The organism is Butyrivibrio sp. XPD2002 (assembly GCF_000423945.1).
Taxonomy (GTDB): domain Bacteria; phylum Bacillota; class Clostridia; order Lachnospirales; family Lachnospiraceae; genus Butyrivibrio.
In genome coordinates, this window is the sequence record NZ_AUIY01000019.1 from 57672 (window position 1) to 115342 (window position 57671).

Annotated in this window: 47 protein-coding genes and 1 tRNA gene (1 of these 48 only partly in view); 10 read left to right on the top strand and 38 right to left on the bottom strand. The window is 42.4% G+C overall.

All coding sequences use genetic code 11. The features are described from left to right. The 12 genes from G587_RS0111095 to proS form a co-directional block, all read right to left on the bottom strand. Window positions 1-590, bottom strand: the 5' portion of a protein-coding gene (locus tag G587_RS0111095; RefSeq protein WP_035786427.1) for an AAA family ATPase. The gene continues 415 nt to the left of window position 1, outside the view; the window shows 590 of its 1005 coding nt (coding positions 1-590); it begins with the start codon at window positions 588-590; its stop codon lies beyond the left edge, outside the window. A 64-nt stretch (window positions 591-654) separates the two neighbouring features. After that, window positions 655-3873: a glycosyltransferase family 39 protein gene (locus tag G587_RS0111100; protein WP_026492296.1), complete on the bottom strand. Its 3219-nt coding sequence runs from the start codon at window positions 3871-3873 to the stop codon at window positions 655-657. Continuing rightward, a complete protein-coding gene (locus G587_RS0111105) occupies window positions 3849-6596 on the bottom strand; it encodes a YfhO family protein (protein ID WP_026492297.1) in 2748 nt (915 codons plus the stop codon). Before G587_RS0111105 ends, G587_RS0111100 begins: the two co-directional genes overlap by 25 nt. A 28-nt stretch (window positions 6597-6624) precedes the next feature. Next, the gene (locus tag G587_RS0111110) at window positions 6625-8727 is read right to left on the bottom strand and encodes a glycoside hydrolase family 13 protein (protein WP_026492298.1); all 2103 of its coding nucleotides are present in this window, start codon (window positions 8725-8727) and stop codon (window positions 6625-6627) included. A 209-nt stretch (window positions 8728-8936) separates the two neighbouring features. Next, window positions 8937-10811 (bottom strand): ATP-dependent zinc metalloprotease FtsH, encoded by a 1875-nt coding sequence (gene ftsH, locus G587_RS0111115; protein WP_026492299.1) that lies wholly within the window; start codon window positions 10809-10811, stop codon window positions 8937-8939. A 12-nt stretch (window positions 10812-10823) separates the two neighbouring features. Beyond that, window positions 10824-11348 carry a hypoxanthine phosphoribosyltransferase gene (gene hpt / locus G587_RS0111120; RefSeq protein ID WP_026492300.1) on the bottom strand — a complete coding sequence of 175 codons (525 nt, stop codon included), beginning with the start codon at window positions 11346-11348 and terminating at the stop codon, window positions 10824-10826. Window positions 11349-11392: 44 nt separating this feature from the next. Beyond that, on the bottom strand, window positions 11393-12820 hold the full coding sequence (tilS, locus tag G587_RS0111125) for a tRNA lysidine(34) synthetase TilS (RefSeq protein WP_026492301.1): 1428 nt from the start codon (window positions 12818-12820) through the stop codon (window positions 11393-11395). Window positions 12821-12871: 51 nt separating this feature from the next. Continuing rightward, window positions 12872-13189 (bottom strand): FtsB family cell division protein, encoded by a 318-nt coding sequence (locus G587_RS0111130; RefSeq protein ID WP_026492302.1) that lies wholly within the window; start codon window positions 13187-13189, stop codon window positions 12872-12874. Window positions 13190-13291: 102 nt separating this feature from the next. Then, window positions 13292-13531, bottom strand: coding sequence for an RNA-binding S4 domain-containing protein (locus G587_RS0111135; RefSeq protein WP_026492303.1), 240 nt, complete (start codon window positions 13529-13531; stop codon window positions 13292-13294). Continuing rightward, on the bottom strand, window positions 13528-15240 hold the full coding sequence (locus tag G587_RS0111140; protein ID WP_026492304.1) for a PEGA domain-containing protein: 1713 nt from the start codon (window positions 15238-15240) through the stop codon (window positions 13528-13530). The genes G587_RS0111135 and G587_RS0111140 overlap by 4 nt, the downstream gene beginning before the upstream one ends. 47 nt (window positions 15241-15287) lie before the next feature. Next, window positions 15288-16637 (bottom strand): CCA tRNA nucleotidyltransferase, encoded by a 1350-nt coding sequence (locus tag G587_RS0111145; protein ID WP_026492305.1) that lies wholly within the window; start codon window positions 16635-16637, stop codon window positions 15288-15290. 47 nt (window positions 16638-16684) lie between these two features. Then, on the bottom strand, window positions 16685-18121 hold the full coding sequence (gene proS / locus G587_RS0111150) for a proline--tRNA ligase (protein WP_026492306.1): 1437 nt from the start codon (window positions 18119-18121) through the stop codon (window positions 16685-16687). 350 nt (window positions 18122-18471) lie between these two features. Here proS and G587_RS0111155 point away from each other — a divergent pair. The 3 genes from G587_RS0111155 to G587_RS22430 all read left to right on the top strand — a co-directional run bounded on the left by G587_RS0111155 (window position 18472) and on the right by G587_RS22430 (window position 21102). Then, window positions 18472-18544 (top strand) — tRNA-Lys (locus G587_RS0111155). A 694-nt stretch (window positions 18545-19238) separates the two neighbouring features. Next, window positions 19239-19409 carry a hypothetical protein gene (locus tag G587_RS25485; protein ID WP_155829513.1) on the top strand — a complete coding sequence of 57 codons (171 nt, stop codon included), beginning with the start codon at window positions 19239-19241 and terminating at the stop codon, window positions 19407-19409. Between the two features lie 91 nt (window positions 19410-19500). Beyond that, window positions 19501-21102, top strand: coding sequence for a C69 family dipeptidase (locus G587_RS22430; protein ID WP_051200977.1), 1602 nt, complete (start codon window positions 19501-19503; stop codon window positions 21100-21102). On the opposite strand, the gene G587_RS0111170 is transcribed toward G587_RS22430, so the two are convergent. The 6 genes from G587_RS0111170 to sufC are packed head-to-tail and all read right to left on the bottom strand — an operon-like array spanning window position 21096 to window position 26551. Then, a complete protein-coding gene (locus G587_RS0111170; RefSeq protein WP_026492308.1) occupies window positions 21096-21455 on the bottom strand; it encodes a hypothetical protein in 360 nt (119 codons plus the stop codon). The genes G587_RS22430 and G587_RS0111170 overlap by 7 nt on opposite strands. A gap of 3 nt (window positions 21456-21458) precedes the next feature. Then, window positions 21459-21920: a Fe-S cluster assembly sulfur transfer protein SufU gene (gene sufU / locus G587_RS0111175; RefSeq protein ID WP_026492309.1), complete on the bottom strand. Its 462-nt coding sequence runs from the start codon at window positions 21918-21920 to the stop codon at window positions 21459-21461. A 24-nt stretch (window positions 21921-21944) separates the two neighbouring features. After that, on the bottom strand, window positions 21945-23165 hold the full coding sequence (locus G587_RS0111180; protein ID WP_026492310.1) for an aminotransferase class V-fold PLP-dependent enzyme: 1221 nt from the start codon (window positions 23163-23165) through the stop codon (window positions 21945-21947). 17 nt (window positions 23166-23182) lie between these two features. After that, window positions 23183-24346, bottom strand: a complete 1164-nt coding sequence (locus tag G587_RS24470) for a SufB/SufD family protein (RefSeq protein WP_196812567.1) — start codon at window positions 24344-24346, stop codon at window positions 23183-23185. 5 nt (window positions 24347-24351) lie between these two features. Then, window positions 24352-25761 carry a Fe-S cluster assembly protein SufB gene (gene sufB / locus G587_RS0111190; RefSeq protein WP_026492312.1) on the bottom strand — a complete coding sequence of 470 codons (1410 nt, stop codon included), beginning with the start codon at window positions 25759-25761 and terminating at the stop codon, window positions 24352-24354. A 10-nt stretch (window positions 25762-25771) separates the two neighbouring features. Then, window positions 25772-26551 (bottom strand): Fe-S cluster assembly ATPase SufC, encoded by a 780-nt coding sequence (sufC, locus tag G587_RS0111195; RefSeq protein ID WP_026492313.1) that lies wholly within the window; start codon window positions 26549-26551, stop codon window positions 25772-25774. Between the two features lie 237 nt (window positions 26552-26788). Here sufC and G587_RS25870 point away from each other — a divergent pair, with 237 nt between their 5' ends. Continuing rightward, the gene (locus tag G587_RS25870) at window positions 26789-27796 is read left to right on the top strand and encodes a putative manganese transporter (protein ID WP_026492314.1); all 1008 of its coding nucleotides are present in this window, start codon (window positions 26789-26791) and stop codon (window positions 27794-27796) included. 6 nt (window positions 27797-27802) lie between these two features. On the opposite strand, the gene G587_RS0111205 is transcribed toward G587_RS25870, so the two are convergent. From G587_RS0111205 to G587_RS0111215, 3 genes are read right to left on the bottom strand one after another with little or no spacing between them, the layout of a single operon-like run. Further along, complete coding sequence (locus G587_RS0111205) at window positions 27803-29146, bottom strand: sensor histidine kinase (protein WP_026492315.1); 1344 nt, start codon at window positions 29144-29146, stop codon at window positions 27803-27805. After that, window positions 29146-29826: a response regulator transcription factor gene (locus tag G587_RS0111210; RefSeq protein WP_026492316.1), complete on the bottom strand. Its 681-nt coding sequence runs from the start codon at window positions 29824-29826 to the stop codon at window positions 29146-29148. Before G587_RS0111210 ends, G587_RS0111205 begins: the two co-directional genes overlap by 1 nt. A gap of 26 nt (window positions 29827-29852) precedes the next feature. Next, on the bottom strand, window positions 29853-30935 hold the full coding sequence (locus G587_RS0111215) for a DUF3810 domain-containing protein (protein ID WP_051200978.1): 1083 nt from the start codon (window positions 30933-30935) through the stop codon (window positions 29853-29855). Between the two features lie 106 nt (window positions 30936-31041). On the opposite strand from G587_RS0111215, the gene G587_RS0111220 reads away from it, so the two are divergent. Both G587_RS0111220 and G587_RS0111225 read left to right on the top strand, forming a co-directional pair. Then, window positions 31042-31722 carry a hypothetical protein gene (locus tag G587_RS0111220; RefSeq protein WP_026492318.1) on the top strand — a complete coding sequence of 227 codons (681 nt, stop codon included), beginning with the start codon at window positions 31042-31044 and terminating at the stop codon, window positions 31720-31722. A 177-nt stretch (window positions 31723-31899) separates the two neighbouring features. Continuing rightward, complete coding sequence (locus tag G587_RS0111225; RefSeq protein WP_026492319.1) at window positions 31900-32415, top strand: hypothetical protein; 516 nt, start codon at window positions 31900-31902, stop codon at window positions 32413-32415. Here G587_RS0111225 and G587_RS24475 read toward each other — a convergent pair. From G587_RS24475 to G587_RS0111285, 12 genes are all read right to left on the bottom strand, one after another. Next, window positions 32408-32806, bottom strand: a complete 399-nt coding sequence (locus G587_RS24475; RefSeq protein ID WP_051200979.1) for a helix-turn-helix domain-containing protein — start codon at window positions 32804-32806, stop codon at window positions 32408-32410. The genes G587_RS0111225 and G587_RS24475 overlap by 8 nt on opposite strands. 121 nt (window positions 32807-32927) lie before the next feature. Then, window positions 32928-35825 (bottom strand): InlB B-repeat-containing protein, encoded by a 2898-nt coding sequence (locus G587_RS24480; RefSeq protein WP_026492320.1) that lies wholly within the window; start codon window positions 35823-35825, stop codon window positions 32928-32930. 362 nt (window positions 35826-36187) lie between these two features. Next, the gene (locus G587_RS0111240; RefSeq protein ID WP_026492321.1) at window positions 36188-36598 is read right to left on the bottom strand and encodes a hypothetical protein; all 411 of its coding nucleotides are present in this window, start codon (window positions 36596-36598) and stop codon (window positions 36188-36190) included. A gap of 116 nt (window positions 36599-36714) precedes the next feature. Further along, a complete protein-coding gene (locus G587_RS22450; RefSeq protein WP_051200980.1) occupies window positions 36715-37653 on the bottom strand; it encodes a hypothetical protein in 939 nt (312 codons plus the stop codon). Window positions 37654-37960: 307 nt separating this feature from the next. Next, window positions 37961-38209, bottom strand: a complete 249-nt coding sequence (locus G587_RS0111250) for a helix-turn-helix domain-containing protein (RefSeq protein ID WP_026492322.1) — start codon at window positions 38207-38209, stop codon at window positions 37961-37963. Further along, entirely contained in the window at window positions 38199-38564 is a 366-nt protein-coding gene (locus tag G587_RS24485; protein ID WP_081673517.1) for a helix-turn-helix domain-containing protein, read from the bottom strand. The genes G587_RS0111250 and G587_RS24485 overlap by 11 nt, the downstream gene beginning before the upstream one ends. Window positions 38565-38746: 182 nt before the next feature. After that, a complete protein-coding gene (locus tag G587_RS22460; RefSeq protein WP_035786432.1) occupies window positions 38747-39373 on the bottom strand; it encodes a substrate-binding domain-containing protein in 627 nt (208 codons plus the stop codon). Continuing rightward, window positions 39339-41468 (bottom strand): glycoside hydrolase family 43 protein, encoded by a 2130-nt coding sequence (locus G587_RS0111265; RefSeq protein ID WP_026492323.1) that lies wholly within the window; start codon window positions 41466-41468, stop codon window positions 39339-39341. The genes G587_RS22460 and G587_RS0111265 overlap by 35 nt, the downstream gene beginning before the upstream one ends. A gap of 256 nt (window positions 41469-41724) precedes the next feature. After that, the gene (locus G587_RS0111270; RefSeq protein ID WP_026492324.1) at window positions 41725-42483 is read right to left on the bottom strand and encodes an RluA family pseudouridine synthase; all 759 of its coding nucleotides are present in this window, start codon (window positions 42481-42483) and stop codon (window positions 41725-41727) included. 99 nt (window positions 42484-42582) lie between these two features. Beyond that, window positions 42583-43272, bottom strand: a complete 690-nt coding sequence (locus tag G587_RS0111275) for a response regulator transcription factor (protein ID WP_026492325.1) — start codon at window positions 43270-43272, stop codon at window positions 42583-42585. Window positions 43273-43303: 31 nt separating this feature from the next. Then, the gene (locus G587_RS22465; RefSeq protein WP_026665532.1) at window positions 43304-44431 is read right to left on the bottom strand and encodes a sensor histidine kinase; all 1128 of its coding nucleotides are present in this window, start codon (window positions 44429-44431) and stop codon (window positions 43304-43306) included. A gap of 24 nt (window positions 44432-44455) precedes the next feature. Continuing rightward, window positions 44456-46333: an HD-GYP domain-containing protein gene (locus tag G587_RS0111285; protein ID WP_026492326.1), complete on the bottom strand. Its 1878-nt coding sequence runs from the start codon at window positions 46331-46333 to the stop codon at window positions 44456-44458. A 156-nt stretch (window positions 46334-46489) separates the two neighbouring features. Here G587_RS0111285 and G587_RS22470 point away from each other — a divergent pair, with 156 nt between their 5' ends. Continuing rightward, complete coding sequence (locus tag G587_RS22470) at window positions 46490-47413, top strand: alpha/beta hydrolase (RefSeq protein ID WP_051200982.1); 924 nt, start codon at window positions 46490-46492, stop codon at window positions 47411-47413. A gap of 28 nt (window positions 47414-47441) precedes the next feature. Here G587_RS22470 and G587_RS0111295 read toward each other — a convergent pair whose 3' ends face one another. Further along, a complete protein-coding gene (locus G587_RS0111295; RefSeq protein ID WP_026492327.1) occupies window positions 47442-49001 on the bottom strand; it encodes a glucosyltransferase domain-containing protein in 1560 nt (519 codons plus the stop codon). Window positions 49002-49096: 95 nt separating this feature from the next. Between G587_RS0111295 and G587_RS0111300 the strand changes: the two genes are divergently transcribed. Further along, complete coding sequence (locus tag G587_RS0111300; protein ID WP_026492328.1) at window positions 49097-50773, top strand: hypothetical protein; 1677 nt, start codon at window positions 49097-49099, stop codon at window positions 50771-50773. A gap of 56 nt (window positions 50774-50829) precedes the next feature. Then, on the top strand, window positions 50830-51900 hold the full coding sequence (locus G587_RS0111305) for an undecaprenyldiphospho-muramoylpentapeptide beta-N-acetylglucosaminyltransferase (RefSeq protein WP_026492329.1): 1071 nt from the start codon (window positions 50830-50832) through the stop codon (window positions 51898-51900). Window positions 51901-52058: 158 nt separating this feature from the next. On the opposite strand, the gene G587_RS0111310 is transcribed toward G587_RS0111305, so the two are convergent. Continuing rightward, window positions 52059-53639 carry a glucose-6-phosphate isomerase gene (locus G587_RS0111310; RefSeq protein WP_026492330.1) on the bottom strand — a complete coding sequence of 527 codons (1581 nt, stop codon included), beginning with the start codon at window positions 53637-53639 and terminating at the stop codon, window positions 52059-52061. A gap of 112 nt (window positions 53640-53751) precedes the next feature. Then, window positions 53752-55260: an arabinosylfuranosidase ArfA gene (arfA, locus tag G587_RS0111315; protein ID WP_026492331.1), complete on the bottom strand. Its 1509-nt coding sequence runs from the start codon at window positions 55258-55260 to the stop codon at window positions 53752-53754. Between the two features lie 192 nt (window positions 55261-55452). On the opposite strand from arfA, the gene G587_RS0111320 reads away from it, so the two are divergent. After that, window positions 55453-56340 carry a helix-turn-helix transcriptional regulator gene (locus G587_RS0111320; protein WP_026492332.1) on the top strand — a complete coding sequence of 296 codons (888 nt, stop codon included), beginning with the start codon at window positions 55453-55455 and terminating at the stop codon, window positions 56338-56340. A gap of 70 nt (window positions 56341-56410) precedes the next feature. On the opposite strand, the gene G587_RS0111325 is transcribed toward G587_RS0111320, so the two are convergent. Beyond that, complete coding sequence (locus G587_RS0111325; protein WP_026492333.1) at window positions 56411-56935, bottom strand: S-ribosylhomocysteine lyase; 525 nt, start codon at window positions 56933-56935, stop codon at window positions 56411-56413. Window positions 56936-56960: 25 nt separating this feature from the next. Further along, entirely contained in the window at window positions 56961-57662 is a 702-nt protein-coding gene (locus G587_RS0111330; RefSeq protein ID WP_035786438.1) for a 5'-methylthioadenosine/adenosylhomocysteine nucleosidase, read from the bottom strand. Window positions 57663-57671 lie beyond the last annotated feature (9 nt).

Genomic DNA, 57671 nt, shown 5'->3' on the forward strand with positions numbered 1-57671 from the left:
TCAACCTCCTCAGCTGCTGAAGGATAGGTAATAACCTCCTTTATCAGGAATCTGTCGGTCTGCGCCTCAGACAGAGGATATGTGCCCTCCTGCTCGATAGGGTTCTGGGTTGCGATGACTATGAAAATATCCTCAGGCATGTGATAGCTTGTGCCACCGATTGTGACCTGTTTTTCCTGCATGGCTTCAAGCATTGCAGACTGGGTCTTGGCACTTGATCTGTTAACCTCATCAAGAAGAACGAAGTTAGCAAATACAGGTCCTAAGATATTCTCGAATTTGCCTGTCGCCTGGTTGAATATCTGTGTACCGATGATATCTCCCGGCAAAAGGTCAGGTGTACACTGGATTCTCGCAAACTTTCCATCCACAGCATCTGAAATTGCCTTGGCAGCCGTGGTCTTGGCAAGACCGGGCACCGACTCAATAAGGATGTGGCCATCAGCAATTATCGCCCCTATAAGGGAAAACTTGAGCTGCTGCTGACCAACAACCTTGGCATCAAAATAGCCGGAAAGCTTTTGTATGACATCCTGTGCATACCTGAATTCATCTTCCGTAATTGTGATTTTGTTTTGTGAAATATCCATGATGACTCCCCATTTCTTTGATTTCTCCTCTACTATCGCCTATTTTTAAGCGAGCGTAAATATTTTATTTAGCAGCTTTTTTCACTTTATTTCGAAACAAAGCTGCAAATAGAATGCTTACAACCGTAATTAGCTCTGCTATTCTCCAATATACAGGCTCCCTGAACCTGATCTTTATCACTGCATCCGTCCCCGCAGGAAGCGTGATTCTAAGCTTATTGTTATCACCTGCAGAAAGGGCATAGCTTACATTTCCGTCTGTGGCATAGTAATAAGGATATGCCAGAATAGGAAGATCTGCGAAGCCCTCCTCTGCGGAATTATTTACAAGATGAAGTGAATACACACCATTATCCCTGTTTTCCTCATCATAGGTAATCTCCTCTGAAGAGGGAAGTACTGACGCGTACTGAAGTCTCTCAAGATCTGTTCCCGTGAGCATGTACTGTCTGTCATCGTCAAAGGATGTCCACTCATCTATGGTTTCTATAGATACGATATTGGTCTGTTTTTCCAAAAATGTATTAATATATCCGCCGCTCTGCCAGATGGTAAGCGCAAGTAAAACCACGCTCATAACATAAGCAGGCTTCTGCTTTCTGATAACCGCATATAATGTGCAGATAAGCACCGTTGCAGCTGTTAAGTATCTTGCAGGATACTGAATGCTTCCAAGTATCTTAAATACGAACGGCATCTTGTTAAACAGAAAATCATAAGGGAAGTAGCAGGTGCTAAGGACAAGGGCAAATACTGAAAGCACTGTAAGTATTATCACCATAGCCTTGCTTTTAATTTCCTTATAGTTCGCAATCAGGTAAATCACCGCGATCACGCATATTATCAGCATTGCAAGTCCGGGAGACTGCGGAAGCTCGTCCACAGGCTCTGTTCCAAGCTCTAAGATAGGAGCAAGAACATTGTAAAAAGCACCGCCCATCTGTCTCCAGGTAATTCCGAAGGTCTGAATCGGAGTCTTTTCTCCTGAGTTTATGAGCATGGGTGCGTTTTTGTAATAATCCACAAGTGGGACAAGCTGCCAGATGTTAACCACAAGTGATGCACATACTGCACCAACAAGGTTCTTCCATTTGCCTCCGGAAAGCATGGTCTTAATATCCGCGATAACAAAGATAAATATGAAAAGCGCCGCCATGACCACGCTGAGAAGGTGAGTCATGAAAAGTCCTGTCATACCTGCGCATATCAGGATAGATCCGCGAACCTTCTTCTCATCTCTGTGTATCCTTGCAAGTCCAAGGACAATAAGCGGAAGGAATGCAAAGGCGCTGTATTCACCAACTGCCTCTCTTGATAATAAATCAGTAAGTCTCCAGAATGAGAGGACGTACAAGAGCATGCAGAAGGCGCCTGTAAGTCTGTCTCCGGAAATATATTTAAAGCATACGTAAGCTGTGATTGCAGTCAGTATCTGTATCAGGACAAAGTACCACATGTACGCCATCCACAGCGGCATTCCCATAACATGAAGGATTGCCGGGATATAGAGAAGCGCATCACCGTACATAATGCCTACTGGATATCCATAATTGTTAAACCAGTAGTGCTGCATCTTTACAGGGAATTCTCCGCACTTAAGACCCTCTGCTATTCCTGCGATTCTTCTAAGATGGAAGGGAAGGTCATGTCCAAAAGGGATTCCCTTTGCCTTTTCGTTTTCACCATAAGCTGCTTCGTCGTACTCTATGGGCTCTCCGCACCACACAATGCTAGATCCGTCGAATTCCATGATCTGGTTACAGCCCATCGCCTGCAGAGTCTCTATGGCCTCGGGATTCCCCCAAAAAACAAGGTAGATATAGTCAGTACTAAGCTCCTCAGGCATGTTGAATAAATATCTTCCGTAGAAGGATGTATCCCCCATATTAAACTCATAGGGAGAGAGCTTTGTTCCAAGAAGATAATAGATATAAGGCGGAATGTAGGGTTGGTTGTTATGGATTACGACAACCTGTTTATCCGCAAAGAATTCCTCCTCACCAAGAATCTTTATGGGCTCATCCAGAGGCTTCTGGAACAGATAGAGGTTATCTGAATAGCTTCCGAGGTACTTTGTAAAGAAGGCTCCGCCGAATGCTAAAAATACAATGCTAAGAAGGGTTCCTGCTGCCAGGTACACCTTCTTATTCTTTGAAAACAGGTTAAGGAAGGCGTCCATACCAAAGGCTGCAAAGAATGCCAGCGTAAAGAATATTCCGTTCATCTTGTTTACGTTTGGACCGTCTCCGCCAAGCATAGAGCCGATAAGAAGCTCTGACAAAAACCACACAAGGGGAAGAAGTGCAAAGCTAAGCTCCTTTTTCTTAAAGGATTGTCCGATTGTTATAAATGAGCGGATAAGTCCTGCCACAATGAAGGGAATAGTGATGTAGTACATTGTTCCAAAGGCAGGAATGCTGTTGTAATCAAGGCTGTCGTAGAAGAATATGTTTTTAAGCGCATTTATAAAGCCTGTGAGTGTAGGCGCCATAATCTCGCCGCCGCGGTAGAAGGTCAGCGCGGGCATAGTGATGATTCCAAAGACTATGGACTCACTTCCTGTGATGTTTACGTACTGTGTCACAAGAAGAGGAAGTGCCAGTATCCCCAAAGGAATCACAAAGCATATCACTCTTAAAACATTAAGTTTCCTTGAAATAAGCAAAATCAGGAAAAAAACCATCAAAAAGACAGGCATGATGGCATAACAGATAGCGTAGGTATAAAGAGATACTCCTGCAAAAACTCCTGCAAGAGCATAATCAGTGAGCTTTCCGGAATCGACAGCCTTCATAAGTCCATATAAGAAGAGCGTTGTCATTCCAAGCATAAGGTTACAGTCAAGACCGAACCTTGCACTCATTACAAAGGCAGGACAAATAGTATAAAGCACAGGATAGATGTAAGCGGCAGCGGAATCCTCTCCGCACACTCTCTTAACAATCTTCTCTCCCGCAAACAGAGTTATAAGTGAAAAGACAACTCCTGGGAGTCTTATGGAGATCATGTTAAGTCCCATGAACTTAATAAAAAGCGCTGCAACGTATGCGTACAGGGCGCTCTGACCTCCGCCATAGTTTATGAGATAAACAGGAAAGGATATCAGATTCCTGTCGACACCGTAATTTGCAAGGCAGTATGCGTCATAAGCCATACCGGCTTCATCCACGTGAAGTCCGGCAGGTGAGCTTTTAAGAAATATCAGCCTCGATAGTATCGCAATAAAATATATAACACCGAAATAGATAGTTTTTTTGTTTAATGTCTTTTCCTTATCTCGCACTTTTCTTTTCTCTCCATGTTATTTAGTACTACAGCTCCTGCAATTCCCAAAATAAACAGTATTATTCCGGGCACAACTCCGGGTGTGTGATATCTCATCTCAATGCTGTGGGTTCCGGCTCCTATGGGAGTTCCAAGGGACATTATATTTGCCTTTTCAGGTGTTCTCTTCTCTCCGTCCACATATATTGTCCAGCCCTTGTCATAGGGCACGTTAAGAACCAGATATGAATCCTCAGCGGCAGTTATGGTTCCCGTAATCTCATTAGTCATAAGAGACTTGGGATTTCTGTGAAGGTTATTATCTGTCATAGTCTCAGCTGCAAGTGCCTGAGCCTTCTCAGCATAAGTATCCATGGGCTGACATATAACCTGAAGGCTGTCAAAGCTGTAGGTTCCCTTCTGAGGGAATGTGATTGTTATTCTGCTTCTGGCCTCGCTGCTATAGCACAGATTAACAAGATAATTGTGCCATCCGCTGTAAAACTGGCTGTAGGGTGTCTTATATGCAATTGTCTTTGTTACTGCACCATTTTCTGGAGTGTCTGTGCTGACAGTGATATTCGCAGCATCCTCCTTGATGTCACAGTTTAAATTCTCAAAATACAGATATGTCTCTGATCCGGGAATTCCCTCGAAGGAAAGTGTGCACTCTGCTCCGTCCTTCTTAGCCACAAAGGCACCGTCCTTAATCTTTACTTTGTGCTTATCAGTTACCTCGAAGGAAACGGAGGTCTCTGTAAATAATCCCTCAGATGCTGTATCAAGCTCTGATAATTCTACTGCAACGTTGCTGTTTTCCTTTTCCCTTACTGCGCCGTAAAGCATAGCCTGCTGCCTCTTTACAGGATCAAGAGCGTCATAGTCCTCTCTGGACATGGTCTGTCTGTAGGTGTAGCCAAGGGCAGGCGCATAGGTATTTGCGAAAATTCCAAAATTGTACCACTCTGAAAACGGAGCATAGCCATAAGGAATGTATCTCTGCTCCTCCTCATTGTTGTAACGAAGGGTGTAGTACTTCACTCCTGCAAGCTCCATCGGAATTGTTCTGTCATCAAGCCCGAAAAATGAGAAATTGGACATCTCATTAACTGCAAGAGACTCCATAAAATCAGAAACAGCTCCATTTGCAAGACTCCAGTAGAACTGGGTTGAAGGTATACCGTAGGGAAGTGACGCATTCCAGGTAAGACTTCTTCCCGAATAGCTATAGTAATTATCAGCACCCTCAGGCACGGTCTCTGCCAGAGCCTTAAGCTCGGTATTCATTACCAGGTCGTCGTACTCCTCGGGCGACATCTTATCAACGTAGCCGCTTGGAAGATTGCCCTTATCAGGTGCATTGGCAACATATCCGTTTATGACTATTCCAATAATAACTAAGAGTAGCACTCCGCCTCTTCTTACTGTCACAGGGAGCTTAACTACGAAGAGAAGCGCAAACATCACTGCAAGTAGTAAAAGCTGAGGATAGATGTTAGGTGACTTTTCTCCAAATAATATGAGAATTCCAACATAAACCACACTGATTATTCCTGCGATAAAAATGTTCTTTAAATCCTGCAGAACGATCTCCTCTGCAAAATACGTGATGAGGTAAGACAACAGAAGGCAATATGCAAAGCTCCATCTGTTGATGGTGTATGAAAAGCCTGTCATGACATAGCCTGCCACAGGAATAAGTAGCATAGCTGTCATGATTATCGCGATTATTCTATACCTTACGACCTCTCCCTTTTTATTCTCATCCGCTTTAAGGAAAAGAAGTGCAAGAGCAGGTAGCGCAATAAAGGTAAGACTGATAACAGTGTCATATCTGGGAAAATATTTATAGGAAATCAGGCTGCAGAGTAGCTCCTTGTAATAGTCCAGAGAATATATTACAGGTACTGCATGTGAGCCAAGTCCTGCTCTGGGGTTTGATAAAAATGCAAGAACCACAGGAAGGAGAATCGGCATTGCAATAAGAGTTCCAACCACGCCAAAGCCAAGGAAACTTCCGATTACGGCAATTCCCTCTTTGAAATCTTTAGCTGTCTTTTCGGTGTTTATATAGATTACCGTATAAACAATAATCATCAGCACCAGCATATAGAAGAAATAGAAATTGCTGACTGCCGAAAAGGCTACTGCCAGAATAAAGGGCAGTGATCTTTTTTCATCGATATATTTCTGAACGCCATAGATAAGTAGCGGCAGACAGATCATAGGCTGAACGAACTGGGGGTTCCACATGCCTATGAATAACACGATACCGCAAAAAGAATAAGATAACGCTCCCGTGAGCCTTGCAGTAAGTGTAAAGCGCTCCTTTCTTCCAGTAAGAAGAAGGAATGCGAGACCTGCAAGGTAGGGGCGAAGGAATATCAAAAACTGAAAATAATAGTAGATGTATTTTGAGGGCAATAATCCCGCAGGAAGGTTAAGCGGATCTCCCACTGCATAATACTGCATTGATGTAAAAAAATCCGCGCCAAATCCTATTCCGAAATCATAACTCTGCAGGGATAGCTTGTGCTCAGTAAACAGTCTGTAAAAAATGCCTCGTATAAAGCGTCCGTACTTTGCCAGGGCATTTATATGCTGCTTAAAGGCATCCGAGCTGTTAATAAGTGATTTCCCGCTTTTAAAGAACCATCCCCAAACAAGAACGGAAATCACAATATAAATCAAAGTAAAACAGATAAATGCTTTTCTTCTGGATCCGGCAGATGAAGATTTCATTATTATCAACCTCTTTTTAGTTTTATTTTTACATACGGAAGAAGTTGGTAGACCAGAATGCTTCCTCGTTCACCGCTGTTATTCTGTTGTACTGTAGTACAACTGCAGAATCACTGCCATAAGCCCTTACAAGCTTACCGTTTTTAACAGTATAGCTTAAGGGGTCTGTTGTAAAGCCTTTATTATTGCTTTCCATGACTCTTATAAGTCTGGCCTCATCAGGAATACCAAGGGGTGCGAGACTTATCTCGTTGACAGTGAGGTACTCATTTGTGTTTATGACCACAACCGTAGCGCTGATTCTGTTAAAGCGCCCAAAAGCGAGAACTCCGTCTCCGGCATCAAGTCGCACGATTGAACCGGTTTTCAGCTCCACACTTGTCTTGTGGATATGGATCATCTCCTTGTGGAAGCGGATCATTTCCTGATCCTCTGTTCCCCAGGGATATGTTCTTCTGTTATCAGGGTCTGTAAAGCCGCACATTCCCGCTTCATCGCCATAGTATATAGTCGGTGCTCCGGGCCAGGTCATCTGAACGGTGACAGCCTGCCTCATCACGGCCTTTCTCACGCCCTCTTCAGCAGCTATAAAGCCCTTAGTTCCACATCTTCCAACCACATGGTTCGTCCTAGTCAGGAATCTGGAGTGATCGTGGTTAGAGAGCTCGTTCATGGCTACCAGAGCAGATTCCTGAACGAAGTTATCCGCTCCTGCTGTAATCATCGTATCCCAGAATCTGTTTACATCTCCTATCAGCTCACCATGGAACTCATCGCTGTGCTTCTCCATTCCTGTGAGGAAATAGGTCAGGGGCTCCATGAAGGCGTCATAGTTCATCACGCTGTCCCATTCGCCGCCCTTTAACCATTCATGGGCACTTCCATAATGCTCAGCGAGAATAAGCGCATCAGGATTGGCCTCCTTTACAGCCTCTCTGAACTTCTTCCAGAAGCTGTGATTGTACTCGGAGGAATGACCAAGGTCCGCAGCCACGTCAAGACGCCATCCGTCTGCATAGTAAGGAGCAGAAACCCACTTCCTTCCGATGTCTAAGATATAATTCTCCAGCTTTTTGGAGCCTTCGTAATTAAGCTTGGGAAGAGTATCATAGCCCCACCAGCCCTCATAGTTATTGTTGTAGGGCCACTCTCCTCCGTAGAAGCTGAAATAATCGTGATAGGGGCTGTTCTTGGCTATATAAGCGCCGGGCTCATACCCACGGGCATTCTCATATATGCGCTCCTTATCCATCCACTTGTTGAATGAACCGCAGTGATTGAATACGCCGTCAAGAATAACCCTTATTCCGCGCTTATGGGCCTCCGATACCACCTTTGCAAAAAGTGCATCAGACGCCTCTAAATTCTCTTTATTTGTAACCCTGTCTATATAACAGGTGGCATTTCTGTTTTCATCATTCTCTTCCAGCAGATCGCCGTTATCCGTGATGATAACTCCGAAATGAGGATCGATATGATCATAGTCCTGCGTATCGTACTTATGACATGATGGCGACACAAACAGAGGATTGAAATATATAACCTCTATTCCAAGGTCCTTAAGATAATCAAGCTTATCAAGAACGCCCTGAAGGTCTCCGCCGTAGAACTCTCTTATATTCCCGTCAGGATCCGGGTATTTTTTCCAGTTGGTAACCTGAATGCTTCGGCCGCCAACATATTTGTATTCGTCTGTTAAAACATCATTGGATGGATCACCGTTTCTGAATCTATCCACGAAAATCTGGTACATTACTGCGCCCTTGGCCCAGTCCGGTGTCTCATACCCAAGTATCATTCTGAATTTATAGTAATCCGGAACGGAGAAGCTCACTCCCCTTCTGTCATAGTAGAGTGTCTCTCCATCCCCTTCAATTCTGAAATAGTAATATATTGTATCGCTGTTCTCTGGAATCTTTTCCTTGAATAAGTAGTAGTCGTAACCATCCTCGGAGTGGTGCTTCTTCATCTCTTCTTCTACAAGCTGAACACCATTCCTGTAAACAAGTATTACCTTTTTTGCATCATCCTGTCCGCATCGGAAATGCAAAAACACTGTACTGCCGGACTTGGGATGCGGCGGCTGAAGAAAGTCCAGTGTCATATCATGGAACAGTCTGTCCCTTCTAATCATAAAAAATTCTCCTTGAAATGAAAAAAAGACAGCTTAGGGTTGCTGTCTTTTTTAGAGAAGGTATTTCTTTCTTATGGGTATAGCAAAAAACTTTAATGTATTGGGGGTTACGTGATTATATTAGCACCGCTCTCTTTTCCGGTAAATACTCACGTTTCACAAAATAACTAAAACCCCTTGCCCATTTTTGTATATTTTGCACAAGCTTAGATTTTTTCAGCCAGTGCTGCTATGTCTTCCCTTAGTGAAACAGCAGGGTGAGAAGCGAAAAGTTCTTCAAACTCCTCGCGACCTATTTTTTCTTTTTCAATCAAAAGTGCAGAACTGGAATGAAGAATATCCTCATAGGATCTTATGATCTCCTTAGCCTTTGCATAGCAAAGATCAATAATATCCTTGACCTGCTTATCAATTTCACCTGCCATCAGCTCAGAATTTCTCTTGTTATGCTGAATATCGTAGCCGATGAAAACGTCCTCTTCCTGCTCGTTGTAATTGATGATACCGATCTTCTTTGACATGCCGTATACGGTAACCATCTTTCTCGCTTCACTTGTTGCCTTCTGAATATCACTTGAAGCTCCTGTGGTAATATCACCAAAGATAATCTCCTCGGCAATTCTTCCACCAAGAACAACCATAATCTCCTGAAGCATCTTGCCCTTTGTAAGGAACATCTCGTCCTTCTCAGGGAGAGGCATTGTGTAGCCTGCTGCTCCCATACCTGTAGGAATAACTGATACGGTGTAGACAGGTCCTACATCAGGAAGTACATGATAAAGTATCGCATGACCTGACTCATGATATGCAGTGATCTTCTTTTCCTTGTCGGAAATGATGTGGCTGTGCTTCTCGGTTCCTATTCCAACCTGAACAAATGCCTTCTGGATATCATTCTGTTTGATATAGGTGCGGTCATCCATAGCTGCATTGATAGCTGCTTCATTAAGCAGGTTCTCAAGATCAGCACCTGTAAAGCCGGCTGTTGTCTGAGCGATATCCTTAAGTACTACATCCTCGCCAAGCGGCTTGTTTCTTGCATGTACCTTGAGGATCTCCTCTCTTCCCCTTACATCAGGACGGGCAACAGTAATCTTTCTGTCGAAACGTCCGGGGCGAAGGATAGCGGGATCAAGAATATCTACGCGGTTTGTAGCCGCCATTACTATGATTCCCTCATTAACTCCAAAACCGTCCATCTCAACAAGGAGCTGGTTCAGAGTCTGCTCACGCTCATCGTGGCCACCGCCCATACCTGTACCACGGCGTCTTGCAACTGCATCTATCTCATCAATGAAGATGATACAGGGTGAATTTTTCTTAGCATCTGAGAACAGGTCTCTTACTCTGGAAGCACCAACACCGACGAACATCTCAACGAAGTCAGAACCGGAAATGCTAAAGAAGGGAACACCTGCTTCTCCTGCGACAGCTCTTGCAAGAAGAGTCTTACCTGTTCCGGGAGCACCCTCTAAGAGAACACCCTTAGGAATCCTCGCACCGACCCTGGTAAACTTTCCTGCATCCTTCAGAAATTCGATGATCTCTGTAAGCTGCTCTTTTTCCTCAACAAGACCTGCTACGTCTGAAAGCTTGATCTTGTTGTCATCTCCTGTTGAAAGACGAGCTCTGCTCTTACCGAAGTTCATCATACGGCTGTTACCGGATGACTGCCCCTGAGCATTGTTCATCATCACAAACAGGAAGGTAATAACAAACAAACCAACCAGTATCGGAATGATACTGCTGATCAGCAGATTCTCGCTTGGTACATCCCTCACTACAGGATCTATACCATTGCTGACAAGAATCTCCTCAATTACTGAAACATCAGTTGCGTACAGAACCTTGTCCTGTCCGTCGGCAAGTGTAATCTGAACCACACCTGTAGGTGTCTCACGGTTAGGTATAATAACCGCAGATAACAGCTTCCCGCTTTCAACATCCTGTTCCAATTGTCCTCTCGTATAGGCCGTGTCCGAAGACTGGATTCTTCCTTTCCCGTACTCAAGGAAGGCCAAGGCCAGAAGGAGAACGATAATAAGCCCAAAGTAGAAACTAAATCCCCTGCTTTTATTCACTGTTTATCCCCTTTAATCGAATTCTACAACCCCAATGAAAGGAAGGTTTCTATATCTCTGATCGTAGTCAAGACCATAACCAACTACGAACTCATCAGGAATGTTGAAGCCTGTGTAATCAACCTTAACATCCATAACTCTTCTCTCAGGCTTGTCAAGAAGTGTGCAAAGCTTAATGCTTGCAGGGCCTCTGTCACCAAGCATCTTAAGAAGATAGCTGAGAGTCCTTCCGGAATCCACGATATCCTCAACTACAAGAACGTCCTTACCTGTAAGGGGTTCATCGAGATCCTTAACGATCTTAACCACGCCACTGGATTTTGTTGAAGATCCATAGCTTGAAGCTGACATAAAGTCCATAGTTACAGGAACAGTGATTCTCTTGGCAAGCTCACACATGAAGAATGTGCCGCCCTTAAGAACACATACAAGGTGTACTGTCTTACCTGCGTAATCCTTGCTGATCTGCTCTCCTATTTCCTGTATTCTCTTGTCTACTTCTTCCTCAGAAAGTAATACTCTAACTGATTCTGCCATAATTACCTCTCTTCCGGAAATGTCATACACTCCGTCTTTCTTAATCATTTTATTACTGTTACTTCCAAAACTCTGTCTGAATCATCACCAAGCTTGTAGAAATCGCCTATACGGTATCCGGGAATCCAGAGAACATTACCCCCGTCAGCCAGTATATAGAGCTCATCTCTTTTGTTAATTGGGATCTTTTCGTCTATCATGAATTTCTTCAGTTTTTTATTTCCATTTCCGACCGAAATGATGTCTCCAGTCCTTCGTGTTCGGAATTGCAAACTATTATTTATTTTATCATAATTAAACCATTTAGTATATTCAGTTGTCGGTATTTTGAATGAGCTTTTATAGGGAAAAACCCTTAAGTTTACCAACCCCAGATTTGGAATTTCCTTCTCAAGAATATCCCCGCTCTCCATTTTACTAAGGTCAAGCTCTATACTCTCATTATGAGATAATTTCTCATCTGATTCAAAGTAAAAATAAAGTTTCCCATAGTTTCTTACTGCTTTTATCCCATATGGGAGGCTTAACATTGCTGAACCGTCCGTGCTAAGCACCATTCCGGACAGTTCCTGTATGTGTACGGACTGAATATCCTTCACATGGGGATACAGCAGATGTATTCCCTTTATTATCAGCCTCTCCCTGATTATCTCAGGTACCGTTGCAAGTACAATGCAGTCAAGAACCACTTCCTCCTTAGAACTCTCTATCAGCCAGTTTTTAACGGCCAGAGCCTGCTCCTCAAGGAAATCATCAATCTTTGCAAGATACTCCGCCGTTTCAGCCACATGTATGTCTGCCCTGGGATTTATCTGCTCCCTTGCCACGGGAATGATATTGTGCCTAATCCTGTTTCTGGTGTATTCATCCGTAAAATTACTGTTGTCAGTACAGTGCTCATACCCCTTTTCCGAAAGGTACTTCTCTATCTCATCCCTTCCCGTCATGATAAGCGGCCTTATGAGCTCAAAGCCTTCCCTTGTCCCTCTGGCTCTTATTCCTGACAGCCCCTTTATCCTGCTGCCTCTGAAAAGATTGTGTAGTACTGTCTCCGCCTGATCATTTCTGTTGTGAGCCGTTGCGATTTTCACAGGCTTTCCTGTCTTTCTTGATATCTCTCCTGCTATATCACAAAAAGCCCTGTATCTTTCGTTTCTACCGGCTTCTTCCTCGGAATACGCCGCCTCCTTAGTAATTTCCGGAATGTTTATATCTCTTCTGTAAAACGGAACATCCCATTTTTTACACAGCTCTTCCACAAAAACCGCTTCACCCTCTGCGGCCTCTCGTATCATGTGGTTAATGTGTACGACATACAGGCTAAATCCAAAATCCTCTCTCAGCTCGCACAGAGTATGAAAAAGGCAGACAGAATCAGCTCCACCGGAAACGCCGGCAAGTATTATCTCTCCGCCCGTAATTAGCTTCTCGCCTTTTATAAATTTTTTTAATTCTTCTGTCAGAGTATTCATCGTTAATCTAAAAAGCTCCGGAAGTTTTATTTCCGGAGCTCTTATCACCTTTTAGTTTGCTGAGCTTTTATCCTTGAAAATTATTTCTCCGGGATATACAAGACCCAGTTTTTCTTTTGCAATCTGTTCAATATACTTTCTGGTTGTTGTATACGTCTCAAATTCTGCAATTTCTTCACTGCGCTGCTGCTCTTCATCTATCTGCGCCTGCAGTGCCTCGATCTTGCTCTGATACTGGTCTCTCTTCTGCACCAGTCCAAAGCTCCTGACTAATACCACCACAAGAAGAAGTGCCACAGCAACAGTAGCCATAATCATACCGTATGTACTTTGAATACTACCTCTTTTGTACTTTGCTCTTGTTGCCATTTTTACTCCCCATCCGAAATTTTTCATACAAACGTTATTTCGGAGATAAAATCCTTCAATTCTATTTTAGTACGCACTAAATGTACTGTCAAATCGCAAGGATTAAATGTAACGATAAAGCGATGACACATCCTCTTTATGGATTGTCTCCTTTACGTCCAGTACTTCGACCTTAACATCCTTGTTACCAAAGCTTATTGATATGATGTCTCCGGCCTTAACTTCAGCGCCTGCCTTGGCCACTCTGTCATTTATCATGACTCTTCCTGCATCGCAGGCGTCATTTGCTACTGTTCTTCTCTTAATAAGTCTTGTAACCTTTAAATATTTATCCAGTCTCACGGTTCTCCTCCACTTACCTCTGCCGGATCTTCATCTGTTCCTCCGGGCTCTGAGGTTTTATCTTCATCTGCAGAATCACTTCCTGTGTCTGCATTTCCGCTGTCATCACTACCCTCATCCTTCTTTACAGGCACAAGTGCCGGGAATGAGTAAGTAACATTGCTCTTTTCCTTATCAATCTGGATGGTATAGCTCTTGGTCTCATAGCCATCCTTCTGAAGTGTGACCATATGCTTTCCGGGTGTCTTGGCAAAGCTTACAGGCATGATTCCCACGTAATTGCCATCAAAATATGCCTCTGCGCCTATAGGTGCATCGAAGGTCACCTTGTAGCCGATAAGCACATCCTCTTCACTTGATCCGGAGCTTGATGAACTTGATCCATCACCTGTTGTAGCAGCACCTGAACCCTTATTTCCATCAGAGCTGTCGGAATCATCATCTTCGTCATCATCATCCGAAGCCGCCACTGTTGTTGCCGCCTCAGAGTCAACTCCTGCCGTTGTTCCGCTTGAAGCACTTGAAGAAGACTTTGATGAGTTTTTCTTCTTTGTGGAAGCGGTATCGGACGCATTTCCATCACTCACGTTGTATCTGCTGTAATCATAGGGCTCACTTGAATAGTCGCCTGCCGCATCGCCAGATGTCACTTCATCGCTTGAAGCCTCATCCGATGAATCACCTGTGCCATCCTTTGGTTCAAGATCTATGAAAAGTGTCGCATTGGGTTCAGCCACCTTAAGCGTATGGTCCTGAGGCTCATACCCTTCTGCCATAACGTGAAGCTTATGCTTTCCATAGGTAAAGGTATAAGGCACCTCTGACAGAATCTCATCTCCATCCACAAATATTCTTGCGGTAGAAGGTGTAACCACAAAGGTGACATTTCCTTCCTTTATCGGCTCTACCTCAGCTACGCTGGTATCTATTACAGTCTCTTCATTTCGGTTTACAACTATCTCAGATGAAAACTTCGCACCATTTCCAAGAATGCTGACATTGTAATTACCCTCAGGAGCGCTAATCAGCATATTGGGGGTAATCTTACGAATTACCTCCTTGTCCAGCTCAATCCAGGCACCCACAAGGCTCCTGTCATTAACTCTGTCAGAAGACAGGCTCACATAGCCGTGTCCCCTTGTGACCACTATGCTGTAGATTTCTTTATCTATTCCGCTGACACGAATCGTATCAGTCATAAGGATATCTTCCGGGTTAACCGACTGTCCGTCTGATATTATCAGTGTCTTGGGTGTTATATGAAAAACTGTGCCGTTTACCTTTGCTGTCTCATCGTCACTTACAAGGTCAAAATTATTGACCTCTTCCTCCACCCAGGCATCGTCTGAAATTATCAGTGAATTAAGGTGCTTCACACCCTTTAAGAAGGTGATATCAACCACCTGTCCAACCTCAAGCCTTGATGCCGACATCGGTCTTCCATGAATGTCATATATCATGGAAGTGTTGTCGTAACTTAAGGTATAGTTTTTACCAATGTCGTGATTTCTGAACTGTATAGTCTTGGAATATGTATTGACCTGCTTTACAGATGCCGTGTCTGCAGAATCGTACTTACCAAGCAGGGAAACCCTGACCTTGGCATCCTCTGTTATAACCGATTCCGTAGCGCACACACTTAGCGGCTGCTGCATTGTAAATGCCACCGCCAGCAGCAGTATGAAGAATCTCTGAAATTTATTTTTCATAAGTCTTCCCCCTTTTCCAAAAATACTTTTGGAAATAACCCCAAGCTCTATTCATTCCCTTTCATAGAAAATCTTGCGAAATTAGTTTCATCCAGCAGATACTCCTTGGTGTTATGAGACGGATCATCTATAACATCCGAAAGCATTGCTGCCAGAATATCTCCCAGCTCCTTCCCGGGAGTAATACCCTTTCCGATAAGATCCTTACCGTTTACGGCAAGATCCTTAAGAGAAAAGCACTCACCATCGCGCTTTACCTCCTCATACAGATCGTTCAATTTCCCGATCCATTCATATTTCTCATCCTGGCGATAGCTGCTCTTAGCAGCAGTATCAGCCATCTTCACCTTGATAAAGCAGGGAAACAGCTCATCCCCTATCTTGTTCATGGCCCTTCTGACATTTTTCTTCTCAGCAGGGAAGCGCCAGTCATGGCACCAAATGAGCTTTTCAACCTTATCCATGGTATCCCTGTCAAACTTAAGGCGTCTCAATATTGCAGCTGCTGTCTTGGCGCCCTTTTCAGCATGGTGATAAAAATGGTCTATGCCCTTTTCATCCGTAGTCCTGCAGGAAGGCTTCTCAATATCATGAAGAAGCATTGTAAGCCTTAAAACCTTGTCACCTTCAATACTCTCAACAGACTTGACGATGTGATCTCCCACATCATAGGCATGGTGAGGATTGTTCTGAGGTGTAACGAAGCACCTGTCGAATTCAGGCAAAAAAACTGCGGATAAGCCTGTTTCGTATAACTCTTTAACTTTTCCCGGATTATCGGAGGTGATGAGCTTAACAAGCTCAACCTGTACTCTCTCAGCACTTATTCTGTCCAGCGTGGGCGCAAGCTCCGTTATGGCTTTCCTTGTATCCTCTTCTATAGAATAGCCGAGCTGAGCTGCAAACCTGACCGCCCTCATCATTCTAAGGGCATCCTCGGTAAAGCGCTCCCTGGGCTCTCCTACGCATCTGATTATCTTTTTATCGATATCAGCAAGGCCATCAAATTCATCGATCAGGCCATCCTCATAGCTGTAAGCCATGGCGTTGATGGTGAAGTCTCTTCTCTTTAAATCCTCAACGAGACTGGCTGTGAAGGTCACGTCCTTGGGATGCCTTCCATCCTCATACTCACCGTCTATGCGGTAGGTGGTGACTTCAAAGCCCTCTTTGCCCATCATTACTGTAACTGTACCGTGCTGTATTCCGGTATCTATGGTTCTTCCAAATATTTCCTTAACCTGCTCAGGCCTTGCACTTGTGGTGATGTCCCAGTCTCCGGGCTCCCTGCCCAGAATACTGTCGCGGACACATCCGCCAACCACATAGGCCTCGTATCCGGCATCATGGAGCTTGTCCAGAATCTCGGCTGCAGGCGCAGGTATATCAATTTTGATTGTTTGTCTATTCAAATCTTTCTTCTATCTTTCGTCTTGGTATTGCATTAATATGCTCTGCCCCAGTAAACCATCTTGGTTGCAGGTTTACCGCAGCATACGCAGGTTCCTGACAGATTCTCCTGCTCAAAAGGAATACATCTGCTTGTTACAGAATAATCTTCCTTAATCTTATCTTCACAAGCTCTGTCGCCACACCACATAGCCTTTACAAAGCCCTTGGTCTCCTTGAAGGCTTCCTCGAACTCTTCCTTGGTTGTAGCAGCAAAAGTGTGAGTATCAAGGTGGTTCTTGGCTCTGTCGTACATATCCTGCTGGATCTTGGGAAGGAGCTCGCCAACCTTGGCAGCTACTTCATCAATAGCGCACTCGATCTTTTCTCTGGTATCTCTTCTTACGATAACGCACTTGCCGGCCTCGATGTCCTTAGGACCGATCTCAATACGAAGCGGTATACCGCGCATCTCCTGATCTGCGAACTTGTATCCGGGACTTCTGTCTGAATCATCAAGCTTAGCTCTGAAGTCCTTAAGTGCCTCAAGCATCTTACCGGCTGTCTCAAGAACGCCTTCCTTCTTCTGCTGGATAGGAACGATCATAACCTGTACAGGAGCGATTCTCGGAGGAAGCACAAGACCTGAGTTATCGCCGTGAACCATGATCATAGCTCCGATAAGTCTTGTTGTAGCGCCCCATGATGTCTGGAATACATGATGAAGCTTATTATCTTTTCCTGCATACTGAATCTCAAATGCCTTGGCAAAGCCATCACCGAAGTTGTGGCTTGTAGCTGACTGAAGAGCTCTTCCGTCGTGCATAAGTGCCTCTACAGTATAAGTAGCCTCAGCACCTGCAAACTTCTCCTTCTCAGTCTTCTGCCCCTTAATTACCGGGATAGCCATATCCTCAGCAAGGAAATCAGCGTATACATTCAGCATCTGCTGTGTTCTCTCCTCAGCCTCCTCAAAGGTAGCGTGAGCAGTATGACCCTCCTGCCAGAGGAATTCTCTTGAACGAAGGAAGGGACGTGTCTCCTTCTCCCAACGAACAACGCTGCACCACTGATTAAGAACCTGGGGAAGATCCTTATAGGAATGAATCTCTCCCTTATAATAATCGCAGAAAAGAGTTTCTGATGTAGGACGTACACAATATCTCTCTGTAAGAGGCTCTGTACCGCCATGTGTAACCCATGCAACCTCAGGAGCGAAACCTTCAACGTGATCCTTCTCCTTCTGAAGAAGAGACTCCGGAATCAGCATTGGCAGATAAGCGTTTGTAACCCCGGTCTTCTTGAATCTCTCATCCAGGTGCTTCTGGATAAGCTCCCATATTGCATATCCTGCAGGCTTAATTACCATAAAGCCCTTAATATTTGAATAGCTTATAAGTCCTGCCTTAGTAACTACGTCGGTGTACCATTGTGTAAAATCCTCATCCATTGAGGTTATCTCTGATACAAGTTTCTTTCCATCCTGTGCCATGAATATTTCTCCTAAAAAAATTTTTTATTTTATTTTTGCCTATATATTTTAATATAAAAAGTCATAGTTTGTTTCATGTTAATGCGTCAAAGCCAGATTTGTCAAGGCTTTGCCCCATTCTTTGCCCTTTCCCGATTCACTTCCCGATAACATTAGTATATAATTTATTTGTGGAAACTTTTTGAATTTTTAAAATCAAAGAATCGCGTATTAATGCGCTTTTCGCGGTACTTATTGTAAAAAAAATTTAAATTTTGAAAAAAATTTAAAAAAGTGCTTGCATTCCTAAAAAAACCGTAGTAATATATCACTTGTCGCTAAGACAGCGACACGAAAGCAACACCAAACAAGCGCTTCTAGCTCAGTTGGTAGAGCACCTGACTCTTAATCAGGGTGTCCAGGGTTCGAGCCCCTGGAGGCGCACGCCGAGTACTGTTTTGTGAGTATATCTCATGGGGCGGTACTTTTTTTGCGCGTTAAAGAGAGCCATGCAAAAAAGAAGATATGTAGAATTCGTGGGAGCTTGCTCACTAAGAATTCTATATATCTTCTTTTTTATACGGCGAACGCCGCGACAACGAGGAACAAGCGTAGCGGTTCCGAGTCTGTCGGGCATGGCTCCCTCGGCGCGTACGATTTCCGAATCTTGCGTGCGGTATATATCCCTCCCCTTGCGGTTCCGAGTCTGTCGGGCATGGCTCCTTCGGCGCGTGCTAGTGAGAAACTTGCTCATAGAAATTCATTCAATTTGGAAATATTTTCTCTTTTTGCCCATTTGGTATCCTTTTTTACGCTTTTTTCCAGATATATTTTGTTCTGTTGGTAACACAACTACATTTTCTTCAATTTGGTACCCCTATATCTAAGATTTAGGGATACCAAATTACTATTTTCATCGAATAATTTCCATTTTCCAGAGAAAGCCCTTAAAAAAACCACCAAAAAGGATACCAAACACAGGAAAATACCCGTTTTGATAATCCCTTCCAACAAAAGTTATGTTCAAAAGTTTTTATAAAAGAACACTACCTAATCCGTGTGATAATTCTATGATAAAAAAATTTATATTATACACATGTAAAGAACAAAAATGCTTTTGAACAGAGGGGGATTTATCATGAAAAAATTATATGCAGCTTTAGGCGAAGTAGTTTTAGCACTTTCAATCTTTTTCCAGGGAACAGCTTTTACAACCACAGCCATGGCAGCGGCTCCTGCAGAATATACAGTTAAAGAATCTGATTTTTTATCTTCATCTTCTACATTCCAAATAATTAAATATCCATAAATTCTCGCCTCAATCCAAAAATTGCATCCCATATAATTTATAATATATGTACCCCATGTACCACTGTGTTTCAAAATGAGGTATACGTCTTATGAGAAAAAATAATCCTAAAAAAATACCCACCATCCTACTTTCAATATTAATTACAACAGCCACCATTTTATCCACATCATTCACCGCTTCCGCCTGCACAGCCGTATATATCGGCAGCAAAGTAAGCAAAGACGGAACAACTCTTATTGCAAGAAGCAATGATCTTCAAGGTACCAACGGATGCTATGTCAAAATCACAGAACGCGTAGAAAATGAACCCGGAAGAACCATGCCAATAGATACAGCCGGAACAGTATTCGAAGAGCTTCCCGCAACAACCTACAGGTGCATATCCACTCCTTTTTTTGATAGTTTTCGACTTTATAACGAGTTTCAGGCAGATGCTGCAGTCTGTACAAATGAATATGGTGTATCAATGACTATGTCAGTAACTGCCTATTCAAATGAAAGAGCCCTGAAGGCAGATCCTCTAATAGAACATGGAATAACTGAAGATACGGTCAATGATCTTATTATCTGTCAGAGTACTACAGCAAAAGAGGCCACCCAAAAGCTGCTGTCGCTTATTGATAAGTACGGAAGCAGTGAAGTGAATATTGCTTATATAGCAGACCAGAAGGAAGTCTGGTACATAGAGATGTACACCGGACATCAATATGCTGCCGTGAAGCTTCCAGATGATGTTGTTAGCGTTTTTGGTAATGAATTTTCAATGGAATATCTCTCGGACTATGAAGAATGTATATTATCAACTGACCTGGAAAAAATCCCCAAGGACAACGGATTTGCAGTCTATGGAAAAAATAATGAATTAAATCTACTGGATACTTATTCCGGTCCGGAAACAGTCATCGATATCGCTCACATGAGAACATGGATAGGACATAGGATACTTTCGCCTTCTTCATATGATGACTACGACAAAAATGCCATTTATCCTTTATGCTTTGCACCAGATAAAAAGGTATCACTTCAGGATGTAATGGAGCTTATGAGAAATCGTTACGAAAACACCAAGTATAGTCCGGATGAAACAGGACGCACTGATATGAGTGTAATTGGCACTGATGAATCTATGAGTGTACATATAATTCAGATTTATCCTTCTGCAAAACCGGATATGTCCACCGTTGTCTGGGCTAGTCTTGGACCAGCTGTATACGGGGTATTTGTCCCGATATCCAATGCATCTAATAGTATATATGAAGCTTATGGACGTAATCAGAGCGTGGAACACTATTGGGAATTTGACACTGTAAATTATCCTTATTACAGGTTTAAGGAATTAAATACACTTTGCATAGAAAAAAATACCTATGAAATCTATGGTAAGCCCGTAAGAAAATACTGGCATGAGGCCGAGACTAAGATGATAGCCGGAATGGATAATGTATTAAAAAAAGCCTCAGAAATGAATCAGGATGAGGCTCATAACTATGTAACAAATTATTGCGAACATGCTCAGCAAAAAGCTTTTGAAGACGCAGGTCAGATTTTAAATGATGTCAGATGGTTCATGAGTGACGATAGCAGCACTTTAAAAAATGCCATAAATCAAAAACTTGAGGTATTAGATGAAATGAGAGAATTGATGCCTATAATAATTCCCCTTGACCCTTCAGGCTATTCTCCTCAATAATTCTCTAAATCCTTAGTTCTTACAGGCTCTCCATTTAGCAAAATATAGCCCTTAGGAAGCGTTGCAACATCTATATGCTTGGTTCTTGCCTTATTATGCTTATGGGGCATAGAACCTGTCGAATTATCCCTTCTGCGCCTATTTGCAGTATCATATACCCCAGGCTCTCGATGAACATGGGGCATTGCTGATGATTCCTTTGAAGCCATAGCGCCTCCATAGCCCTGTGGAGTAGAAGGTCTCATTGTATTTACAGTTGTTTTTGTATTCTTATTCTTATTTTTCTTTGCTGCTGAACCTATAAGGCTGATGATTCCAAAAACCATCACAACATAATAAATAACATCCCTCATAAATCAATCACCTTCAGATGATACGTTACCTGCTTCTTCCGGATGCTCAAGCATCTTCTGCATTGTCTTCCATCCAAGAACAGCACACTTAACTCTTGCGGGCATGTGTGCGATATCCTGAAGTGCTGCAGCCTCATCGAGCTCCTCGATCTGCTCCTCATCCTTGATCTCGCCCTTTATCATTCCCATAAAGGTTCCGGCGAGCTTTATCGCATCCTCTTTTGATCTTCCGATAACCTGGTCAGCCATCATATCAACAGAAGCCTGTGAAATAGCACATCCTGAGCCTGCAAACATAGCATCCTCGATCACGCCATCCACAATCTTAAGCTGCAGGGTAATGTCGTCTCCGCAGCTGGGATTAACGCCTCTGAGCACTAGATCCGGATTCTCCATCTCTCCCTTGTGGGAAGGGCGAAGATTATGCTCATTAACTATTTCTCTATATAAACCTTTTAAATCCATTTTATTGCCTTTCTATTACCCAATTCAGTCCTCATATCCCATTACTGAGCGAACCTTCTTCAGATGCTCCAGGAATCTGTCGACTTCCTCTTCTGTATTATAGAAGTATACACTGGCTCTTGCAGTAGAGCCTGCCCCTATAAACTGCATAAGAGGCTGAGCACAGTGATGTCCTGCTCTTACACATACATGATCATCATTTAAAACCGAAGAAATATCATGCGGATGAACACCATCCATAGTAAATGTCACAATTCCGCTGTGCTTTGCAGGATCTGATGAACCGTAAATCTTGATGTAAGGAAGCTCCTTCATGCCGTTCATCATCTTCACGGTAAGCTTGTGCTCCTGCTCTGCGATAAAATCAAATCCAACCTTCTTAAGATACTCTATAGCAGCTTCAAGTCCCACAGCACCTGCCGCATTGACAGTACCTGCCTCGAACTTGTGAGGAAGCTCTGCGTAGGTCGCATCCTCTCTTGTAACATACTCGATCATCTCACCACCTGTAAGGAAGGGGCTCATCTTTTCAAGCAGCTCTTCTCTTCCGTACAGAGCACCGATTCCCATGGGTGCCATAAGCTTATGACCTGATAAAGCATAAAAATCAGCACCGATTTCCTGAACATTCACCGGAATATGGGGTGCAGCCTGAGCTCCGTCCACAACCACTGTTGCGCCCTTTTCATGGGCATAAGCAGCTATTTCCTTAACGGGATTAGTTATGCCAAAAACGTTAGAAACGTGACCGATGGACACGATCTTTGTCTTGTCTGTGATCTTGCTCTTATACTCAGCCTCTGTGATCACGCCCTCTTCATCGGGCTCTAAGTAAACAAGCTTAGCTCCCTTCTGCTTTGTAACCATCTGCCAGGGAAGAATGTTACTGTGATGCTCCATCACACTGATAACAACCTCGTCCCCTTCGTTTACGTTATCAAGGCCGTAGCTGTAAGCCACAAGGTTAAGAGATTCTGTGGTATTTCTTGTAAAAATAATCTCCTCAGCCTTTGATGCACCGATAAAACAAGCCACGGTTTTTCTTGCGTGTTCATAGCGCTCCGTAGCGTCTACGCTCCAGTCATAGAGACCTCTTAAAGGATTCGCATTTGAATTCTCATAAAAATCCTTGATGGCATCCACAACCGCATTAGGACGCTGGGATGTAGCTGCATTGTCAAAATATATGTAATCCCCTTTGTTAAGAATAGGGAAGTCTTTGCGGAAATCTTCAGGTCTGGACATTTGTTGCTCCTTAATAATTACAATATAGTTCTAATAAACTGCTGTATGCGCACAATAATCGCTTCATCAGGAATCATGCGGGCAATTGACTCCATGCGGGCACGGATCATAAGCTTCTTAGCTGCTTCCTCATCGATACCTCTGCTCTCCATATAGAAGAGTGTGTCATCTCCGAGCTGACCGATAGATGCACCATGACGTCCGTCCACATCCTCCTCGCCGCAGAGAATAACAGGCATTGTTCTGTTTATTACATCAGGGCTGAGAAGAAGTGTATCCTCCTGCTCATCACCTACAGAGCCTGTACTACCTGACTTGAAATCAAGAGTTCCTCTGAAGGTCTTAACTGCTTCATCAAGAAGGACACCTCTGAAGATCATGTTTGAAGCTGTCTTCTTGCCCATCTGATCAGCAACATAGTTCATATCATAGCTCTGCTTGTTTCTGCAGAGATAACCTGTGTGGTTATCAAATGTGCTGGCATCTCCAAGGAGTGTAGTTCTGTTTCCACCCCAGGTCTTACCTGCACCAAGCTGCATGTTTATAGTGTGAACATAAGCCTTGTCATCGCAGATGCTTCCTATATCATCAAAGTGAACAAATCCTTCACTGAGCATCTGAACCTTAATAAGATTTATCTTTGCACCTTCCTCAGCAAGAAGTCTTGTCTGAATTCCAAGGAATCCCTTTGCTTCAGGCTCTGAATCATACTCCATGATAACAGTTATCTCAGAATCCTTTTTAGCGTAAACAATCTGGCTTCCAAGCGCGCACTCGCCATCCTTAAGCACAAAATCGATATAAACAGGCTCTGTGACCTTACTTCCTTCTTTAGTGGTAATAAGCATCACTTCAGCATCCATCTCAGCCATGAGCTTATCAATCTCTACGCCCATTCCTGTGCGAACAATCTGGCTGTCATTAAGAGGTGCTGTATCACCGTTAGGTCCGGGAATATCTGTCTTCTTAGACTCTATCTTTGCTTTAGCTTTGGCAAAAATCCCGCGAACATCTTCCTCGGATATACTTTCTCTGACAATAACTCCTGCAGGAATCTTCTCAGGTTCCGGAGTTCTTGTACTTTTTATATGTAAATCTTTTTCATCTATCTCGCTGTCGTTAGACTTCAAAAAGCGGTAAGTCAGCGCAGGGAGATGATTAACTTTCATCTTTAAATCCATTTTCATCAGCCTCCCGACATCTCAAGCTTAATAAGGTTGTTCATCTCTACTGCATACTCCAAAGGAAGCTCTTTTGAAACAGGATTAGCAAAACCGCTTACGATAAGCGCTCTCGCATCTGCCTCAGAAAGACCTCTGGACATCAGATAGAATACAGCCTCATCACTGATACGTCCGATCTTAGCTTCGTGTCCGACATCCGCATCATTAGTTCTGATATCCATTCCGGGAATAGTATCTGCTCTGGAGATGGAATCAAGCATAAGTGAATCACATGAAACAGAAGTCTTGGCATGCTTGGCCTCTTTATTAATGGTAACTGAACTTCTGTAGGTTCCGATACCGCCTGACTTTGAGATAGACTTGGTTGAGATCATGGAAGATGTATATTTTCCCTGATGTATAACCTTGGCACCTGTGTCGAGGTTCTGGCCTTTTCCTGCAAAAGTGATACCTGTATATTCCATGTTAGAGTGGTCACCCTTAAGAATTGTCATCGGATACAGGTATGATGTATGTGATCCGAATGAACCTGAAACCCACTCCATACGAGCGCCCTCTTCAACCAGCGCTCTCTTGGTGTTCAGGTTGTACATATTCTTGGACCAGTTCTCAATTGTTGAATATCTGAGTCTTGCATTCTTCTTTACATAAAGCTCAACGCAGCCAGCGTGAAGGTTAGCCACATTGTACTTAGGCGCTGAACAGCCCTCAATAAAGTGAAGGTCTGCACCCTCATCTACTATAATTAATGTATGCTCGAACTGACCTGCACCTGCAGCATTAAGTCTGAAGTATGACTGAAGCGGTATATCCACCTTAACTCCCTTGGGAACATACACGAATGAACCGCCTGACCATACTGCGCCGTGAAGGGCAGCATACTTGTGATCAGTGGGCGGAACCAGCTTCATGAAATACTCATGAACCATATCGGAATACTCACCTGTAAGGGCGCTCTCCATATCTGTGTAAACAACACCCTGTGCTGCTACTTCGTCCTTAACGTTATGATAAACAAGCTCTGAGTCGTACTGAGCACCAACACCTGCAAGGGATTCGCGCTCTGCTTCCGGAATACCAAGTCTCTCAAAGGTATTCTTGATGTCCTCCGGAACATCCTCCCACTTGCCCTTCATGTCAGACTTTGATCTTACATAAGAAGAAATGAGATTCATATCCAGATCATCTGTATCCGGACCCCAATCGGGCATCTCAAGCTTATTGTAAATTTCAAGAGATTTTAAGCGGAACTCTCTCATCCAATCGGGATCGTGCTTTTCCTCAGATATCTTCCTGACGATATCCTCGGTAAAACCATCCTCCATGCGGTAGAAGTCCTGCTCGTTCTCCACATCCTTTATGTCATAAACACTGCGGTCAATATCAACAACCGCCTTATTATTATCGCTCATATGTTTTACCTTATTTCAGCGGGCTGCAGCCATCGCATCCTTCACATCTTACGTATTTTTCGAAACCGTTCTCATTGATCTCATCAACAAGACTTCCGTCACCTGTTGTCACAATATGTCCCTTTACAAGAACGTGTGTGTAATCAACATGAAGAGATTCAAGGATCTTGGTGCTGTGAGTGATGATAAGAAGCGCTCCGTCCTTCTTCTTCTGATATTCCTGAATACCCTTGGAAACAGTTCTTACCGCATCAACGTCAAGTCCTGAGTCAGTCTCATCGAGGATTGCAAGCTTAGGATTGAGCATTAGCATCTGAAGGATCTCTGCCTTCTTTTTCTCACCACCTGAAAATCCCACATTGAGGTCACGGTCTGCATACTCGCCATCCATTGTCAAAAGCTCCATAGCCTCGCCGAGCTGCTTTTTATACTGAAGGAGTTTTACAGGCTTACCAGTCTGCTCATGATATGCATTTCTGATGAAGCTTCCAAGAGAGATTCCGGGAACCTCAAGAGGATTCTGGAATGATAAGAACATTCCTGCCTTAGCTCTCTTATCTGCAGACTCCCCTGTAAGATCCTGTCCGTCAAAAATGATGGATCCACTGGTTACGTTATAATGGGGATTACCCATAAGTGTATAGCCGAGCGTAGATTTACCTGCGCCGTTGGGTCCCATAAGAACGTGAGTCTCTCCTGCTTTAATTTCTAAATTTATGTCGTGAAGAATAGGTAATTCCTCTACCGATGCAGATAGGTTTTTAACCTGCAATAATGACTGTTCTGACATTTGCGTTACTCCTTTAAATCCATTAAACCATGCTCTAATTGCACATAATCCGAATCATTATAGCATATAATAAGTAAAAATAGCATACTTTTCTAAATTCCTACTAAATTACTAGGTATTATATTTGCTTAAGCTAACAATTGCAACACCCTTATTTTACCTGACATTTGCAAAAGAGCTTCGAAAATGCTTAAATATACGTATTGTAAGCAATGATTTAATTTTGGAGATTAATATATGAATTTTTGGATTCCCATTTTAGAGGATACGATTGAGGACGGTCTCAAAATTCTTCCATTTCTTTTTGTGACATATTTAGTCATGGAGTATCTTGAACACCGCACCGGTGATAAGACACAGGAGATGGTAAAAAAGGCCGGCAAATTCGGTCCACTTTTCGGAGGTATCTTCGGAGCATTTCCGCAGTGCGGATTCTCAGCAGCAGCTTCCAACCTGTATGCGGGACGTGTTATCACCTTAGGAACCCTGATAGCCATTTATCTTTCAACATCAGATGAAATGGTACCGCTTTTCATATCCAAACAGGTTCCTGTTACCAAGATGATAACAATTATCGCCATGAAGGCAGTACTTGGTGTATTCTACGGCTTCATAGTCGATTTCGCCATCGTTCACTACAGACGTATGAAGAAGCGTACAGAGACAGATAATATCAAGATCGACGAGCTCTGTAAAAGAGAGCACTGCCACTGCGAAGAGGACACTCCCAGGATTTCGGCCCACAGAGGACGTACCGAGAGCGCTGAATCTTCAATGGCAAAGCCTATAAGCAAGGCTCAGGTTGCTAAGGAGACAAGCACAAAGCATGATCATTCCCATGAGGGACACGGCAACATCCTTCACTCAGCTCTGGTACACACGCTGCATATTTTCATCTATGTGCTCATATTTACACTTATACTAAATACTCTTATTGAATTTATAGGTGAGGATACACTTGCAGGAATTCTGAAGAATAAATCAGTACTCAGCCACGGACTGGCAGGACTTGTAGGTCTTATTCCCAACTGCGCGGCTTCTATTGTAATAACAGAGCTTTACCTATCAGGAATCATAACCTTCGGCGCCATGATGTCAGGCCTCCTTGTAGGCGCAGGTGTCGGTCTTCTTATTCTCTTTAGAGTAAATGAAGGCACCACCAGAAACATACAGATAACTGCTATCCTGTATCTGATTGGTACCTTCACCGGTTTTATTCTTGATCTTATAGGTATTGCCGTATAAAACGATTTATTTATTCTCGCTTTTTAATAATGGCAGAGTAACGATAAATCTCATTCTCTTATCATTATCAGCTTTAGCTTCTATAGATCCGCCATGTGATGTCGCGATTGCCCTGGCAACGGATAAACCGATTCCGTGCCCGCCGCTTTCGCGACTTCTTGATGTATCGGCTCTGTAGAACCTGTCAAACAATCTGTCCAGCTTGCCTTCAGGAATCTTTTCACATGTATTTGCAACTTCAAAAACGGCATTCCTCATGCCCTTATCGCTTTTAAGACTGACATCAACGCTTCCCTCTTCAGGAGTATATTTCATAGCGTTGTCTATGAGAAGAGTGCAGAGCTGGTTGTATGCGGCCTTATCTCCATTGATATGTATATTATCCTCAATGTTGACGGTATAATTTATCTTCTTATAATCTGCCATGGCATTAAAATAAGTCGTACAATCTTCGGTGATCTTACTTATCTCAATATTTGAGAAAACAAGATTGATATTCTCCTCTTCCATTCTGGACAATGTCAGAAGATTTTTAACAAGGCCGTCCAGCCTTTTTATCTGATTCTTTGTGCTCTTAGTCCATTCGCTTTTCCCGTTTTCAAGCTCGATTACATCTATGTTGGCAGATATAACAGCAAGTGGCGTCTTAAGCTCATGTCCCGCATCAGTGATGAATCTCTTCTGCTTTTCAAGAGATTCAACCACCGGAGCAACCGCTTTTCCTGAAAAGAGATAGACCAGGATAAACATTGCGATAAGCGCGATAAGCCCCACAAGAAGAGTTCTGACAAGAAGCCTGTTGGCATTGTAAAAGCCGTTACTGCAGTCCGCAAAAAGAATCAGGTAAGAACCATCTTCATTCTTATTTATTAGATAGCGATAATGCTTATCCACATATCCACTGGTCTTATTCTTATTTGCAAAAAGCTCCTTGGCGTAGCTCTCTGCAGCCTCCGAGGAAACCGCTGCGATATGCCCGGTGTTTATTTCCATGACCTTTCCGGTCTCACTTAGCTTAACCCAGAAGTATCTCGACTGGAACGGAAGCTCAAGGGTTCTGTTATAAGCCATCTTATCGCCAAAAAACGGTTCCCCTGAAAATCTGTCATCTCCAGGCTCCTGCCCCGGATTATCCCCAGGTCCCTGCTTTTTATCATTGGGAACAGGTATCTTGCCGTTCATATCGGGAAACATTCCGTTATTTTCAGCCAGGATATGCAGAATGTCATCCGCACCTGTCTGAACCTGCAGGTAATTGGCCCCATTGATAAAACCGATTATTCCTATCAGTATCACTAAAAGTGACAACGTAGCTGTCAGAACGAACTTTCTTCGTAGCTTTTTTACCATTAATCTGTCCCCTTCTCATGTATGGAGTATCCGACTCCACGGGAAGCCTTTATTTCACAGGTTGCATCTAAAGATGTCAGCTTCTTTCTAAGGTTAGAAATATAAACCCAGACAACATTTACGTCAGCCTCGCCGTCTGCCCAGATTCTGTCCATAAATGCATCCACGGATATGACTCTTCCAGGGTTCTCCATCAGCATCTCAAGCATCTGAAACTCTCTGCCCACAAGCCTTATAGGTTCGTGATCCGGAGCCTTAAGCTCATATCCCGCTCTGTCCAGCTCGATATTTCCGCACCTTAAATTATTAGGAGCAAAATCCGACCTTCTCCTTGTCATGGCACGGATTCTTGCAAGAAGCTCACCCATTTCAAAGGGCTTTGTAATATAGTCATCAGCTCCAAGGTCCAGCCCCATTATCTTATCGTCAGTCTCTGCCTTAGCTGTCAGGAACAGAACCGGAGTGGATATGCCCTTTTCACGGATTCTCTTTAAAACCTCAGTTCCTTCAAGCCCCGGCATCATGATGTCCAGGATTATTCCGTCATATTCACTTGAAAGTATATAATCAAGAGCATCCTGCCCGTTATACACAGCATCCACCGTGTAGCTTGAATGCTTAAGTATTGCCACCAGGGCGTTGGATAAATCTCTCTCATCTTCTGCAAGAAGAAGCTTCATTTTAACTGCCTCCTAAACTATCTAAACTATTTTTCTGAGTAATACTCAAGTAACATCAGCTCGACCACCCTGTTATAGCTGGCCTTGCCATCGCCAACACCGTTCACCTTAAGAGTTGTATCCACAAAGGTATCCGCGGCCTTTTTCACAGTTTCCGTCTCTATGACGGCATTATCCTCAACCTTCTTCCAGCTCTCCTCAGTAAGGAAAATATTGTCATCCCAAACCTGCTTGGATATAGCCACATGGGATTTGTACTCCTCCTTGGATACGTTCTCGTAAAAGGCGTTATTCACGTAATTAAGGACTCCCAGATAACCGCTGTATTCAAAGACAATATCATCCGATCCGGTGCAGGCAAGGTACGCAAGGAAATTCGCCTCATCCTCGAAGATATAGCTCTTTGTATGAGCAAGCTCATGACACATGGTAAAGGGCTTATTCATGATATACATGATGTCATTGTAGTTAGCCTCCATTGAGAAGGGGAAGTAGTAGCCCTGCATATACTGCTGGCTCATGAACTCGGAAAAAACGAGAGCCTTCGGTGTCACATAGTAGCCCCCAAGCTTTGGAAATCTTTCTCCGAGATTACCCATTGAAAGCTTTGCTGTCTTTTTCATTTCTGCTTCATCGCATATAATCTCGCCATTTTCACCCCTGGGAATCTGCTCAGAAAGGGCGTTACATTTATTAACTATGTAGTCTCGAAGCTCTGTGAGCTCTGCGATCGTAAACTCCCTGTCACTGTCGTCGAAGGACTTCTTTATAGGTGTGCAGTGATAATTTATAAAGCAGTTAAGCGTCATGATGAGCGCTATTATCACCAGAAGCCCTATCGTGCGCTTCCTGATCCATCTGCAAAAGAAAATAAGCACCAGCCACAAAATCCCTGCAATTATCATGAATTCGCCAACAGAAAAAGGCGCAAGGCTAGTCACCCTTCCATACGTATTCACCCAAATCGGAAAAATGTACATGGTATATGCGTCGGAGAATTTCGGGATAATCCACGAAAGAAGGTTAAGTATAACAGTAATCGCAAATAGTATAAGAAAGAGAGATCTGCTAAAGCGCACTCCCTCATTTGAACCCTTAGATGTTTTCACTTATGTTTTCCTTTACGGAATCTGCATTTTTGTCTTTTAACCGCATATATATTATACTCCTTACTAGATAGCAATGCATAATAAAATACCTTTGGGAGATTAATATATGTCAAAAAAGCTAATGCTTTCTTTCACAACTATACTGTGTGTCCTTCTTCTTTCAGCCTGCGGATTATCAGATGAAAATATCGCAAAAGTTAAAGAAGCCCAGGCTGCCCTTACAAAAGAAAAGGAAAACGCAGAGGATATCTACGGTAAGTTAACAACCGACTCTTTTTTCGACAAACTCACAGAGTTATCCACAAAATATGACGAGTATAAGGATCTTGAGGTGGAAAAACTAAGAAATAAGCATGTCGAAGATATTGTCTCCGGCATGGGTGAGCTTACGGATTCCTATAAAGCACTTGGAGATGAGATGAACACAGAGCTCCAGGCCGAGGAGGCTGCTGCCGCAGAAAGCGCAAAGCATGTTGAGATTCTATGCTATATCCAGAATAAATCAGGCTTAGAGCTAAGCTCCATCATTTTCCGCGATAACTCACAAGGCACTGATACCGCAAACATGCTCCCGGAGGGACATTCTCTCTACTCAGGAAGAACACTTGAGGGAGTAGTTCTTCCGGTTAACACAGACAGCAGCGACATTGCTATTGTTGTAACGGATAACGTCGGTAACGAGACCACATATCCTCTTACTATAGTGGATATTGCTTCCGCCACTGAAAACGGAATCTCCATAACACTCGGTTCTCCCGAAGACGGCGCCGAAATTTCCAATTATTAAGTTTTTAATAAAGCTATAATAGCCGTTTAACCTTAAGCAAACCTAAATTCTTTAGATTTTCTTAAAAAACACGAAAACCTCTTAAAAAAGCGGGAAAAGCCTTGAAATCACTGACTTTTAGGACTATAGTGTTTTGTGCAAGAAAAGGTTTTCAGGGCAAAAAGAGGAGTAAATATTATGGCAAAATTCAAACCGGATGACAAAGTCATCATCTTAGACTACAACGGCAAACCATTAGTGCCTCAGGTCGTAGCCAGAATCGAAGAAGTGTATGAGAATGGCAGATACAGACTTGATCTTCCTGATGGGGCTGCATGTTTCGAGTACGAGAATCATTTCCAGAAAATTGATGAAGAGACCTATAAGAAATACTTACACGCAGTAAGAGAGAGAGAACAGGAGCTTCCTCTTGATCTCAAGATGGACATTCGCAAGTTTGTTGCTAAGCGTCCTCGTCTCCGCCGCGATATATATAGAAATTATGAGCTTGATAAAAAGTACGTAAGCATCATTCATGCATACGCTGGCCGTATCGCAATGTATGGCCATGACAACATTCCCCAGCATTTCCTTTGGGAATTTGAAGATGCTAAGCAGGGCATAGTTCAGACAAGAGCCTTCTTCCACGATATCGATGAGTCTATCAAGGAAGTTGAGGTTCCGGAGAACGCCAACGCTCCTGTAATCATGTAATCACATCTGTAGTACATGAGAGCGCAGTAGCAAGTTGTTTTACAACTCTGTACTGCGCTTTTGTTATGTCCTTTTCTCCGGAGTCGAAGGCGTAAATAGTATCCGTGGGAATATCCGTAGCCTTAGACAATTCCTCTATAGACATTCCCAGAGCCTTACGCCTCTTCCTTAATCTTGTTTCTTCTTCCCCATCATCATCCATGAAAAATTCGCCAAGAGATATTTCCAAAGCAGCGCAAAGCTTCTCCAGATCTTCTACAGAGGGATTCCTTCCCTGTCCGATCCAGGTAGCCATGGTTGACTGGGGTATTCCTGCAGTCTTAGCAAGCTTATATACAGTCCAGCCGCGCTCATTTCTTAATCTTGTTATCTTTTCCCATACATCAAACATTGAATCCCTCATTTATGCTTTTAAGGCGAAGGAGCGGGCATATAGCCCGCTCCCTCTAAGTGATTGAAGAAAAGTAATCTTACATGAGGTTAACTCATGAAGTTTTTCCTATGAATGGCAATTACTTAACCTTTGTCTTTCCGTTCTTTACAGTACTAAGATTATTAAGGATTTCCTTATTCTTCTTCTTGTGGCTACCTGAGCACTTAATCTTTCCACCCTTCTTAAGCTTCTTGAAGGACTTCGCCATCTTCTTTGTAAGTTTAGTTCCCTTAATCTTAACGTTCTTAACCTTACTCTTTTCGAAAGCCTTAGGATCGATTCTCTTAATGTTCTTTCTGATAGTAACTGTCTTAACCTTAGTATCCTTGAATGCTCTAGCATCGATACCAACTACCTTGTATACATTACCTGAAAGGTCTGTATATGTCTCAGGGATATCAGCCTTTGTTGCATTCTTATCTGCAGGAGCTTCGTACTCAACTTCGGGTGCGCTTGCGTTTGCATCAGTTACCTTGAAGCCAGTCTTGTTACCATTTGCATCAACGAGCTCTGTGCCAACAGGTGCAGGTGTTCCCTTAGCGGAATCATCAGCTGCCTTATCTGCTGCTTCCTTAGCTGCCTCAGCCTGTGCAATCTTATCATTAGCTAACTTAAGATCGTCTGCTGTTGCGCCCTTAGACTCTGCTAACTTTACTGCATCCTTAGCTGCCTGGATATTTGCATCTGTAGGATCCTTAACAGCCTTGTCTGCTGCTGCTTCTGCGTCTGCAATAGCTTCTGCCTTAGTCTTAGCATCTATCTTAGCCTGACCGTCTTTTGCTGCCTTCTCTGCTGCTTCCTTAGCTGTTCTTGCTGCTGTTGCCTGATTTGTTGCTTCTGCTGCTGCTGCCTCTGCATCAGTCTTCACTGTACCACTTACTTTACCAGCGGCTGCTTTTGCTTTTGCTGCTGCTGCATCTGCTTCTTCTGCCTTAGTATTTGCGACTGCTGCTGCATCATTTGCAGCTTTTACATTAGCCGGTGTAGGATCATCTTCTACATTCTTAGCTGCTGCGTTTGCTTCTTCTGCTGCTGTCTTTGCTTCTGCTGCTGCCTTATTTGCTGCTTCAGTTGCCTTTACTGCCTCTGCAACATCACCTTCTACCCATACTGCATAAAATGTTGTGCCCTTAACATTATCAATTTCTTCTGCATTTTTATAGTCTGCAGTTGTAGCTGTAGGTTTTACAGCCCATCCACCAAATTCATAACCTTCTCTTTCAAATTCGTTTGCTGCAATTGCCTGAGGTACTCCAAAAGTGAATATCTGGTCATCCATTGAACCTTCGCCATCGTTAGGGTCAAAATCTACTGTTGCCTGATATACTGCGAAGAGATCGATATCAGATTTATCTGTATTTGTTATTTTCTTTGTACCTTGTACAAATTCAGGTTCAGTAGCATCAGCTGTTGTTGCCCATCCTACAAAAGTATAATTAGTAGGTGCAACTATTCTTCCAACACCAGCTACATCGTATGGTAAATCTACTCCACGTACAGGAGATTCAGGAGCTGTTCCTGTTCCACCATTAAGATCATATGTTACTGTTATTGTATTTGAAGATTGTGCTGTCCAAACAGCATAATAAGTTACTGTGTCATTATTCACAGCTGAAAGCTTTGAAACCTCAGCACCTGCAAGAAGTTCAGGTTCCTTTGCATTTTTGTTTGTAGCCCAACCTGCAAACTCATATCCGGTAGGAGCTGTTGCTGCAGATTCAGGTATTGTGATTTTCTCATCATACGCTACATTAGATAATGCAGGTGTTGTCGCTGTAGTTCCTCCATTATCATTAAATGCTACCGTATATTTATTTACAGTCCATGTCGCGAATAATGTAGCTGCCTTTGTTGTTGTATAAGACGCTTCATTTTCAATTGTTCCTTCTACAGTTGCACTTACTGCCCATTTATTAAATGAATATCCTTCTTTCTCAAAACTATTCTTTGTGAGATTCTGAGGAGTTCCTGCTGTAAATTTCTGTGGAGTCATTTCACCACTAGTTGCGCCATTTCCATCAAATGATACGAGAATATTATCATCTGCTTTATATTTTGCATAAAGTGTCTTCTGACCGTCTTTATCTGGATATTTATCAGCAGGTATTACATTATTCTCTGGGGTGTAAACAACAGCTCCAGTTGCAGATTCTGCAAATCCTTCTACCTCATATCCTTCTTTTGTAAATGCTTCGAAATATGATTTAGGGATAGTTAATGCAGTTCCATAAGTATAATCTAAGTCTGCAGCTGTACCAGTTGCACCACCGTCATTTTTATTAAACCCTATTGTTGACTGATTTGCTTGCCATATAGCATATGCTGGGTAGTTCTTTGGATTTGTCTTATAGTCATCTAATGTAGCGCCTTCAACGAAATCTCTTCCATTTCCAGGCTTAAACTTATCTTTTGTAACATTACTACTAGTTGACCAACCTACAAAAGTATGCCCTGTATATGTAAACGTATTATTTTCAAACGCAGGAGCAGAAGCATCATTCACATGATAATCTGTAGAGTTAATCTCTTCAGTACCATCTGCACCATTCTTGTTATATGTAATGCTGTAAGTATTTATATCCCACTTCACTTTCAAAGAGGTATTATCCACAGCTATATATTGTGTTGCTTTATCTACATCACCATCTTCGGCAATGGACGTACCATCCATTTTCTTAATTTTATTAGCCTCAGTAGCTGTAAATCCTTTAGCAGTATATCCAACTTTAGTTACGCCATCTAAGGATGCAGTTGTAAAAAGCTGTGTTCCTGCATCCCCTGACGAAACATCAGTTGTAACTGGATCAAGCTGCGGTGTTCCACCGTCCATATCATAGCTAATAGTGTGTTTTTTTGTGTCAGGAGCAGCAAATACCGTGAGTCCTGTGCCAGTAAATAACGTTGCTGCCATAGTGACACTTGTAAGAATTGCAAGTCTTCCCTTGACATTCTTACTAAGCTTAGTTAATTGTGTCATACGAAGAGTCCCTCCTTCATAGAAAATTTCTGCACAGGATATACTAGTACGAACGTACTAGTTATGTGACATATTTCCCCCATGCAATACAATTGTTTGTATTTTCAGACAGTTTCTTCATCTGTCTGATAGTAACTATTTTAAGATTATATATTGCCTATGTCAAGAAATTGGCTAGTACTACAGTACTAGTATTTATCTGCATTTATTGCCATTTTATAAAGATTTAATATTTGTAATTTCGTATTTGTTTAAATTTAAAGTGGAATTCGTAACAAAAAATCGGAAATAACAGCCTTTTTTGAAAGCTATTATCTCCGATTATTTTTCTGATATATACAATAAGTTGCTAACCCCTGATATTAGTCTGTCATTACTGCATTAATTTCTTCTGAATCTGCTCTATGGCTACAATTCAGAAAAGCATGCCCCGCTTTAAACTCAAGATCTATTCTTTGTTTTTCGCATTGTACTACAATTTCTCCATCATTGACGTATTGCTCAATGCTCACAATCATAGGTTCCAAAAAAGCAGATGCATAGGTTCCGTCTACATCAATAGTGAAGCTATCATTTCCCTCATATATCAGGTTAATTCCCATTGCTTTGCATATGTGTGAAAATGTCTTAGCTTTCCGTACCTCTCTGACGGTGCCATTATGATCCCATTTAGATTTATTTGCCTCTTTTTGTATAGCTATATACATTTCATCGAATCTTGATCCAAGAAAAAGCTCTTTAGATACTTCTATCTGTTTTAAATAGCTGCTCATTATACACATCCTCCGATATGCAAATTCGAAATATTTTAACCAAGAAAACGGAGAATATAGCCGTTTTTGTTTGCTATTATATCTCCGTTTTTACAGAATCATATAAGGTATCAGAATCAATCTGATAACAACCCTTTCTCTCTAAGGATTGTCTTTACTTCATCAATAGAAATCTGCGTTTTTTCAGCAATATCCTCTATGGACATACCATCTTCATACCTAGCTGTTACCTTACCAGATAGTTCTCCTTTTTCTATTCCTTCATCTATCAGAACTTGACTTAAATTACACATCTCACTTATCCTCCTTTCAGTCTCGTCATTTATCACAACATCAAATTCTTCTGAAAGTCGTTTCCTTTTAATTTCTGTTTCGTCTTTTCCAAGAAATTCCTCTAGCATTGCTATGAGATCATTCTTTGATTTCTCAAGATTCTGGCCCTTTCTGAGTCTTATGATGATTCCCTGAACCTTGTCTATATTTGGAAATTCAATCTCTTTTCCGTATATGGCATCCTGCTTGAACCTTATACGGTTTATTGAATCTTCATCATTAGCTGCATCCATGCATATCCATATGCTTCGAACAGCCTTAAGGTTATCATAATCTGAATGAGCAAACTCGACTTCTTTTTGTGAAGATATCATTCGAGCCAAATAATATATGATTCTGTTATCCAGGTGATAGCCAAGCTTATAGGCTTTTGAAGTCCTTTGTGCCTCAATATTAACAAGAATCTTTATAAGTTCCTCTCCGTAATATGCAGAAAACCTTATGTCATAGAATATCTTGTTTTCGCCCGGAACATTATCTTCTTCAGATTCTTTTTTAACCTTCTGCGTATTAGTATAACCTGGCTCCATTCTCGTTTTTGATATTACAGGATCACCGATATTTGCAATTATATCCTCGATCTCAGCATCCTTAAATTCATCAAGCGTATATTTGAGTATTCTCGCCAAGACCTGTTTGTCAGAGAGGATTTCCTTTACGATTTCATCGTACTGTGCTCTTTTAGCCGCAAGGTCAATTACTTGTGAAATATTTGTTTCCATTTGTGTTCTTCTGCTCCAATTATTGCATTAAATATCTCCGTTAGCAACAGCTGTTTAGTGATGATTTCTCCTCCTATGTCGCCAGCGAGTATGAAACTATTCTATCACGAATGCAAGAATATCTGTTCGAACAAAAGATTAATTATTTATTAAATATTCTCAGAAATACTCGATTTTACGCCTTTTTTAAAATATTGATATTATAGACGTAACGTTCCAAGAATTACAACTCATTATTTTCGAACTGCAGCAAAAAGGAGATAACACCATTTCCGGCATTATCTCCACTAATCTACTTATACTTATTTCAGACATCATCCACTATGTCATCTGCAATACATCCCAGCGCCTTGGCAATTTTGTGGACTATGCGGTACTGAGCCTTAGAGATGTCGCGTTTTCGCTGTTCGTAGGCGCAGACAGTTTCTACAGAAATGCCGGCTTTCTTGGCGAGCTCTTCCTGAGAAAGACCTGCAAGCTTTCTGATTCTGGCAAGACGAGTGTCAGGCTGCAGCTTATGAATGATTGGCTCATTAATGTTTTGATTAGTCATCATCCATGTCCTCTTCATGCAAAGTCAGCGCTTCCAGAGTTGTGTTAATTGATCTGTTTATGAGATTCTGTTCCGCCTTTGACAGTCTGTTTATTCTGATAACGGTGTCTTCCATAACGCTGGTAGTATTATTTCCAAACAGGATATAGTCGCTTGAAACACTCAGGATCTCACATATATTTATAAGCGTCTCTAAAGAAATCCCGCATACACCTCTTTCTGCGTCAGAAAGAAACTGGGTCGACAGATCCAGCTTCTCTGCGAGAACTTCCTGCGTCATGTGTCTACGTTCCCGCGCTTTATGAATTCTTTTCCCAATCTCAATGTTTTGCGATTTCTTTTCCACTTTTTTCACCATATCAATAATTCTAATAAAATCCCTTTTCTGAATTAATCAATTTTGACACTTATAATGTAAGTGTTTTTCACTTATTTATTAGGGTTACACACTTATTCCATAAGTATTAGGGCATAAAAAAGCAGGCTCTTTCGAACCTGCTTCCTCTCAAACAAATCGCATACAACTATTCAATTCATATTTTAGTACCGCCTCTTCCTTATGTAATCATCGGCTATAGACTGATCATATATTTTCTCATCAGTGATAATCCTGAACGGCATCTGTTTTCCGCTGCAAAGATCCCGTATAGCCTTCATAAGCTGTGGTCCAATGATGGGATTACACTCAACGGCACAGCTGAGCTCGCCTCTCACCATTGCCTCGAAGGCTTCGCTGGTGGCATCTACTGAGACTATCTTAACATCCTCATCAGGCTTTATGCCCTGCTCCTTCAGCTCCTTTATGGCGCCAAGAGCCATATCGTCATTTTGGGAAAAGATGATATCTATATCCCAGTCATGGTTTAAAAGATACTTTCTTATTACCTCTCTTCCACCTTCAAAGGTGAAGTCACCATAATCAGAATAGGCTATGTAATAGGAATTATTCTCACTAAGAATCTCCTTGAAGCCCTTTCCGCGTTCCTCTGTGGGAGAAGCACCCTCATTACCCATAATCTCCATGATCTTCATGGTATCGCCGTCACCTTTGACATTGTCTCTGATCCAGCGCATGGCTCTTCTTCCCTCTTCCATGAAATCGGCACCAAGATAAGTGGTAGTTAGGTTCTCCTCAGGATTTTCCACCACAACGTTTCTGTCCGACATCGTTTACTCTCATATAGAGATACTTATCTGCATCAGAGCCAAGTGCTACTACCATACCTGCTGCATCTGTATATTTAGCATTTACATCCAGACTGATAGTAAGCTCATCCATGGCATCAAAAACGCCATCTGAAAATTTTGCAAAGCTGCCATCAGAACCATCCAGGTAAAGAGCCTTTCCTCCTTCAGAGTCACTCTTAAGCTCAGCACTTCCGTTAAGAGTAAGTCCAAGGTCTGCTCCATTTGCAAGTACCTTTTGGCCATCAGCATTTTCAAAATCGTACTCTGCTACAGGATCATCCTGTCTTCCCATTGATGCGAGAAGTCCATCCTCTACACCATAGGTTTTAATAAGATTGTCATACTCAGAAGCTGTCACAGGAATGATAACTCCGTGCTTACAGCCCTCCTGAGGTGTGTACTCGTCCTCTCCAAGTACGTGGATACTGTTCTGGCTGCTAAGATCTGTTGTTGTAAAAGGAATATATCCTCTTGCTGCTCCTCCGTACTCATCAAGCATTACGCACCATTCATCTCTGTCGTTAAACTTAAACATGGTGCCACCTTCATAGTTTCCCTTGAAGGATTCAAGACATCCGTCAGCTGTATTCGCAATATAGCTGTAGTTATTTCCAACTACATTAAATGTACGGGAGCCGATTGTCTTCGTCGTAACCTCTGATCCGTAAGAACGAAGCTTTCCTGATGCCTTATCCAGTCTCACATACATGCCATCTTCCATCTTGGTAAGCCTGTAATAATCATCGCCAACCTTCAGCATTGAGGTGTCGATATTGCTTCCAAAATCATTGAAAAGCTCTGGCTCTGTAAAGTTATAGAAATCTCTTGTCCTTGAAACGAAGGTATACTGTCTTGCAAAGTTATCAGCAGCTATTTTACTTGCCCAATATACAAGATACTCACCTGTAGCCTCATCATAGATAGCTTCCGGTGCCCATGCACATCCGCCATCAATCGAGCCTGCCACATCTACGTTTCTCTCATTTGTCCAATTGATAAGGTCTGTAGACTCCCAGATCGTAAGCGCTGTACTACCCTGAGTTGAGAGCTTATCCCACGGAATGCTGTCACCGTATTTATATATGTTCTGGTCAGTTGCAAGAAGGTAGAACTTATCTCCCTCTGCACTCCTTATGATGTAGGGATCTCTTGTTGCCTCATCACTAACATCTGACTTAAGAACAGCTTCATTGCCATTAAGAGCTGTCCAGTTAAGACCATCCTCACTTATTCCATAGAAAATATCCTGCTCACCCTTTTGTCCGGGTATCTCTTTAAAGTGTGCATACAGATAGCCTTTGTAATTTTCATCCTTTGCCTTATTGGCAAGGACCGTTACCTCAATGTCCTTAGAAAGCTCTACTCCTGATAAAGAAGCCGTGACAGTAAGTGTCACCTTTTCATCCGATGAGCCTCTTGTCACAACACCTGCCGGAATATCATAATATCCATCCTGCACTTTGCTCTTGGAGCTTATCACTGCTTCGTTACTGGACTCCCAGGACAGTTCTGCCTTTCCTGCTTTATCATTAAGCGTAATATTTCCCCTGATTGCATCTGCTGATGGAATCTCGATTCCTTCCAGAGCCTTTTCAAGGTACTCCTTTGCAGCTTCCTCATCGACGATCTCTTCATCTGTATCCTCTTCTGCATTTTTTTCTATGACAATTTTCTGATCACTGACAGACTCATCCTCATCGCTAGCTTCAGTGGGGGTACTGATTTCAGTATCATCAGCATTTTTATCTTCTGTACTGTCTTTTTCTTCTACCTCATCATTTTGATTATTATCAGTATTTTCCGTTTCATCCTGTTCAATATCTGTTACATCATTTTGCTGATTCTCCGGTTCAGCATTATCTTCTATATTCTGGATTTCCTCATCCGTCTTTTCTTCCGGGCTTTCTTCTGCCAGTTTGTCTTCATCCTGCTCATCTGATATTTCAGTATCTTCAGGTAATAACAATTCCTGCACATCTTCTTCCGCGTATGCAACCGGTGCTCCAATTGTCTGCATAGCTAAAGACATTGCTGCAGCTAAGGCTAATGAACGAAGCCTGCTGTTCCTTCTCATTGTGAAACCCCCTTTCACCTTCCCCGTTTTTTTCATACATTTCCAGTAAAATATTAGTTAATCGATTAACCTAGGTGGGAGACTCTATGTGCTTACGGTAAGCTTATACCCATAAATTCAAAGAGCTACCGATTGATATTCTAGCATTGCCCATTTACAAAGTAATTATAAATTCCGAGCCTTTTTTTATAGTTTTTTGTACAGGGATTATTTTTGAAAATAGCAGACTTATTATCTCAGAGAGATATTCTAAGTTTTAGAATTCCTTGAATATATCTCCCTGAGGCTCTATTTCAAATTTCATGATCTTATTGGTTACAGGGTGCTTAAACTCCAGTCTGCAGGCGCAGAGTGCGACATTCCGGACACGGAGTCTTGCGGATACTTCATCGCTTACTTCGGACATATATCGTCTGTCCCCTAAGAGAGGGTGTCCCGCATTTGAAAACTGTGCTCTTATCTGATGGTATCTACCGGTCTTAAGATAAATTTCTACAAGAGAAATTTTCTCCTGTTCCATTTTATTGTTGTCATCAAAATCAACTACATTGTTTGTTGATACCTCTGTAATTCCCTTTGTAGACAGCACCTTATAATCAAGAATACTTTCCTTAAAACCTTTATTGTTCCCATTATTATCAGCTGCAACTATCGCCTTTTTCGTAACCGGATCTTTACCCAAATAGTCCGTAAGCTTACCTTCTTTGTCAGCAAATTCTCCGTATACAACCGCCCTATATACCTTACTCATATCCCCATCTGCCTGAACCTGCTTGGAGAGACTCGCTGCTGCCTTCTTGGTTCTTGCAAACACGATTATGCCTTCCACAGGCTGATCCAGACGGTGGATTACGTGAAGTAGTGTTGATTTATTTTTAAAGGTCCCTGAGCGCAGGATTTGTGAGCGCAGCACTGTTTCCATATCCTCTGAGGTTACACTGCTACTCTGAACTGCCATGCCCGCAGGCTTTACGCATACTAATATGTCGTTGTCTTCGTGAAGTATTTCTATCATAGACCCTCATCCGTCAGCTTCGCTGACACCTTCCAGCCAAAATTTTAAGGCTCCCCGCGCATACGGAGAGCCTGTAATCACACAAAGCTATTTTCAGGTTTATACCTTGAAGCGATATCCAACGCCCCAGATTGTCTCAATATACTGAGGATTGGAAGTATCAAATTCAATCTTCTCACGGATCTTCTTAATATGAACCGTAACGGTGGCGATATCACCGATTGAATCCATGTTCCAGATTTTCCTGAAGAGTTCTTCCTTTGTGAAGACGTGGTTAGGATTCTCCGCAAGGAAAGTAAGAAGATCGAATTCCTTTGTTGTGAAGCTCTTTTCTGCTCCATCAACATAAACTCTTCTTGCAGTCTTGTCAATTCTAAGACCTCTGATCTCCACAACATCATTGGACTCATGTCCGCTTCCCACAAGTCTGGAATAGCGAGCCATATGAGCCTTAACTCTTGCTACCAGCTCTGATGGGCTGAAGGGCTTGGTTATATAGTCATCTGCACCAAGACCAAGTCCCCTTATCTTATCGATATCATCCTTTTTCGCTGATACCATAAGAACCGGAACGTCCTTCTTTTCGCGGATTCTCTTACATACCTCAAATCCATCCAGTCCGGGAAGCATGAGATCAAGTATCACAAGATCAAACTCTTCATTAAGGGCAGTCTGAAGTCCCACATCACCGGAATTTTCAATTTTCACTTCAAAATCAGATAATTCCAAGTAATCCTTCTCGAGGTCAGCAATCGCTTCTTCGTCCTCTACAATCAGTATTCTGCTCATACCAATGGCCTCCTGTCTTTTTTTGTTGTTTTTATACGCTCTCAAAATCGTGATCTACCACAGATTCTCCGTCCGCCTTCTCATGGTATTCCATGTACTTGCGAAGGACGAAATGCATGCAGGTGCCTTCACCTTCATGACTGGTAGCCCAAATGTATCCCCCATGATCCTCTATGATTTTCTTTACTATGGAAAGTCCGATTCCGCTTCCTCCCTGCTTGCTGTTTCTGGAGGAATCAGTTCTGTAGAATCTGTCAAAAATATTTGGTATATCCTGGGATCCTATGCCCTTTCCATTATCTTCTATCTCAACTCTTACCGAGTCAACTTCATCAAGAATTCTTACATCGATGATACCTGATCCATCATCCCTTCCCAGGTATTTGACACTGTTACTTACGATGTTGTTTACAACTCTCTTAAGCTGCTCGGGGTCAGCGACTATCTGTGTGTCAGGTGCCGTAAGGTTAGCGTAATTAAGCTTGATATCCTTACTGTCCAGATCCATTCCGATCTCTTCAATACAATCTCCGAAATAGTCTCCAACTACTATTCTGGTAAAATTGTAGGGTATGCGGTTATTGTCGATGCTTGAGTATAATGTAAGCTCGTTTATAAGGTTATTCATATCATTCGCCTTGTTGTAGATCGTGCGAATGTACTTCATCTGTCTCTCAGGAGTATCTGCGACTCCCTCTAAGAGTCCCTGTGAATAGCCCTTTATCGCGGTAATAGGTGTCTTAAGGTCGTGGGATATGTTACTTATAAGCTCCTTGTTCTGACCTTCTCTTATTACCTTTTCATCGGCTGATTCCTTAAGCCTCAGCCTCATGTCTTCATAATTTCTGTAAAGTTCTCCTATCTCACCTTTATCACCAATGTCTGTCGGAAGCATGTAATCAAAATTGCCGTCCTTGATATGCTGCATCGCAACATTAAGTTCATCCACCGGCTCGAAAAATCCCTTCCTTAGCCAGGCAGTCAATATGACACTGGTCGCTATCATTATCAATCCAAATGCAATTACCATGTAGGTAATGAGACTTGTATAATTATTGGCAACTGAATTTTGTATGATGATAAATGAAGCAATAACCAGGATAAAAGGTAAAATAACAATGGTTGCTGACGTGATCATCAGCCTGGTTCTAAAACGCATGTATGCTCCTTAAGTATATCATATTTACATATCCGGAAATTCTTCCGCAGCATTGCCAAGGATCTCCTGCATCGCTTTGTAATACATATCATAGCGGCCCTGACCTGTCAGATTCTCAAGCTCCTCTATCAGCTCAGGTGACTTCTCGATTACTTTGACTATGTTCGGGTTATATCTTGTTCCTGCTTCGCTTTGCAGCTCCTTTAAGAGCCTCTTGAAGTCCTTACCCTGTGTATAGCTTCTTGTTAAAGTATCCGTTCCTGCTTCTATTGAATCCGCTATGGATATCAGATCTATGATGCTCCTTATCGGAGATTCTGTATTATCATAGTTCAGAGGATATCCGTGAAGTCCGTCGTAATGCTTATGATGTCCAAGAATTACATCCGCATAGGGAACAAGCGCGGAATTACCCTTTGCTTCCCTATAGCCCACCTCGGAATGCTTTCTGATCGTAGCGTATTCCTTGGTATTAAGACTTCTGTTCTGTCTGTTAATTGTGTCCGGTATGTAACATTTTCCAATGTCATGTACCAGACCGCTGATTGTGATAAAGGAAAGAAGATATGCTTTATTTTTCTGTATATCTTCGAGAGTCTCTATCCCCCTGATTCCAATAAGCTCATCCGGTTTCTTTTCAATGATCTGCTGCCCAATAAGTGTTGCGATCTTGGCAACCATCTGGGAATGAATGTAAGTAAAGGGCTGCCTTCTTACAATCATCTGCATTATGAACTGAACCTTGTTGAGCTCCCCTTTTATTACCGGCTCTGCTGCGTGATACCACTGCTCACACAAAGGTTGCATCTGTCCGGTAAAGAATCTATATGGTATATCGGCTAAAATCGACATAGATTTAGGCATAAATTTTTCAGTCCACTCATCTAATGCAGATTCTTCCAATTCCATCTTTTCCAAAATCATTATGGCCGTGCAGGCATACCTGAAATGCCTCATTACAAGCTCAAAGTTTTCCGGATCATTTTTGGAAAAATCAGGTGCCGGAATAATCTCATTTATGCACTTAATAAATGCCTCAAGCACTTCCTCTGAGGACATCTCTCCCCGTAGCCATTTGTATGTAACGCAGGTTCTGTAGTCAGGTGATCCTATCTTATTTCCTTCTCCTGCCTCAGCTCTGGTATATGCTTTTCCAAGAAAATCCAGATACTTATCTCTGTCCTCTTCCGTTAAAATATCTATATTTTTAGCCTTTGCCAAAAATGCGTAATCAATGGTTTTAAGGAACCCTTTTATCTGTTCATTATCAGCATCCAGTTTCTGAACATTTTCATTTTCCCAAAGAGCCCACACCTCGTCATAAAGTCTGATACTCTCTGATTTTTCCGTATAAAAACCGGAAAGATATGTAATTAAGAATAAGTAATCCTGGAAAATAAACTCCCTGACTTCAGGAGATGAAATCTGTGAATAGCGGCTCGCTTCCTTTGTTGATTTGCGGTAATACTGGAGGGATGTCTGCATACCTGTCTTATCACCTACGGAGCGGTAAAACTGCGCATATTCCGTGCCAAGTACATGATAGATCGCAACAAGAAATTCCGGTTCATCCATATCAATGAAAACCGGCAAAATCTTCTCACAGAATTCAGTTAGTACTACGAAATCGTGATGATCATCAAAGAAAAAGCCAATTGCAAGATCATACAGAAGCTCTGCTTCCTCAGGAGTAATCTCCTCTGAGCAGTTCTCCCAAAGCTCTGCCATAAGTTCTTCATTCTCTTCGTAAACCTCACGCATGACATAGGATCGCTCAGAGAGAAGCTGAATCCAATCGAATGGATCCTGCAGAGTGAAAAGCTGATCTTCATATGTTTTAAGCTTTAAAGAGTTTTCAGTGTAAAGCTTCCTGAATTTCTCTGCAAGTTTTCTTTCTAACATCTGTACCCCTCAATACAATCTAGAAAAAGAATGCAAAATATCAGTCATAATTATTATACCATATTTCGTTTATTAGTGCTATGGTGACTATCACTAATTGCACAAATTATTAGTATTTGCTAAAATTCTTATACATTCATATACAAGGAGGTTCCTATGAGCAAAAAGCGAAATTTCGTATTCTTTGGCTTATTAACAGCTCTTTTGGGAGGGGGAGCCGCTACTGCATCCATTTTTTATGATATGGCAGTTGTACCAAAAAAGAAGACACAGGAAGAAATAGATTCCGATCCTATCGATGCAAAATCGATCAGATGGCTTAGAAATTGCCCTGAGAGAGAAGACATATATATAAATTCAATTGATGAATTAAAGCTTCACGCTCACTACATTAAAGCAGCAGAAGAAAGTCACAAATATGCCATCTGTATCCACGGTGTGAAAAGCGATGGCGAATACATGGCAATGTACGCACAGCACTATCACAATCTTGGAATAAACGTCCTTCTTCCCGATAACCGCGGTTTTGGTAAGAGTGAAGGCGACTACACAGGCTATGGTTACTTTGACCGCCTGGATATTCTGGAATGGATTTACTCCATCATCCGCAAGGACAAGGATGCCCACATCATCCTTCATGGAGTGAGCATGGGAGCTGCCATAACTCTCATGACTACTGGTGAGCATCTTCCCGAAAACGTAGTATTTGCTGTTGCAGACAGCAGCTACACCACTCTTGTTGAAGAGTTTGCCGATGTTTACAAGATGACTAAGAACATCATTCCTGTTTCGGTCTGCCTCTTCATTCTCCGCATGGCTATATTATTGAAGTGCGGATATGACATTAAAAAGGTTGATGTTCTGGAAGCGGTTTCCAAATCCAAGACACCGACACTTTTCATTCATGGCGATGAGGACAAGCTTATCGATCCTCACATGTCAGCAAGGCTCTATGAAAAGTGTGCTGCACCCAAGCAGTACTGTCTGATTCTTGGTGCCGGCCATGTAAAGGGGGCTTATATAAACCCTGAAAAGTACTGGACTAAAATTGAAAAGCTAATGGAAAAGACTGGGTATTAAGCCCAGTCTTTTATCGTTTTATAAGTATTTACTTACTGTCGTCTTCGTTAATCTTTACAACCCACACTCCGTCAATCTTGGCAGCGCAGCCATCAGCGGGATATATGGGCATGTTCTTAAACTCATCAGTCGCCATGAGCTTTTCTTTCTTATCCTCTGTGAGATCACCTGTCTCAAGTCCGAACCAGATTTGAAGAACCCTGTCTCTGTTTGTGGGAAGGAAAAGAAGGTCCTCTAATGTAGCACCCTCGAAATCCACAAGCTCTTTGCCGTTCATGTTGTGATTTGCAACAGGCAAAGGATCGGGATAAAAACCTCCAAGTATTGTCAGGGGCTCTCCGTAGGTAAAGCCCTCGGCAGCTTCAAGCTTTGAAAGGATTCTGTTGTAGTACTGCATAACTCGGTTCTGAGCAATGTAGCTTCTGTAATAGGCGTTGTTTACAACTCTGGCACTTGAATAAAACTCAAGAAGCAGTGTGATGAACATGGCAGATGCAAAAAGTACCAGCACCTTATTCCCCCTGCTTACAGCTAGAAGCCTCTCCATTCCTGTGATTATAAAGAAATAAAATACGCTGTAGGAATAGATCATAACCGTTGATGCGTGAGACAGCTGCGGAGCCATCACATAAACAAGTCCCAGAGCAAGAGGCATTATTATCAAAAGGATTATTGCAAGAATTCCTCTAAGGGGTTTTACAAATGCCTTCTTTTTAATGAAAAGAACAACTATGAGAACTATCAGCATGCCGGTCAACACTCTGTTAAACAGAGTGGGCGAGCCCTTCATAAAGCTCTCTGGCGCTGTTACGAAATACTGAAGTACTCTGTGGTAAGCTCTAAGTACCGCAAGAAGAATATCTCCGGGAGAGGTCTGACCTATATCGCTAAGCCCCTTGTAATCACTAAGATCAACAAACTTAAGACTTACAAGATAGCCTCCCATTGCGATTCCAAGACCAAGGATACTTCTAAGTCCCTTCTTCACAATGATGAAAACATCGCCTCCATCTATCAGCATGAAGAAATAAATAAGCACAAACAGTGAAGCTGCCAGTCCAAAATACGCCTGATAGCAGGCCATACTAAAGAACTGAATCACCGCGCCAAGTATAAATCCAAATTTGTACTTCGAGGTAATATGGACGTTAATGGTGGTGGCCAGAATTGCAAGAGCAAAAGTAGGCGCAAGGTACATGTAGTACATATTGCTGGCAGTACTTGGAAGAGTCATCATCGTAACTCCGATAAGAACCGCGGCTGTTATGCTCTCTATTTTCAGGGTGTTCACTATAACGCAGGCGGCAATAGACAGAATTATGATCGCCATTATTCCGTTCAGTGCCGGGCTTGACCACGGTGAAAACAGATCATGAACCGGCTCCTGGAACCATCTTCCCAGTACCTTTCCTCCGCCAACACCCGGAACACATACGATGTCGTCCAGATTGGTTATCTTATTTGACAGCATATAAAAATGAACCAGCAATCCCGTTATTAAACTGGCAAAAAAACAGAATCTGTTAGTTACCGGAATGCTGCTCCATATTTTTTTAAGAAAATCGGGCATTTGCTTTTTTTCTTCCATCGCAAACTCCTCTTCAATATTAAAATCGAATTCAATTATAGCAGAAAATATGGTAGTATGAACAGAATGATATTATAGATAGAGGACTATATTTGATGAAAAAGCTACGTACTACTTCAATCGCTTTTATTCTTGTTAATCTTTTTACACTGCTCATTTTTCTTGCAATTTTCAACTTTAAATATCCCATACGCTACAACAATATGGGCGGTGACAACATATGGCAGTCCGCTTCAACCATAAAGTATGTAAACATCTGGCTTGAAGAAGGCGCTGCTTCCATGCATTTTACCGCATGTGAAAACTATCGTTCCATCGAGTTCCAGAGCTTCAACGACAGGATTCCGTTTATCAGCTATCCCAGCGGACATATCTTCCTAGTGTGGCTCTGTGCAAAGCTCTGCGGAAGGAGCTTTATCAACATTTCCTTCGTTAAGCACCTTCAGATGGTTCTGTTTGCCATAGAATCAATGCTGTTTTCAAGCTTCATCTTCGTATTATTGTGGAAGCACCGCATCGGAAGCTGGCTATCCCGCATCATAATTCCTGCCTGCACTGTCATTTTGTGGATGCTCCTTCCTGTTAATGCCTGGTATATGCCAAACGTGTTCTTTACTGATCAGAGCGTAATCTTTTATGTGATGCTGTTTCTGTTTTTGGAGGAGCTCATATATGTTCCCGAGCTTAAGGAGCACAAGGTACAGAACATTATCGTGCGCGTTCTCCACTTTTTGACTATCTACTGCGGAATCCTTACAGACTACTACTTCTGGATCCTCGCATTTTTCGTATTCCTCATGAGAATGATAGGAATGTTCTTAAATAAAAAGAGCATCAAAGAGATTTTTGTTTCTGCTCTTAAATATGCAGTTCCTGTCGTTTTTGCTGTTTCAACCTTCATCCTTCAGCTTAGCTTTGTGGATGGATGGCTTGATACCCTTCAGTACAAGCTTAAATTCAGAACAGGCGGTGACGACAGTCTTTCCGCTATTGTTTCAAGGCTTATCGAGAACTTCACCTCCTCCTTTACACAGGAGCAGCGAAGCTTCATGATCTACCTTTGCCTCTTCCAGCTTGCTGCCATCGTTATATCATTCCTTACACTTCAAAAGGGCAAGCGTATAAGAACACTTTTTGTAAATAATGACATCGCACTTATAATTGCAGCCTACGCTTCCGTCGTTTTCCAGATCATCATGCTGAAGAACCATTCTGCAGTTCATGAGTTCTCAATGATGAAGGCCGGATGGTGCGTTGCCATGACTTCACCTATTGCTACGATTGCCTATACCCGTGCCATCAGTATGGGAAAAGATGATGATAAGGCTCTTTTCCTTGGACGAAAGGTTGCTCCTCACATTCCGATCTTTGCTTTATGCTTTTTCATACTGATACTTATAACAGGTGTGCCCACATCAACCTCCAAGTACATTGTTTCAAGGGATGGTGAAGAGGACTACACTCTTGATGAGTTCCTCTACAGAAATACTGATTACAACGATGTGTGCTTTTCATTTACTAACGAAATTCACTACGAGCCGCCTATGGACCTCACCATTTCGCATGAGAGAGTTTATCTGGTTGACTCCGTAGAGGAAATAAATACGAGATTTCCTGACCTTAGCAGCGAAGCAGTAAAGCTTCTTCTTGTGGACGAAGCTGCTATGGATGAGAATCCAAAGCTAAAAGATATGGCTCTTCCTTTAATAGAAAAGTCCAGTATCCGTGCTAAGGAAGACGGATATATCCTTTATGAGCTGCCTACCGAGTAAGGTTCACTACTTACTCAATATGTGGTACTCTAATAAAATAAGGAGATGTTTTAGAAATGTCTAAGAAAATTGTTTTAACCGGTGGCGGCACTGCCGGCCACGTTACACCTAATATGGCACTTATACCTGAGCTTAAGGAAAAGGGCTATGAGATAAGCTATGTCGGTTCCCACACAGGAATCGAGAAAAAGCTCATAGCTGACTATCATATTCCCTATTATTCAATTTCCACAGGTAAGCTCAGAAGATACTTTGATCCTAAGAATTTCTCAGATCCTTTCCGTGTTATTAAGGGATTTTTTGAAGCCCGCGCTTTACTTAAAAAATTAAAGCCCGATGTTGTTTTCTCCAAGGGTGGTTTCGTATCAGTCCCTGTTATAAGAGCGGCATCAACTCTGCATATTCCCTGTATATTGCACGAGTCTGACATGACTCCCGGACTTGCTAACAAGCTCAGCTTTTCATCAGCTAAGACCATCTGCTGCAACTTCCCGGAGACCCTTGATCTACTGCCTTCAGACAAGGCAGTACTTACAGGAACTCCCATTAGAAAAGAACTCCTTAAGGGTTCAAGAGAAGCAGGTAAGAAGTTCTGCGGCTTTACAGATGATAAGCCGGTTATCATGGTCACAGGCGGAAGCCTTGGTGCCCAGAGCATCAATGAGACATTAAGATATGCGCTTCCCAGACTCCTTCCTCACTTTAACATAGTTCATCTTTGCGGTAAGGATAAGATGGATAACCTAAAGCTCAACATGGAAGGCTACAAACAGTTTGAATACGTCAAAAATGAGATGAAGGACATCTTCGCCATGGCTGACGTGGTTGTATCAAGAGCAGGCGCAAACGCTATCTGTGAACTCGCTGCCCTTAGAAAGCCCAACGTACTTATTCCTCTTTCTGCCAAGAGCAGCAGAGGTGACCAGATTATAAATGCCAAGTCCTTTGAGAAGCAGGGATTTTCCATTGTTATCGATAATGAAGAGCTTGATGAGGATATTCTTGTAGAGAGCATATTCGATGTGTATGAACACAGAGATAAATATATTGCCAAGATGCAGGAATCTAACCAGTCAGGTGCTACGGAGACAATTTTGAAAATTATCGAAGATGCCATAGCAAATTAAAATATTATTCCTTGAATTATATTCTTATCGTATAATTTATAAATTACTGAAAAACAAAGCCCCCGCGCATGCCATATTGGATTTCAATCGATTATGCGTTTTTTGCAACGAGATTGAAAGACAATATGGTATGTACAGGGGCGTATTATTGCAACAACTTAAATATTCAGAAGATCACTGTATACTGCAAGTGCTCCGTCTGTCTCATGTGCAAGTACCTTCTTAGCAAGTACCTTACCAAGCTGAACACCTTCCTGGTCGAAGCTGTTAAGGTTCCATACAAATCCCTGGAACATAACCTTATTCTCGAAGTGAGAAAGAAGTGCGCCAAGTGACTTAGGATTGAGCTCGTCACCGATGATGATGCTTGAAGGTCGTCCGCCCTTGAAGTTCTTGTTGAGGTTCTCATCCTTTTTACCACAAGCAAATGCTACGATCTGAGCTGCTACGTTAGCGCAGAGCTTCTGCTGGCTTGTGCTGCCCTGAATGTCAACGTCATTCTGAAGCTGGCTGTTCTTGAAGCCGATGAACTGCATCGGGATAACGTCTGTTCCCTGGTGAAGGAGCTGATAGAAGGAGTGCTGTCCGTTTGTACCGGGCTCACCGAAGATTACGGGACCTGTTACATAGTCGATAGGCTCACCGAAGCGGTTAACGCTCTTACCGTTAGACTCCATATCAAGCTGCTGAAGGTGTGCAGGGAAACGGCTAAGTCCCTGTGAGTAAGGAAGAACTGCAGTTGAAGGATATCCAAGGATATTTCTCTCATAGAATCCGATCATTGCATCAAGCATTGCAGGGTTCTTCATCATATCCTTCTCAGCTGCGAGCTTATCCTCTGCTGCTGCACCGTCAAGGAACTGTGCGAATACGTCAGGACCAAATGCAAGTGAAAGAACTGCTCCGCCTACGCCTGATGTTGAGGAATAACGTCCACCGATATAGTCATCCATGTAGAAGGCTTCGATGAAATCATCGCTCTTTGCAAGAGGAGATGTCTCAGAAGTAACTGCTATCATGTGCTTTGAAGAATCAAGGCCTGCCTTCTTAAGGGCATCCATTACAAAGCTCTGGTTTGTAAGTGTCTCAAGTGTTGTACCTGACTTGGATACAAGAATGAAAATTGAGTGAGCAACATCAACACTGTTAAGAACTGCAGATGCATCATCAGGATCTACGTTACTGATGAACTTTGCTTCCATCTTGAAGTTGCCTGTTCTGTGTGCCCAGTTCTCAAGAGCAAGGTACATTGCTCTGGGACCAAGATCAGATCCACCGATACCGATCTGAACTACTGTTGTGAACTTCTCACCCTTCTCGTTAGCGATCTCGCCTGAGTGAACTTTGTTTGCAAAGTCAGCAATTCTCTGCTGCTCTTTTACATAGAACTCACGCTTGTTAACGCCATCAGCCATAACATCTCTGCCGAGCTGGCCTCTTGTGAGCTGGTGAAGAACCATTCTCTTTTCGCCTGTATTGATTACCTCGCCGTTGTAGAGAGCTTCAAACTTCTCAGAAAGCTGAGATTCCTTAGCAAGCTTATCAAGTGCTGCAAGGATATCATCGTCGATTTCCTTTGCTGCATAGTTGTAGCTAAGACCTTCAGCCATTTTCACTGAGTATTTCTTTACTCTCTCAGCGCCGGAGTCACCGGTCATTGCTGAAACGAGATCGATGTGTTTTACATTTTTTAATTCCTTATAGGAATCAAGTGTATCAAGGTTTTTCCAATTAACCATTTTGTAGAATCCTCCTAATGTTTTGGTTATTTCTACTTTCGCGTTCAAGTTTAGCAAAACTTAGGTGGAGCCGCAACATTTTTAGTCCTTAAATATTGATTAATAATTTTTTTTATTTTGCAAGACGAATTACATTCCAGCTCTTTGAAGGAAGGATTGTGTTAAGGATACCCTTTTCAACCTTAGTGTCCTTGCCCTCTGTGGGAGCTACTGTATTAGGCTTCTTTTCAGTATTGACTGCCTTAAGGTCATCATTTGTAAGAACGATATGATCAACAACCTTATAGCCTGCATACTGACGAAGGTCACATGTGAGCTCGAAATCATCTGTAAGATTCTTGTTTACTACAAAGATTGTGATTGTCTCATTTTCATCATCAGCAGTAACTACGCTGTCGATGTAAGGAGCATCTCCGTGCTTACTCTCGTAGGAAGGAGACTTAACTACTGTGTTAAGAACTGTTCCTCTTCCATAGAGACTTGCGTGCATGTAAGGATAGAAAATTGTCTGTCTCCATGCGCCTGTATCGCTTGTCATGATAGGTGCGATAACATTTACGAGCTGAGCAAGGCATGCGATCTTAACTCTGTCTGCGTGACGAAGGAGAGTGATGAGCATTGAACCAACAAGGAGTGCATCCTCGAAGTTATAAACGTCCTCAAGCTGATGAGGGTGCTCGCACCATTTCTCAAGCTTCTTATCCTGCTCGTTGCTGTGATACCATACATTCCACTCGTCGAAGGAGAGGTTGATGGTCTTATCCTTTCTCTTAACAGCCTTAACATAATCGCAGATTGAGATAACCTGTGAGATGAACTTATCCATAGCTACGCTGCTTGCAAGGAAGTTAGGTGTATCATCCTCAGCGTTGCCGTAGTAGGTATGAAGTGAAAGATAATCAACTGAGTCATAGCTGCACTCGAGAACCTTTCTCTCCCACTCACCGTAGGTATCCATGTAAAGTGAAGATGATCCGCAAACAACTGTCTCAATTGAAGGATCAACCAGCTTCATGATATGTCCGGCTCTTCCGGCCTTCATGCCGTACTCCTCAGCTGCCATGTGACCGATCTGCCAGGGGCCATCCATCTCATTACCAAGGCACCAGAGCTTGATGTCATGAGGATCCTTAACGCCGTGCTTGATACGAAGGTCACTATAGTATGTGCCGCTCTTGATATTGCAGTACTCTACGATATTCTTAGCTGCATCAATATCTCTTGTTCCAAGGTTAACTGCCATCATGGGCTTTGTGTTAGCCTTCTTACACCATGCCATGAACTCGTTAAGTCCGAACTGGTTTGTCTCAACAACGTTCCATGCAAGCTCGATTCTGCGAGGACGATCCTCCTTGGGACCTACGCTGTCTTCCCAGTTAAAGCCTGATACGAAGTTTCCGCCGGGATATCTTACAATCGGAACATGAATCTCGTTAATAAGATCAAGAACGTCCTTACGGAAGCCATCCTTATCTGCGAACTTATTTCCGGGCTGATAAATACCCTCATATACTGCTCTTCCAAGGTGCTCAAGGAATGAGCCGAATATTCTCTCATCGATCTTGCTGATCTCAAAATCTCTGTCGATACAGAGCTGAGCCTTCTGTAACTTTTTTGCCATTTTGTAACCCTCCGTTTTTAATATATTATGAAAAAAGATAACTAAAAATTATTGTCTTTTTATCCTGTGATAATGCTATTATTACAGAGCAAATTCCACTTTTAAATGTCTTTTTATCCATAAATATTGACTTTTCGTCCGGTTTATCTTATTACAATATAAATACCATTTAAGCCTTCCCCTTGGGGGAAGGTGTCAGCGAAGCTGACGGATGAAGGGGAAAGCTTGTTCAAAACCGACTACTGTGGCTACAATTACCACAATCCAGACAAAGACATAATATATCGTCCAAACGGAAGCGGAGATTACCTCTTTCTTCACATAACATCGCCTATGTACTTCTATTTTCCTGCCTCCGAAGTTCACACTCACTTTTCTGATACACCAGAGCACGCTCTCACTAACCACCCTGACATCATCGAACGTGATGGAGTAAAGCTCGTAAGGAAAACCGCAACTCCAGGGGACTGTATATTATTTTCTCCCGGGAACATCCAATACTACGAAGCTATTACTTCCTTCTCAAACTCCTTCGTACACTTTTCCTGTGATCCCGAGGAAATACAGGGTCTTCAGATATCCATGAATACCCTATTTCACCCAGGCGATGACGAGATGATCGTGGATACCCTTCGTAAAATTCAGTTCGAATATCTATCAAGACAGCAGCGCAGAGAGCGTATGATCGACCTACTCATAAAGCAGCTCCTCATCGCTGCGGAGCGCAGTGTCACAGGTCCTGCAGAGGAGATTGAACAAACCGAAATATATTCTTTTTTAACAGCTTACAGGGTAAACATGCTCCAGAGATGTTCGGAAGAATGGAGCATAAAAAAAATATGTAAGGAGACTCATCTTGGAAGAAGTCAGCTCTATCACTATTACAAAGCATTCTTTTATGCAAGTCCTAATGATGACATCATCGCGGCCAGAATCGATAAAGCAAAGCATTTACTTACAAATAAAGAGCTTAGAATCCTGGATGTTGCTGCTCAATGTGGATTCACAAATATCAATCACTTCAATCGCTATTTCAAGCAGGAATGCGGCATGTCTCCAAGTGAATACCGTGGCAAATAAAAAAGGAACATCGCTAAAAGCTACCCGTCTTAGCGAATGTTCCTTTAAATTTCATGTTATATCCGAATTATTATGAATCGAAGAACTGACGGCCATCCTCTGTCGCAAGTCTCTCTGTCTTAGGATATGTATAAATTGCATCGTTATCCTTGTTTGACTTAAGGTAATCTGCAAACTTAGCAGCATACCATTTTGCATAAACAAGATTATGCATGCAGCAGTTACCACAGTTCTCAGGTTCTACACCGGGAACTTCCTCTGAATCCTTAACAGAATCAAATGCTCTGATCAGAAGATCTACTATCTCCTTGGGAGCACGGTTACCCTTCAAAATGAGGTAGAAGCCTGTAAGACATCCCATGGGTCCCCAATAGATAACCTCGTCCTTCCAATCAGGATCGTTTCTAAGAAATGTAGCAATGATGTGCTCAAGAGAGTGCATTGCAGATACATCAACACAAGGCTCTATATTAGGTCTTGTGACTCTTACGTCATAGGTTGTAATCTTGTTTCCTGCGATATCATCAACTCTGCTCTCAAAAATTCCGGGAACAATCTTTGTATGGTCTACTGAAAAGCTAGGTATTAAATCCATTCTCTTTATCTCCTTTTATATTTTATTATAATCCTTTTATGAATCTCTCTGTAAGGGCTGCGCTATCTGCTGCTGCCTTATCTTCAAAGTCCTGATAATCCATTATATCACTTCCGTCTGCTTTATCAGAAATAGCTCTAAGTATTACAAAGGGAATCTTATTCAAAAGGCATGCCTGCGCAATTCCGGCACCCTCCATCTCACAGCAAAGACCATCAAATTCCTTCTTAATCTCATCCTTTACAGCGCTGTCAGATATGAACTGATCTCCGGAGCAAACTCTTCCATCCCAGAGCTTACCGGTAATATTGGCACCGGCTGCTGCCTTCTTGATATTCTCGATCATCCACTTATCTGCAGGGAACTCACGAAGCCCTGTCTGGGGAATCTCACCCTTTTTATATCCAAAAAGTGTTGCATCAACATCATGGTAAACCACATCAGTTGATACCACGAAGTCACCAATATCGATCTTCGCATCAAGTGATCCTGCTGCCCCGGTGTTGATAACATGTGTAACATTGAAATCATCAACAAGAATCTGAACGCAAAGCGCTGCATTAACCTTGCAGACACCGCTCTTAACAACAACTACGTCCGTATTCCCAATCTTACCCTCATTGAATACCATGTTGGCCTTTGTGAGAGTCTTGGATACTGTCATCTCCTTCTTGAGGCTCTCTACCTCAATTTCCATGGCTCCGATAATTCCGATTTTATAACTCATACATAAATC

Bases quoted from the DNA above. Each gene is read 5' to 3' on its own strand.
- G587_RS0111105 (WP_026492297.1), bottom strand. From the start codon at position 6,596: ATGAAATCTTCATCTGCCGGATCCAGAAGAAAAGCATTTATCTGTTTT.
- hpt (WP_026492300.1), bottom strand. From the start codon at position 11,348: ATGGCAGAATCAGTTAGAGTATTACTTTCTGAGGAAGAAGTAGACAAG.
- tilS (WP_026492301.1), bottom strand. From the start codon at position 12,820: ATGAATACTCTGACAGAAGAATTAAAAAAATTTATAAAAGGCGAGAAG.
- G587_RS0111130 (WP_026492302.1), bottom strand. From the start codon at position 13,189: ATGGCAACAAGAGCAAAGTACAAAAGAGGTAGTATTCAAAGTACATAC.
- G587_RS0111140 (WP_026492304.1), bottom strand. From the start codon at position 15,240: ATGAAAAATAAATTTCAGAGATTCTTCATACTGCTGCTGGCGGTGGCA.
- proS (WP_026492306.1), bottom strand. From the start codon at position 18,121: ATGGCACAGGATGGAAAGAAACTTGTATCAGAGATAACCTCAATGGAT.
- G587_RS25485 (WP_155829513.1), top strand. From the start codon at position 19,239: ATGAAAAAATTATATGCAGCTTTAGGCGAAGTAGTTTTAGCACTTTCA.
- G587_RS22430 (WP_051200977.1), top strand. From the start codon at position 19,501: ATGAGAAAAAATAATCCTAAAAAAATACCCACCATCCTACTTTCAATA.
- G587_RS0111170 (WP_026492308.1), bottom strand. From the start codon at position 21,455: ATGAGGGATGTTATTTATTATGTTGTGATGGTTTTTGGAATCATCAGC.
- sufU (WP_026492309.1), bottom strand. From the start codon at position 21,920: ATGGATTTAAAAGGTTTATATAGAGAAATAGTTAATGAGCATAATCTT.
- G587_RS0111180 (WP_026492310.1), bottom strand. From the start codon at position 23,165: ATGTCCAGACCTGAAGATTTCCGCAAAGACTTCCCTATTCTTAACAAA.
- G587_RS24470 (WP_196812567.1), bottom strand. From the start codon at position 24,346: ATGGATTTAAAGATGAAAGTTAATCATCTCCCTGCGCTGACTTACCGC.
- sufB (WP_026492312.1), bottom strand. From the start codon at position 25,761: ATGAGCGATAATAATAAGGCGGTTGTTGATATTGACCGCAGTGTTTAT.
- sufC (WP_026492313.1), bottom strand. From the start codon at position 26,551: ATGTCAGAACAGTCATTATTGCAGGTTAAAAACCTATCTGCATCGGTA.
- G587_RS25870 (WP_026492314.1), top strand. From the start codon at position 26,789: ATGAATTTTTGGATTCCCATTTTAGAGGATACGATTGAGGACGGTCTC.
- G587_RS0111205 (WP_026492315.1), bottom strand. From the start codon at position 29,146: ATGGTAAAAAAGCTACGAAGAAAGTTCGTTCTGACAGCTACGTTGTCA.
- G587_RS0111210 (WP_026492316.1), bottom strand. From the start codon at position 29,826: ATGAAGCTTCTTCTTGCAGAAGATGAGAGAGATTTATCCAACGCCCTG.
- G587_RS0111220 (WP_026492318.1), top strand. From the start codon at position 31,042: ATGTCAAAAAAGCTAATGCTTTCTTTCACAACTATACTGTGTGTCCTT.
- G587_RS0111225 (WP_026492319.1), top strand. From the start codon at position 31,900: ATGGCAAAATTCAAACCGGATGACAAAGTCATCATCTTAGACTACAAC.
- G587_RS24475 (WP_051200979.1), bottom strand. From the start codon at position 32,806: ATGTTTGATGTATGGGAAAAGATAACAAGATTAAGAAATGAGCGCGGC.
- G587_RS24480 (WP_026492320.1), bottom strand. From the start codon at position 35,825: ATGACACAATTAACTAAGCTTAGTAAGAATGTCAAGGGAAGACTTGCA.
- G587_RS0111240 (WP_026492321.1), bottom strand. From the start codon at position 36,598: ATGAGCAGCTATTTAAAACAGATAGAAGTATCTAAAGAGCTTTTTCTT.
- G587_RS22450 (WP_051200980.1), bottom strand. From the start codon at position 37,653: ATGGAAACAAATATTTCACAAGTAATTGACCTTGCGGCTAAAAGAGCA.
- G587_RS0111250 (WP_026492322.1), bottom strand. From the start codon at position 38,209: ATGATGACTAATCAAAACATTAATGAGCCAATCATTCATAAGCTGCAG.
- G587_RS24485 (WP_081673517.1), bottom strand. From the start codon at position 38,564: ATGGTGAAAAAAGTGGAAAAGAAATCGCAAAACATTGAGATTGGGAAA.
- G587_RS22460 (WP_035786432.1), bottom strand. From the start codon at position 39,373: ATGTCGGACAGAAACGTTGTGGTGGAAAATCCTGAGGAGAACCTAACT.
- G587_RS0111265 (WP_026492323.1), bottom strand. From the start codon at position 41,468: ATGAGAAGGAACAGCAGGCTTCGTTCATTAGCCTTAGCTGCAGCAATG.
- G587_RS0111270 (WP_026492324.1), bottom strand. From the start codon at position 42,483: ATGATAGAAATACTTCACGAAGACAACGACATATTAGTATGCGTAAAG.
- G587_RS0111275 (WP_026492325.1), bottom strand. From the start codon at position 43,272: ATGAGCAGAATACTGATTGTAGAGGACGAAGAAGCGATTGCTGACCTC.
- G587_RS22465 (WP_026665532.1), bottom strand. From the start codon at position 44,431: ATGCGTTTTAGAACCAGGCTGATGATCACGTCAGCAACCATTGTTATT.
- G587_RS0111285 (WP_026492326.1), bottom strand. From the start codon at position 46,333: ATGTTAGAAAGAAAACTTGCAGAGAAATTCAGGAAGCTTTACACTGAA.
- G587_RS22470 (WP_051200982.1), top strand. From the start codon at position 46,490: ATGAGCAAAAAGCGAAATTTCGTATTCTTTGGCTTATTAACAGCTCTT.
- G587_RS0111295 (WP_026492327.1), bottom strand. From the start codon at position 49,001: ATGGAAGAAAAAAAGCAAATGCCCGATTTTCTTAAAAAAATATGGAGC.
- G587_RS0111300 (WP_026492328.1), top strand. From the start codon at position 49,097: ATGAAAAAGCTACGTACTACTTCAATCGCTTTTATTCTTGTTAATCTT.
- G587_RS0111305 (WP_026492329.1), top strand. From the start codon at position 50,830: ATGTCTAAGAAAATTGTTTTAACCGGTGGCGGCACTGCCGGCCACGTT.
- G587_RS0111310 (WP_026492330.1), bottom strand. From the start codon at position 53,639: ATGGTTAATTGGAAAAACCTTGATACACTTGATTCCTATAAGGAATTA.
- arfA (WP_026492331.1), bottom strand. From the start codon at position 55,260: ATGGCAAAAAAGTTACAGAAGGCTCAGCTCTGTATCGACAGAGATTTT.
- G587_RS0111325 (WP_026492333.1), bottom strand. From the start codon at position 56,935: ATGGATTTAATACCTAGCTTTTCAGTAGACCATACAAAGATTGTTCCC.
- G587_RS0111330 (WP_035786438.1), bottom strand. From the start codon at position 57,662: ATGAGTTATAAAATCGGAATTATCGGAGCCATGGAAATTGAGGTAGAG.